Consider the following 57,671-nt stretch of genomic DNA (forward strand, 5'->3'; position numbering starts at 1 on the left):
GGCCCCTTGGTCAAGCGGTTAAGACACCGCCCTTTCACGGCGGTAACACGGGTTCGAATCCCGTAGGGGTCATAAAAACCATGTACATGATGTACATGGTTTTTTTATATATTATTTTAATAAATGAAATCTTAATTATTAAAACATAACTGCCAAAAGAGCTCAGTCCGTCAATACATTGTCTCCTAAACGCCTTATAAGAAGGCAAAGGTAAAATTCTAATAACGGTTAAAGTCTAAAATAGAACGAGAATAAAGCCGAACTGATCATCAAGTACTTTTAAGAGGAATACCAAGTAAAATTTTATGATTTCTTTAGTAAGGATTATATCAACCAAATTGAAAATCTACTTCTACGCTATTAACTTTAGTAGTAGTACCGACTGTAATTTGAATAGATGTGTGAGTCAATTCTTGAATTGTTTCCCTATTTGGTAATTGGGAAAATATTACTATAAGCCCTTCTCATTTTGCCCTATACTAATTTTACTGTTCGAACCTCCACTCCACCTAAATTAAGTATTAAATTCTGCTATTAAATATGCCTCACGATAAACCTTCATATGATCCATATATCAACATAAATAAGCAATTGAAGCTCGCATAGACATCTTCTTATAGTTTTCTGAGAGGGTATCATTTATTTAAGTCTTGCTTTAATCAGTAGATCCGTGAGACAATGGAAAGTAATTGTAAAGGTTTGTATTTAAAAAATTTCACGGATAATGTTCTCCTATAGAGAATATACTAATTCTTAAATCCTCAATCGATTATAAAGAAGCCCTCAGAAGAATTAACTCAACACAATCATCCTTTCCTCGATTGTATTTCCTAAAGTTCTATGTTGAAAGATATATTATATGCCAAAGTATCTAAGTTCCCTTTTTGGTCTTGAATTATGAGAATATTTTGTTTACTATAGATAAATACTATAATAAACAAATAATTTAATATTTTCTTACACAACTTTATTAAGTAAACATTTTAATTAATTAACTCGTTCTTGAATGGTTAGACCACTTCATTGATACTTTTCTCAATATAATGAAGTATTTAACATAAAAATAATAGTATTTAAGTTTCTATACACTATATTTTGGATATATTATACTGATGCCTGTTAATTTATCTTACTAATTCCAAAAAGTAGTGAAAAAGAGCTTTTGAGAGCTAAATTAACAATTTTTGCATTTGATTTAGTTACAGAATAAGTAGTTTAATTAGTATATTGAGAAAATTCTAGAAAGGGTGATAATATGCCTAATGCTATCCCAACAGACTATCAGGTCCATTTGTTTCATGAAGGCTCTCTTTATGATGCATATAAACTGTTCGGTTCCCATTTGATAAAGGTAAATGATGATATACATACAAGGTTTACAGTATATGCACCAAACGCCCGTCAGATACGCTTGGTGGGTTCTTTTAATAATTGGAATGGTAACGGTTATGAATTAAAAAGAGTTTCTGAACAGGGTATTTGGACGCTTCTGGTAGATAAAAACCTGGACGGACATATATACAAATATGAAATTGAAGCAGCATCTGGAGCCATAGCTCTAAAGAGTGATCCGTATGCCTTCTATTCAGAAATAAGGCCTCATACGGCATCTGTCGTATATCCTATAGATGATTCATATAAATGGAATGATGCGTCTTGGCTTAAGAAAAAAACAAAGAAACAACAAGATGAGAACCCCATGTTTATTTATGAAATTCATGCAGGAACATGGAGAAAACATATCCAGGAAGGCCAAGTGTCTATACCGAGCGATGAATGCAAGATTGAGGAATTTTATACATACCGTGACCTGGCTGATGAACTCATCCCCTATGTAGTTGAACAGGGCTTTACACATATTGAGCTAATGCCACTAACTGAACATCCGTTCGACGGATCATGGGGCTATCAGAGTACAGGTTATTATTCACCAACAAGCCGATATGGCAGGCCTGAAGACTTGAAATATTTTATCGATCAATGTCATCAGCATAACATAGGTGTATTGCTTGATTGGGTACCTGGTCACTATTGTAAAGATGCTCATGGTTTATTTATGTTTGATGGATCACCTGTTTATGAATACTCTGATCTCAAACACAGAGAGAATCCAGTATGGGGAACAGCAAATTTTGACTTGGGCAAACCAGAAGTTCATAGTTTTTTAATATCCAACGCAAGATATTGGATGAAGTATTTTCACATAGATGGATTTAGAGTGGATGCTGTCGCAAATATCATTTATTGGCCCAATACATATAGTGGTGACGTTAATCCACATGCTATAGATTTTTTACAGAAACTTAACCAAGTTGTAAAAGAATCCGATCCTACAGTTCTTATGATGGCTGAAGACTCAACTGATTGGCCTAACGTAACTAAGCCAGCTAGTGAGGGAGGTTTAGGATTTACATATAAGTGGAATATGGGTTGGATGAACGATATTTTAGAGTACATGGAATCAGATCCGTGTTCTCGAAAGGATCTTCATAATAAAGTAACATTCTCCTTAATGTATGCTTATACGGAACGGTTTATTTTACCTTTGTCACATGATGAAGTGGTCCACGGTAAAAAATCTCTTCTTGATAAAATGCCAGGAAGCTACGAAGAAAAATTTTCTCAGTTGAAATTACTCATGGGATTTATGACAACCCACCCGGGGAAAAAATTATTATTTATGGGTGGAGAGCTGGGGATGTTCTCAGAATGGAAGGATAAAGAACAGGTTGATTGGCATCTACTAAATTATGATTCTCATCAAACATTAAATCATTTCTTTGCAGACTTACTAAAGTTTTACAAACGGTCAAAGCCGTTATATGAGTTAGATGATTATCCTGAAGGATTTGAGTGGATTGATGTTCATAACACCGATCAGTCCATATTCTCATTTATTCGTCGTGATCGAGAAGGAAATCCATTGATAGTACTGTGTAATTTCAAAAATATATCTTATGAAGAATATAAAGTTGGAGTACCTGATAAACAGGAGTACAAAGAGGTCATAAATAGTGATGCTGTCCAATATGGTGGAAGCGATCATGTTAATAAAAAGAAAATCATCGCAGAAGAAGGTTCTTTTCATGGGAGACCATATCACGTAAAGATTAAGGTACCTCCATTTGGAATTACTGTACTGCGTCCCATTAAAAAACGGAAGGAGTTAAATAAAAATGGCAAAGAAAAAAATAGTCGCAATGCTACTGGCAGGAGGACAAGGAACAAGGCTTGAGGCTTTGACAGCTGATGTTGCAAAACCGGCAGTCCCATTTGGCGGTAAATATAGAATTATAGATTTTACATTAAGTAACTGTACGAACTCTGGAATAGATACGGTAGGGGTATTAACGCAATACCAGCCGTTATTGCTTAATTCCTATCTTTCTAACGGAAGTGCCTGGGATCTCGATTTAAAAGATGGCGGAGTAACTGTATTACCTCCGTATTCTGCTTCAAAGGAAATGAGATGGTATACGGGTACAGCAAGTGCGGTTTACCAAAACTTAAACTATATCGATCAATATGATCCGGATTATGTGATTGTTCTCTCAGGAGATCACATTTACAAAATGGATTATGATAAAATGTTGAGCTTCCATGAGGAAAGAGGAGCAGATGCGACTATCTCTGTTATTCCTGTTCCTTGGGATGAAGCAAGCAGATTTGGAATCATGAACACCAGAGAAGATTATTCTGTAATGGAATTTGAAGAGAAACCGAAAAATCCGAAAAATAATTTAGCCTCTATGGGTATCTATATATTTAATCGTAAAGTTCTAAAAGACTATTTGATAAAAGATGCTAAAAATGAAGATTCAACAAGGGATTTTGGTAAGGATATCATACCTTTATTATTAAATGATGATAAAAAGGTATATGCTTATCCATTTGAAGGATATTGGAAAGATGTTGGTACACTGAAAAGTTATTGGGAAGCTAATATGGATTTACTGGATGAAGAGTGTGAATTAAATCTTTATGACTATTCATGGCGCATTTATTCAGTTAATCCGAACAGACCACCACAATATCTATCTAACAAAGCAGAGGTTAAAGAATCACTGATTAACGAAGGATGTATAGTTGAAGGTAAGGTGGAAAAATCAGTCGTTTTCTATGGAGCACAGATTGGCAAAGACGCACATGTTAAAGATTCTGTAATCATGTCAGATGCCGTTATCGGAAAGAATGTCTATATTGAAAAGGCTATTATTCCTCCAGGTGCTGTTATACCGGATAACCAGGTGATCAGACCTATTGATGATGAAGATGTTATATTGGTTAATCCTGAACTGTTAACAGAAGAAAATGTTATAAAATTATCTTGATATAGTGAAAGGCGTTGAAAATATGAGTAAATCACTATTAGGTATTATAGATGCCACGAATAGTTTTGAATCACTGGATATTTTAACAAAAAGTCGGAATGTTGCAGCATTACCAATAGCTGGTCGTTTCCGTTTAATAGATTTTATTCTTTCAAGCATGGTTAATTCGGGAATATCTAATGTAGCTGTTTATCCACAAGCACATTTCAGATCGTTAATGGACCATTTGGGAACAGGTAAGAACTGGGATTTGAATAGAAAAAGAGATGGACTATTCTTCCTCCCGGTGCCTCATACAGAAGATGTATCTGGTGAGGTTCATGCGTTTGATCACTTTGCTTATCATATGACCTATCTTGAAAGAAGTAAACAGGAGTATGTGATTGTTGCTAACAGTCAAACCGTTTGCAATATCGATTTTAATGCTGTTCTTAAATATCATATACAAAACAAATGTGATATTACGGAAATCAAAAAAGATAAAGAATCACTTGAAATGTTCATCCTTAAAAAAGAACTGCTTGTTAAATTAATTGACGAGCGGAAACAAACTGGGTACAAATGTTTAAAGGATGTTGTGGAAGATCATTATTCCGACTTCGCTATCTGTGTTTATCAGTATGAAGGTTATCTGGCGAATATCAATTCTATTAATGCCTATTTTCAATCAAGTATAGATCTTCTTAAAGAAGAAAATTGGAGTCAGTTATTCATGAAGGAATGTCCTATCTATACAAAAGTTAAGGATGAGCCTCCATCCAAGTATAGTGAGAAGTCTCATGTAAGCCAATCAATGGTTGCCAACGGCTCTATCATAAAAGGTGAAGTAGAGCACAGTATCATCTTTAGGGCCGTTAATATTGATGAAGGTACTTCCATTAAAAATTCCATTATCATGCAAAAAACAAAAATCGGTAAGAATTGCAAACTCGATTATGTAATCCTCGATAAGGATGTAGAAATTGCTGATGGAACAGTTCTGATTGGGTCTCCATTCCAACCAATTGTTATTCAAAAAGGTGTAAAACAAGGAGCGTTGATGAACTCGTGAATGTATTATTTGTAGTATCTGAATGTGTACCCTTTGCTAAATCTGGAGGGCTGGCTGACGTAGCCGGCTCTCTTCCTAAAGAATTAAAAAAGTTAGGTCATGAGGTAAGAGTGTTGCTTCCTAAGTATGGGACGATACCTACTCATTTTTTTAATTCAGCGAAAAAAATTGCTGAATTTGAAGTTCAGTTAAGCTGGAGAAGACAGTATTGCGGTATTTTTGAAGCTGAATATGATGGTGTCATTTATTACTTTATGGATAATGAATATTATTTCCATAGACCAAAACTTTATGAGCAATTTGACGATGGTGAACGTTTTGCTTATTTCTGTAAAGCGGCTGTTGAAGCACTTTATCATATTCCATTTTTACCGGATGTTATTCATACACATGATTGGCATACGGGAATGATTCCATTCTTATTGAAAACTCAGCACCAGAATACGAAATTAGCAAACATCAAAAATATATTTACAATTCATAATTTGCAATTCCAAGGCATTTATGGAAAAAGTTTTCTTGATGATGTACTGGGGATTCATGATGACTACTTTAACCAGTTGGAATTTGACGGGAACGTCAACTTTATGAAATCAGCACTGGTTTATGCAGATGCAATAACTACTGTCAGCCCTACTTATAAAGAGGAGATTAAAACTGACTATTACGGTGAGCGTCTGAATGGATTGCTTCAGGCAAGAGACTCAGATTTATATGGGATTTTAAATGGAATTGACAATGACTTATATAATCCAAAAAAAGATGCTGCGATTGCCAGCGAGTTTTCAGTCAATTCTCTGAAAGGCAAAAAAGCGAATAAACGTTATCTCCAGGAGTATTTCAATTTACCGGTAGATGATAGCAAGCCGCTGATTGCCGTTGTATCGCGTTTAACCTCTCAGAAAGGCTTTGATCTGGTTAGAGCTGTATTCCATGAGATTCTGCAGGAAGATATCCAAATGATCATGCTGGGTACAGGCGATCCGCAATTCGAGCATTTCTTTGGTTATACGTCCCAATGGTATCAGGATAAATTAAGGGTTCATATTGGTTTTAATGAAGATTTAGCCCATCAAATATATGCTGGAGCTGATTTGTTCCTTATGCCTTCTAAATTTGAACCTTGCGGATTAAGCCAATTAATAGCAATGAGATATGGTACATTGCCGATTGTTAGGGAAACAGGTGGTCTGCGAGATACTGTACAGCCATATAATGAATTTACTGGCGAGGGCAATGGTTTTTCATTTACTAACTTTAATGCTCATGACATGCTTTATACAATACGTCGGGCATTATCTTTTTATCATAATCCATCTGAGTGGAAAAAGATTGTTAAGAACTCGATGAAGAAGGATTATAGCTGGGCACGTTCAGCAGCAGAGTATGAGGTTTTGTATAAAGACTTGACTGAGAGGATCTGATTTAGATGTTTGATAATAAAGAACTGTTTAAGGAAGCCTTTATATCTAAGCTTGAAATGTCTTATGGAAAAACATTTTCAGAATCGACTCCGCAGGAGCAATATCATACTTTAGGAATTATGATTCGTGAATATATAAGTAAGAATTGGATTAAAACCAATCAATTATATAGAGAAACGAAGACAAAGCAGGTCTACTATTTATCAATTGAATTTTTACTCGGTAGAATTATGGGGAGTAATGTCTTAAATCTTGGCATACAAAAAGTAGTGGAAGACGGGCTTGAGGATTTAGGGATTAGCTTTTCGGAGCTGGAAACACTTGAGCCGGATTCTGCGCTCGGTAATGGTGGGTTAGGCCGATTAGCTGCTTGTTTCATGGATTCCATTGCTTCTTTGGAATTGCCTGGTCATGGATGTGGTATTCGCTATAAATATGGTTTATTTGAGCAAAAAATCATTGATGGCGTACAAGTTGAATATCCAGAACAATGGCTTCAAAATGGACATGTATGGGAGGTTCGAAAAGCCGATCAGGCAGTAATGGTACCTTTTTGGGGAGAAGTACAATCCTATACAGATTCTGATGGCCGTTTAGGTTTCCGTCATATTGATACAGAGCCAATAATGGCTGTACCTTATGACATACCGGTTGTTGGCTATCAGAATGAAACGGTGAATACACTCAGATTGTGGAATGCTGAGCCTGCCCCGGCTCCTTATCATCGCGATATTATGCGTTACAAGCGTGATACAGAATTGGTATCAGAATTTCTTTATCCAGATGATACAGAAGACAGCGGGAAAATTCTGCGTTTAAAACAACAGTATTTCCTTGTCTCAGCCAGTTTGCATACCATATTAAAGACATACCGCAAAAAGAATATTCCTATGAGCAAATTGCATGAATACGTATCAATACATATAAATGATACTCACCCTGTTCTGGCCATCCCGGAATTAATGAGGATCTTATTGGATGAAGAAAAAATGTCATGGGATGAAGCATGGGAAGTAACCACCAAAACGATATCTTATACGAATCATACGACACTTTCTGAGGCATTGGAAAAATGGCCAATTCGTTTATTCCAACCATTATTGCCAAGAATCTTTATGATTGTAAATGAGATTAACGAGCGGTTCTGTCAGCAATTATGGGAGCTGTATCCGGGTGAGTGGCAAAGAATAGAGGATATGGCGATCATTGCTCATGATCAGGTTAAAATGGCCCATCTGGCTATTGCAGGCAGCCATAGTATAAACGGAGTAGCCCATCTGCATACTGAGATTCTCAAGAAGAGAGAAATGAACAATTTCTATCAGGTTTTTCCTGAAAAGTTTAATAATAAAACCAATGGAATTACTCATCGCAGATGGTTATTGAAATCCAATCCAGGACTTTCCCGATTAATTTCGCAAGCAATCGGCGATAAATGGCAGATTGATCCGGTATATATGAAGGAATTGGAGCGGTTTAGTACGGATTCTTCCTTTTTAGAAGAGCTAATGAAAGTGAAAGCAGACAATAAGAAAAAGCTGGCTAAGCGGATTAAAGAACAAAATGGTATAACCGTTAATCCAGATAGTATTTTTGATGTCCAGGTCAAACGTTTGCACGCGTATAAACGCCAATTGCTAAATGTTCTTCACATTATGTATTTATACAATCGAATGAAGGAAGAGCCAAATTTCAAGCCATATCCGCGTACCTTTATATTTGGAGCTAAAGCATCCCCAGGATACTACTATGCCAAAAAAATTATTAAATTGATTAACACCGTGGCGGATAAAGTAAATAATGATCCGGACACAAAAGATTATATAAAGGTCGTATTTCTCGAAAATTATCGGGTATCATTGGCTGAAGAAATATTCCCTGCAGCTGAATTAAGTGAACAAATTTCGACTGCAAGTAAAGAAGCATCAGGAACAGGTAATATGAAATTTATGATGAATGGTGCTTTGACCATCGGTACAATGGATGGGGCTAATGTAGAAATCTTTGAGAGAGTCGGAGAAGACCATATCTTTACATTCGGATTATCGTCAGAGGAAGTTATGAATTACAACGCACATGGAGGTTATCACTCCTCAGAATATTATATGCTTGATCGAAGAATTCATCAGGCTGTAAACCAATTAATTAATGGATTCTTCCCGAATACATCTGGAATGTTTGATATGATATATGATTCTCTGCTATTAGAAAATGATCAATATTTTGTATTAAGGGATTTTGGTTCCTATGCAAGTACACAGGAAAAAGTAGAGGCATCTTATCAAGACAAAAAGAAATGGAATTCATCAAGTGTAATAAATATTGCTAATTCAGGATTTTTCTCAAGTGACCGAACAATTCAGGAATATGCAACAGACATCTGGAATGTAAACCCTGTAAATCAAAGAAACAAATAAATTATGAAAAATAGATAAAGGCGATCTATATTCCATTGATTAAAGGAATATAGGTCGCCTTTTTACCTTGTGTAATGTTTTGAATAAGTAGAAGCTACTTTTTGTCATATGTAACTGTTATGAGCTATTAATTAGATAATCATCAAATGAAAAACAGCTCACTGGAATCTCTTAAAAGGTTATAGTTATATATAGCAGCAAAGAAAAAAGGACAGCAAAAGGCTGCCTTATTTTTTCTTACTGTCTACATAACTATCTCTTTTTCGGTAAGGAATATCTCCTAAATTTGACTCTAGGTTTTCATCCTCCAGGCGTTCTTCATAATCGGTTTTTGCATCGCTTTGATATACTTTACGTTCTCCGTCTGGACCATTACCAACGAATGACTCAACTTCATCTGCAAAACCTTCATCCTCTGTTTGATCTGGATAAAGATCTTCATATCCTTTTGCATCTCTAACCATATCGGATGGAGTTTCCGAGGTTCCGTATTGGGCGGCTTCTTGATAACTGTCTGTGTAGTCTTCTATTCGATGATCATATGTTCTTTGAAGGGAATCTGGCTTTGGTGGCTGAATGACATCTTCCTCAATTGGACGGTGATTGCTTAATTCCTGTTTTTTTGAATGCTCGATACAATAGAGAGTGGATGGAATGGCCTCAAGTCTTTCGTATGGAATATCCTTTCCGCACTCTTTACATACACCGTATGTGCCTTCTTCTATTGCAGACAACGCTGTTTCAATTTCATTCAATTGCTCTTCTTCATGTATTTCCAGAGCCACATCTTTTTCACGCTCAAATAGTTCTGTACCGAGATCGCCAGGATGATTATCATAGGATGATAGTTCTCCGGATGCTTCACGCTCACTTAGGTCGAGTCGGCTGTTTCTTTTTGTATTTAATTTGCTTTGAAATTCTTCTTTTTGTTCTTTTAATCTATCTGTTATAGCTTGAAGTTGATTTTTACTTAGCATGCTACCACTTCCTTAACTGTAATAAGTAACTTGTATTGTTACATTTACCCCATCACACAGTAGAAAAACATTTAAGAGAAATAGCAAGATTAGAGCAGAAAAAAATAAGCCTCTACTAAGAGGCTTATTAAAAGATTTAGAAGAAGAATCCAATATACATACCAAATGCAAATAAAAGACCATAGAAAGTGTTCGTTTGGCCTGTTGCTTTCATGGCAGGCATCATTTCCGGTGGAGTATCATTGCCAACAAATCCTTTCACGGCTTGTACCGCTTTTGGAATGCTTAATAGCACAAGTAATGTCCAAGGAGAAGTAATACCTGAGAACACTAGTACGAATGCCCATACATAGGAGAGAGCAAACATGGCTGCCAGTACGATAATGGCATTTTTCTTGCCAATGAGGATTGCCAATGTTTTTCGGCCGCCCTTTTTATCCCCGACTCTGTCGCGAATATTATTTGATAACAAAATAGCACCCACAGTCAAAAAGAATGGGACAGTTACGAGCCATGCATCTAATGTCACATTTCCAGTTTGAATAAAATAAGAAATCAAGATAATTAGGCAGCCCATAAAGAAACCGGATGTAATCTCGCCAAATGGGGTATAGGCTATTGGGAGCGGTCCACCAGTATATAAGTATCCCATTGACATTGATAATAATCCGATGAGTACCAACCACCAGCTGCTATTTGCGCATATATAAACACCTATCAGTGCTGATATACCATACAGAACGAGTGCTAATGTAAGAATCGACTTTGGTGATAAACCCTCATGTACGATTCCGCCACCAATCCCAATGGATTCCTCATTATCGAGTCCCTTTTTGAAATCATAATATTCATTAAATAGGTTCGTGGCAATTTGGATAAGCAGTGCGGCAGCCATCATAGCCACAAATAACCCGATATTCAGCGAAGGTATATGTTCATGAGCCAGCGCTGTTCCAACCAACACAGGTGTAAAACCAGCTGTTAATGTGTGTGGCCTGGTTAATTTCCACCAAACCCGCCAACTTTTTCTGGGTAATCCTGTCTTCGCAGGAGTATGCGAGTGATCTTGCATTTTGTTAATCCCCTTTACGTTATAAGTTACTAGCGAATAGTGGTAAATCAATATGTTAAACTATTAGTATAAAATATAATATTTTAAGAGTTCTACAACTCATATCATTCCCACTATTATTACTATACTAAATCAGTGTAGGTAAATGTTATAGTAAGTGTCAATACATTTATCCTCTATAGTAGACCTGTTAGAAAGTCATAATGGTTCAGGCTTTAAGAAAAAGATATTATAATAGTAAGGATCCGTATTAATAGGGAAAATAAGTATGATGGTTTGTTTATTGGAATAAACTGCATTCTTGTGGATAGAAGATACCATACAGGGAGCAAGCGGAATGGAATCGCTATCAAATGATGATGAGAATATAAGCTTTAAAATGAAAATTAAGAAACTACAAAAATTGACAGCTTAATTTCTACAGGTGTATCTTTAAATAGGTTTATTGGAAATAGGAGCAACGGAGGGATTTGAATGGCAATAAAGCAAATGACAGATATTCAACAGGAATTGACTGAAGCCTTACATACAGTAAAAAGGATTGCTATGCCAATCTTATTCAGTCATGTTGAGGCCGTTACCAATAAGAAACCGATCGATATCTATCAATCAAGTGAGTGTTTATATAAAGGTGAGCGATTTTACTGGAAAGATCCGGATAATGAATTGTATTTAGCCGGGATTGGAACAGCACGTAAGCTACAATCTCTTACTAATGGAGAAAAACGTTTTAAAGATATTAAGGATAAATGGACTGCCCTAATGGAGTCAGCCATTGTGAATGGGGTTAACTCTGGAAAAGGCACAGGACCTTTATGCTTTGGCGGTTTTTCCTTTAACTCTAAAAATACAGAGCCGGGTTCCAATTGGAGCCAATTTGGCAGTTATTTATTTTATATACCTAAGTTTTTAATTACAGAAACAAATCATGGTTCATACTTAACTTCCTCTATATATTTGACTCCTCATATGTCAGATAAAGAGGTACGCCAATTTATCGAAGATAGAGATGCTTTTTTGTCTATGTCTGATTCTGGCCAAAAAGAAATGCCAGCTATCATAGAACGGCAAGAACATATTGTGGAAGAGTGGAAACAGGCTATACTAAAATCTGTCGAGGATATCCGAAACGGACAGATGGAGAAAATCGTCCTGGCCCGTGAATTAAGTTTGCAATTTGAAGATGAAGTTCCATCTTATAAAGTACTTGAGAATTTAATGATTCAGCAAAACGGAAGCTTTATTTTTGGGCTTGAATCAGGGGATGATTGTTTTATAGGTGCTTCTCCGGAAAGGCTGATTAAAAAAGAGGGGCCGGCTGTATTTTCTGCATGTTTGGCAGGGTCAACGCCAAGAAATGAAGATGAAGAAATTGATTCAGCCCTAGGAAATGAATTATTAAATGATGATAAAAATCGATCCGAGCATCAGTTTGTGGTCAATATGATTAAAGAGGCGATGGAAGAGCATTGCATCGAGATTAATATTCCTGATGCTCCCGTATTAATGAAGCTAAAAAATATACAGCATCTTTATACACCGGTAAATTGTGTGAGTCTGCCCGGCACTTCTGTTTTGGACTTTGTGGAATTGCTTCATCCAACACCTGCTTTGGGAGGTTCGCCAAGAAATATTGCTATGGAGAAAATAGAAAAATATGAAGGTATGGATAGAGGATTTTATGCTGCTCCAATAGGGTGGATGGATATATACGGAAATGGTGACTTTTCTGTAGGAATCCGCTCAGGTTTATTAAAGAAGGATAAAGCATCTCTATATGCGGGCTGTGGGATTGTAGAAAAATCAAATCCCGAAAGTGAATATATGGAGACAAAAGTGAAATTTAAACCCATGCTTTCTGCTTTGGAGGGAAGGAATATATGAATCACCAAGAAGAGCTAACTGCTTTTATAGCATCCTTTGTAGATGAACTAGCCCGAGCGGAAGTGAATGATGTTGTCATTAGTCCGGGATCCAGATCTACACCAATCGCCTATTGTATGGCTGAACATCCGGATATGAATGTTCATATTAATATCGATGAAAGATCGGCCGCCTTTTTTGCGCTTGGGATGGCTAAGGAAAAGAGAAAGCCTGTCGCTTTGTTATGTACATCAGGTACAGCGGCTGCAAACTACTTTCCTGCTATCGTAGAGGCCTATTATTCAAGAGTGCCATTAATTGTTCTTACTGCTGACCGTCCGCATGAATTACGAGATGTTGGAGCACCACAGGCCATCGACCAAATAAACCTTTATGGGAAGCATGTGAAATGGTTTGTAGAAATGTCTCTGCCTGATTCCGGAGAAATGATGCTCCAGTATGCACGCACTGTAGCAAGCAGAGCCATCAGTAATACAATTCTGGAGCCTGCCGGACCTGTTCATGTTAATTTCCCTTTACGAGAGCCACTCATTCCAATCTTAAGCGAAATGGAAAAGTGGATTCGTAGAACGGACCATTCAAATGCGTGTATCGATATTGCACATGGACACCGTAAGCTGGCTGATTCTCAGTTGAATACATATCTTCGTTTAATTAAGGAAAGCGAAAAAGGGATTATTATTTGCGGTCCTATTGACCAACCTGATTTTAAGGAAGCTGTTTTGAATTTCGCTGAAGCAACGGGATATCCGATTCTTGCTGATCCTTTATCGCAATTAAGGGCAGGTGGAAATCAGCACGTAATTGAAACCTATGATACTTTTCTGAAGGAAGAAGCAATACACGGGAAAATTACACCAGATTTAATTATTCGGTTTGGTGCAATGCCAGTTTCTAAACCAGTATTGCAATTTGTGAAAAAGTGTAAACAGACAAATCATATTGTAGTAGATGGGGGCAGCGGCTGGAGAGAGCCAGCGGGAGTAAGTACCCATATGGTTTATTGTGATGAGGCCGCTTTCTGTCACTCGGTTAGAGAAAATCTTACTGTACATGCAAATACAGAAAGAAGAGATTGGCTTTCTCTTTGGCAAGGAATGAATGAAGTGGCGAAAGAAGGGCTGCTGACTATACAGGATGAAACAGGGATGCAGGAAGGTAAATTATTTTCTCTATTGGAAAGTTTACTTCCGGAAAAAGCTAACTTAGTAGTTGGCAATAGCATGCCTATTCGAAACGTAGATTCATTTTTCTTTCAAACAACTAAGCAGATTAGGATATTGGCAAACAGGGGAGCTAACGGGATAGATGGCCTTATCTCAACTGCTGCAGGAATCAGCGCTTCCTCTGAAATACCAACTGTACTGGCACTTGGAGACCTCAGCTTATTTCATGATATGAATGGTTTCCTGGCAGCTAAAATGTATCAATTAAAGCTTCTGGTTTTGGTTGTGAATAATGATGGCGGTGGAATCTTTTCTTACCTGCCTCAGTCTGCTGAAGAAAAACATTTTGAAGAGCTTTTTGGTACGCCTCATGGCTTACACTTTAATCATACAGCTGCTTTGTATGGAGCAAACTATAAAAATCCGGAAACTTGGGAAGAAGTGACTGATTCCATTCAGGACTGGGTAGCCAATCCGGATTTCTGTATTGTTGAAGTTTGTACAAGTCGTTCCTATGATGTGAAAAGATACAGGGAAGTCGTTCAGCATGTTTCCCGGGAAATAAGAATGATGAATGATGGCGAATAAACTCATGTTATCCATTAATGGAGTAAAGTATCACGTGCAATTGCAAGGAGTAGGACAGCCTGTACTTCTTTTGCATGGATTTACGGGTTCCATGAATACGTGGAATACATTTATTCAGGATTACAAACATTGTTTTCAGTTTATCAGTCTGGATCTATTAGGGCATGGTCTGACAGAAGCGCCTATTGATCCTGATAGATATGAAATGCAAAAGGCTGCTAAAGATATTAAGGACATTTTAATCGCTTTAAATATCCAAAGTGCACATATTCTTGGTTATTCGATGGGAGGGAGACTGGCATTGGGGTTTGCTGTTTTATATCCTGAATTTGTTCGGACTCTCATTTTAGAAAGCTCATCACCAGGCCTGGAACATGAAGGCGAACGACTGTCGAGGGCACATAGTGATGCACAATTGGCAGAACGTATCAGAGAATATGGGATAGATAGTTTTGTAGATGATTGGGAGAAGATTCCGTTATTTGCTTCACAAGAAAGACTGTCGAATGGCAAGAAAGCAGAAATTAGGCAGGAGAGAGTATCCCATACCAGTATTGGCTTGCAAAATAGTTTAATGGGAATGGGTACAGGCTCACAGCCCTCATTTTGGAGTGAATTAAAGGAGTTGGATTTTCCCGTTTTATTGCTCGCGGGAGCATTGGATAAAAAGTTCGTTCAATTGGCCTTAAAAATGCAGAATTGCCTTAATAGATGCCAATTTGAAACAATAAATGACACTGGCCATGCAATACACGTGGAAGAACCCAAAATATTTGGTAGAATAGTAAGTGAGTTTATTAGAGGGAGGAATTAGAAATGGCTTTTGATTGGGTAACCATTCGTACATATGAAGATATTTTATATGAAAGATATAACGGTATTGCTAAAATTACCATCAACCGTCCAGAGGTACGCAATGCATTTCGTCCAAAAACAGTAATGGAATTGATTGATGCTTTTTCCCGTGCCAGGGATGATAAAGAAATAGGTGCTATTATTTTAACAGGCGCAGGTGACATGGCATTCTGTTCTGGCGGTGACCAAAAGGTTCGCGGTCATGGCGGATATGTGGGTGAAGACGAAATTCCTCGTCTGAATGTTCTTGATCTTCAACGCTTGATCCGTGTTATTCCAAAACCTGTTGTGGCAATGGTAGCAGGCTATGCTATTGGCGGAGGTCACGTACTGCATGTTGTATGTGATTTAACAATTGCTGCTGAAAATGCACGTTTTGGCCAAACCGGTCCTAAGGTTGGAAGCTTTGATGCAGGTTATGGTGCAGGATATTTAGCTCGAATCGTAGGCCATAAGAAAGCAAAAGAAATTTGGTTCTTGTGCCGTCAATATGATGCGCAGGAAGCACTTGATATGGGCTTGGTAAACAAAGTAGTTCCATTGGAGCAACTTGAAAAAGAAACGGTGCAATGGTGCGAGGAAATGCTTGAAAAGAGCCCAACTGCCCTTCGTTTCCTAAAAGCAGCTTTCAATGCGGATACAGATGGACTGGCTGGACTTCAGCAGTTGGCAGGCGATGCAACATTGCTTTATTATACAACAGATGAAGCCAAAGAAGGCCGCGATGCTTTTAAAGAAAAGCGCAATCCAGACTTTGACCAATTCCCACGATTCCCTTAATGGAGAACGAAAAACAGCTTGACGCCTACCGTCAGGCTGTTTTTATGTACATGTAAGTATCAGTTAGAGTGATAGAGGTTAATTTGTATTTGTACTTAAAAACGCTTTGATGGTCAGAGAGATCATGAAGGAGTTCAGAGGGAAGGTTGAAAAGATGTTGATGCATGATACGGTTGTTCCGCAGTTTTTGATTCAACGGGCGTATGTGACTCCGGAGCGTACGGCTCTTTCATTTGAGGGAGAGAAGTGGACGTTTAGAGAGTTATATGAAATGGCCCATTTATACGCTCAAAAATTGACGGAGTTGGGTGTTGCGGAAGGTCATGTAATTGGAATTAACATGAAGAATCGGCCGGAGATGGTCTTTACGATACATGCTCTTCTCCTGATTGGCGCCAAAATTGTCCTATTGAATACTCGTTTAACAGATCGGGAAAAAGAGTGGCAATTAGAAGATGCTCAGGCTGATTTTCTCATATCAGAAAACGAAATGTTACTGGATATTTCCGTGCTAAGGCTGGAACAATTAGAGAAGGCTAAGGCAAAGTCATTTGAAGAAAAGAAGAACTTATCGTTTAATCAAACGGCAACTATTATGTACACATCAGGTACGACTGGTAAGCCTAAGGCCGTTCAGCAAACGATGGGAAACCATTATTGGAGTGCGATTGGGTCTGCTCTAAATTTAGGGTTGCGCGATGATGATAAATGGCTTTGCTTTATGCCGCTATTCCATATAAGTGGTTTATCTATCCTTTTAAGATCAGTCATTTATGGGATAGAGACTGTTTTGCAAAAAGGATTCGACCCTGTACAAGCAAATGAAGCTATTTGGAAAGAGAAGATTACGATTTGCTCGGTTGTGACGAATACTTTGACAAGAATGCTTGAAGATTTAGGAGAAAGGACATACCCTGAGGAATTTCGCTGTATGCTGTTAGGGGGCGGCTCAGCACCTATGGCGTTGTTGAAAAAGGCTACGGATAAAAACACACCTGTCTTTCAAACATATGGTATGACAGAAACATGCTCTCAAATCGTCACGCTGGCTCCTGAAGATGCAACGCGAAAACTGGGCTCTGCCGGTAAGCCATTATTGCCATGTGAGATAAAAATTATTGTGGATGGAAGGATTGCTGCAGTTGGTGTACCGGGAGAGATTGCAGTAAAAGGCCCAAATGTAACTCCGGGGTATCTTCATGGAAGGGCACCGGAATCTTTCCAGGATGGCTGGTTTTATACAGGTGATATCGGTTATATCGACGAGGAAGGGTATTTGTTTGTCATTGATAGACGCTCTGATTTAATTATTTCTGGTGGAGAAAACATTTATCCGGCTGAAATAGAATCCGTTTTGATGGAGCATCCTTTCGTAAAAGAAGCGGGAGTCATTGGTCTTAGCGATGATGAATGGGGAGCCGTTCCAGCAGCCGTAATAGTCCCCCATCCAGCGAGCCATTTACAACAGACAGAGATCATCGAATTTTGTGAATCCAGGCTGGCGCGATATAAAATTCCTAAAAAAGTAGTGATGGGTAAGGAGTTACCCCGTAATGCTTCAAACAAAATAGTGAGAAGAGAGTTAATTAATTTTTTTAGTTAATTCTGAATATTGGGTGTTGGACTTATTCAATTCGGCTATCAAATCCTGTATAATGGAAAAAAAGACATAAGAAGGCGGGGAAGAAATGGCTCGTTCGAAAAAACAATACTTGATTGCTGAGATCTTGTTGCGTCGCGGACTCCCATTATCAGTTATAACCGCAATAACAAATGTGGCAGAAAAAGAAGTTGTCGAATTAGTAAAGAAAAGTTACTAAGGGAAAAGCGCCTGGGTCACAGGGCGCTTTTCTTTATTGATTTATTTCTTCTTCCAGTAAACCTAATTCCAATCCCCGTTTAGCTATAAGCTGGTCTACTTCCTTCGGTAATTCATCAAGGGATCCGAATTCGGTACTCCAATAATTCGTAAAAGAGTCCACGCATATAGGAAATGTTAAGGAATTGGAATTTTGTAAATCCTCGTTAAAATTTCGGAGTATGTGATTGATATCCATTTATGACAGCCTTTCGTTTATAAAAAGTCAGCTGGGCGAAAGGTTTTGCATCCAGTATCGCCACTTTTATAAGCACGTTCCTCTGAATACATATTTACTTGAATTTTTTCTGCTGCACATTTATTCCCTTGTTTCCAAAAGTGGCAGGAATTCACAGAGCATTTAACACCATTTGGCATAAAAAATCTCTCCTTTCTTTTGTTAGAATGCTTCTTTTCACCTCTTATATGTAAAGTAAATACAGGAAGAAAAAAGCCCGAATCCAAAAGAATTCGGGCTTTTACGTGATTAATCATTTAAAGCTTTTTGCAGTGAGTCTAAATTATCCTTCGCGATTGAAAAATAATCGCGTTCTGAATCAATATCATCCTGAGTCAGGATAGATAGATTATGAATAGGCAATGCAGTCAAATTAGCCTCTTTTTTAATAATATCCGTTAATTTACTATTTATATTCTGTTCAACTAAAATATATTTAAGTTGATGTTCCTTGGCAGTATCCACTAACTTCTCAAGTGATTTTTGAGTAGGCTCTTCGGATGTAGATATACCGGAGACGCTTATTTGATCTACATCATAACGTTCTTCCCAGTATCCAAACGCAGCATGAGAAACAAGGAATTCATCATGAGGTGCTTCGCTGAATACCTTTGTATATTCTGTATTTAACTCATCGAACTTTTTAGCCAGTGTTTCGTAATTTTCCTCGAAGGCACTTTTTTGTTCAGGCATTTTCTCAATCAGTGTGTCTTTAATATGTTCAGCCATTTCTTTTGCATATAGTGGATCTATCCATAAGTGCGGATCGACTGTACCATGATTATGGCCGTCGTCTTCGTGCTCATGATCTTCATGTTCGTGCTCTTCATGTCCATGAGTATCAAGATTTACTTTTTCACCAATAGCTATCATTTCCACATTTTCGTTTCCCAATGTTTTGGTCACGTTATTTACAAAGCCTTCTAAATTGTATCCAACGTAATAAAATAAATCAGACTCTGCGATATTGATAATATCCTTTTGTGTTGGTTCAAATGTATGTTCATCTACACCTGCCGGATAGATAGAAGATACATTTACATGTTCACCACCTATTTGCTCAGCCATATACTGTAATGGATAAACAGTTGTATAAATAGAAAGCTGGTTTTCATTTTTAGTATCAGCCGTGCTATTATCGCTGTTGCATCCGGAAAGAAAAATAGATGCACCAAGTATGAGTGCGAATATAAATGATATTTTTTTCAATGTAGTATCCTCCTGTTAATCGTATTCATTACGATTTGTTAAGCAAAAATATAAATCGAAAAGATTACGATTTGCATATCTAGTATGATACACGGCTTTTTCTTGTAAATCAAGAGTCTTTTTTTTCTTGTTTTTCAGGTACAGGATCAAACCCGCCGGCATGCAGTGGATGGCATTTAGAGATTCGTTTTATGGTTAGCCAGGTCCCCTTTACTGGTCCGAAACGCTCAATTGCTTCAAGGCCATATTGAGAACATGTTGGATAAAATCTACAACTTGGCGGCTTCATAGGTGAAATGGCCACTTGATAAAAACGGACTAGTTTTAGTAATATTTTTTTCATAATATGAACTTCCTTAATTAGAATGTTTAGATACAACCATATCATAATGCCTGAAAGGGCAAACTTCAAACTTTAGAGATGAAATATTGATGGAGAAAAGGTAAAATTAGTAATAAGTTTAAAAGGAGGTTTTATAATGCCATCTGTTGAAAGTTTTGATTTGGACCATAATGCTGTTAAGGCCCCGTATGTTCGTCATTGTGGTGTTCATAAAGTAGGAAGCGATGGAGTTGTTAACAAATTTGATATTCGTTTCTGCCAGCCAAATAAACAGGCCATGAAGCCAGATGCGATTCACACTTTAGAGCATCTGTTGGCGTTTAATATCAGGAAATATTCTGAGGGTTATTCTCACTTTGATATCATTGATATTTCACCCATGGGATGCCAAACTGGATTTTATTTGGTGGTCAGCGGTGAGCCAACTGTTGAAGAAATCATAGATGTGCTTGATAAAACCATGAAAGAAGCTGTTGAGATAACTGATATTCCTGCGGCTAACGAAAAACAATGCGGTCAAGCCAAGCTTCATGACCTTGAAGGTGCAAAAAAGTTGATGAGATTTTGGCTGACACAAAGCAAAGAAGATTTAAAACAAGTATTTGCATAAACAAAGTCGAATCCCCTTTTTATCTGGGGATTCTTTTTTGCGCTTATTCATGTGGTTCAGATGTGCGAACCTCTTCTTTACCACTCAAATGCGGATTTTGATCTAATGGATCAATAGTGTGCTTGTATTCGTATGCTTTTGTTGTGACAAGTGCAGTAACCCCTATTATTAGGACTATAATAATTGCCCCTATTATAAATATTCCTGTCATCCCCATATGCTTTCCCCCAGTCTTTATGACCTCTATTATATCATTGCTGTTACATAGAAATGACCTATATCTTACCATATCGTTTTTCGGGGTCTCTGTGAATTTATTTAAAAAACTAAAAAAACCTCCTATTTTTAGAAGGTTTCGCTATGTAATCCTATCTTAGTGCAAATATTTTGATACAGGCGGCTGTACATCATCATTTGCAAATCGCTTTTTAAGGCTATCAATTATGTATATCCCCATTAAATTATATAGCTCCCGATCTTCCAGTTCATTAATTAATTGCATAACATCCTTACGATCAAGCTGTTCTAAAACGGCTAAAGCCAAAATATCAATATCTTCATCATCGCCAGTTAGTTTATCTCGATACAATTGGTATAGTTCATCAATGAAATTCACTGCTAAGAACTCCTTTCAATTTTTAGATCACGATTCATATAGTAATTATTTACCCCAACCTTTATAAATGTACTCTACTTATATTGAAAATATTATTGATTCCATCCTTCATGACTATATTTGTTATATTTTTAAGAAAGTGTGTTGTAAAAGTAAGCTTCTAATTGATTTATTCCTTATAAATTATATAAGAGCCAGTTTTGCTATAATTGAAAGAAACAATTAAGAGAGAAGTGTAGAGATAGATGGACATATTTAAGGATATCCATGGAAATAATGTCTATTTTCATGATGAACAAGGTCAATTTGAAAAAGAAGCTCGTCATGTATTCGTCATATGCCGCTATAAAGGGAAATGGGTTCTTACCAACCATTCCAAAAGAGGGCTTGAATTTCCCGGAGGCAAGGTGGAAAACAATGAAACCCCTGTTCAGGCTGCCATACGTGAAGTATATGAGGAAACAGGGGGAGAAGCAAAGCAGTTAATTCCAATTGGCGAGTATAAAGTAATCGACCCAGCGGGTTCCTTTGTTAAAGCAGTATTTTATGCCGAGCTTACTGCCCTTACGAAGAAAGAAGATTATCTGGAAACAGAAGGGCCCGTTTTACTGTCAGAACTGCCACATGATTTTCAAACGAGCACCCAATATAGCTTCATTATGAAGGATCAGGTTGTTTTGAAATGTCTGGATAAAATAAGCCGGTTAAAATTTTTATGATAAGCGGTCGCGGATTAACTTAGCTTCAACAAACTCGACCATTTTATACATAATCGTTGCAAATACAGCTATAACGAGTAATGCCATTAAAACAAGGGTGAAATTAAATACCTGGAATCCATAAATGATTAGATAGCCAAGTCCTTGTGAAGAAACAAGAAATTCTCCAACTATGACACCAACCCAGGCTAAACCAACATTAACCTTTAGTGTCGATATAATGACTGGAAAGGAATACGGCAAGACAGCTTCCTTGAAGATGTGCATGCGGCGAGCATTAAACGTTTCCATTACCTTTATATAATTGGGATCGATTTCCTTGAAGCTCGTGTAGACGACTATAGTCGTAACGATAACTGAGATAATGATTCCATTGGTGATAATGGATATTAATCCAGGGCCCATCGCCACAATAATAATGGGTCCAAGGGCTACCTTAGGCATAGCATTGAAGATGACTAAATAGGGATCCAGGACCTTTGAAAGCATTGGAGACCACCACAAGGCAACAGCTAGCAGTGTCCCTAGTAGAGTGCCTAAAATAAAGCTGATGACTGTTTCGAACAAGGTAAGTCCGAGATGGCTGAGCAAACTGCCATCCTGTATTTTTTCAATCAGCATTTCAACGACATTGGAAGGTGAACTGAACAGGAGGGGATCTATCCAGTAAAAATGGCTGGCTATTTCCCAAAGAGCAAAAAATAAAACAAAGATAACACCCTGATACAGCCATACTTTATGCTGGTTGGTTTTTAATTGTTGGATATAGTTCTTGTGAAGGGTATTAATTTTAAGTTTATTATCCGTCAAGCTGCTCCATCTCCTTCCATATAAGCTGGAACACATCTGAAAAGGCTGGATGATTTCTTGCATTAAATGGGGATAGCCCTTTTAACTCGTTTGGAATATCAAATTCTTTGTGAATTTTTCCTGGTTTTGGAGAGAGGAGGAAGACACGATCACTCATGGCTACTGCTTCTCCTATATCGTGAGTAACTAAAATAGCCGTTTTTTTAAACGATTTTAATGTACTTGATACGATATCTTCAAGCTTTAGTTTGGTTTGTAAATCTAAAGCAGAAAAAGGTTCATCTAAGAGGAGCAGAGTAGGGTTAGTGGCCAAAGTTCTAACTAGGGCAACTCGTTGGCGCATTCCTCCTGATAGCTCCCTTGGAAATTTAGTCAATACATCCTTCAGGCCGATTTCTTCTAATAGTGATATGGTTTGTTCTTCGTGCTTTTGGTCGAGCTGCTTTAATAATTTTAATCCTATCAATATATTTTCTTTAATGGTCTTCCAGGGAAATAAATAATCCTGCTGCAGCATATATCCAATATCCTGGCGATGGATGAGGACATCCTTCCCGTATAGCTTAACACTTCCTTCGGTTGGCTTAAAAAGGCCAGATATAATGGATAGAAGGGTTGTTTTACCGCAGCCGCTTGGGCCAAGGAAGGAGATGAATTCTCCCTCCTCAATACTCATTGATATATTCTCTAAAGCAATTGATGTTTGCGATTTAGATAAATAGAGATGAGATACATTCTCTATCGACAATAAAGGCATAATCCCTGCCTCCTTAGCTCCTATTTTGAAACTTCTTCAGCGATTTCTGTATTTACGAGTGTTTTATGATCGATATAGGAATCGATTTCTCCTGCTTCTTTCATGATATCCTGCAGATTTAACCATTCTTCCTCATCAAGAATTGGATTTAAGGCAAAGGACTCCTGTGACTTGTAACGGTCAATGGCCATTTCAATAATCTCTACGTCTGTATCTTCAAAATATGGGAGAATAGCTTTTGCTACTTCAGCGGAATCTGTTTCTTCAACCCATTTTTGTGCTTTATAAATCGCTTTTGTAAAACGTTTAACGATATCTTCATTTTCCTTCATATAGCTTTCCTTTGCCATGAAGGTGGTGTATGGAACATGGCCGGATTCTTTTCCAAAGGAAGCGACAATATGTCCTTTTCCTTCTTTTTCAAAAACACTTGCCTGAGGTTCGAATAGCTGTACATAATCACCTGTTCCTGATGCAAAGGCATTGGCGACATTGGCAAAATCAATATTTTGAATTAATTTCAAATCCTTTTGAGGATCAATGCTGTGTTTTTTCAGTACAAACTCTCCAACCATTTGTGGCATACCGCCTTTCCTCTGTCCGAGAAATGTACTGCCCTTTAGCATGTTCCAGTTAAATTCCTCTATTTTTTCTCTGGATACAAGAAAAGTTCCATCTGTTTGAGTTAATTGGGCAAAATTAATAACAGGATCTCTTGAATTTTGTCCATGAACATAAATAGAAGTTTCTGAGCCAACAAGCACGATATCAGCTCCGCCTGATAGTAGAGCAGTCATTGTCTTATCACCGCCCCATGCAGTCTGCAGGTCTACATCAAGCCCTTCGTCCTTAAAAAATCCTTTGGCCAGGGCGACATATTCAGGTGCATAAAAAATAGAGCGTGTGACTTCTGCTACTTTGACTTTTGTCAATTCTTCAGTCGACTTATTTTCTTTACAGGCCGATAAACTAAAGATGAGCAGAATGGACAGCATACAGAAGAAGCTGGTTTTAAGATAATATTTCAAGGGAATTTCCTCCTTAGTAGGCAGTATGTATGCCAAAGTGTAGTTAATCGTATTGTATGTGTGGTATATATTTGTGTGAATGCCTATAGAACTTTGTAAAGGAGCCCGGATTATGGATGAAGTAAAATCATCGCTAGGTAGTATCGTAGATAGAAGTCGATATCCATCGCCACATCCGGATATAAATCTATATATTGTCACGTATTTATCGAATGGGTTAAGGGTTAAGGGGCTATTAGCTGAGCCAAAAAAAAATGATGAAATAATGGACGGATTTTTATATTTACGCGGAGGCATTAAAAATGTTGGGAAGGTCCGTCCAGGGCGTATCATTCAATTCGCAAGTCAGGGGTTTGTTGTTTTTGCCCCCTTTTATCGTGGCAACCAGGGTGGAGAAGGAGAGGAAGATTTTGCAGGAGAAGATCGTTGGGATGCTATTGCAGGTTTTGAACTTTTAAAGCAACATCCCAAGGTTAATCCAAAAAAGGTCCATATTTTTGGATTTTCTCGAGGCGGGATTATGGCCTTGTGGACAGCTATATACTGCCAGGACGCTGCTTCACTTGTCACGTGGGGGGGAGTTTCCGATATGGTTCTGACCTACATAGAGAGAATTGATTTAAGAAGAATGCTGAAAAGGGTCATTGGAGGTACGCCAAACAAGGTGCCGGATGAATATAAAGCCCGTACACCCTTGTATGAAATTGAAAAAATACCATGTAATGTTCTAATTATTCATGGCGAGAAGGATAAGAACGTTTCGGTTGAACATGCCAATCTATTAAGAAACAGACTGCAGGATCTCGGCAAGAGCGTCGATGTGTGGTACCTTAAGGACTATACACATTATCTACCTCCTAGAATAAATCGGCAAATCGTCACGGATTTAACGAAATGGATGAAAGAAGCCGCTTCAAATGATACCATTGAAATAAATAAATGAAGCAGGGGAGTGAGAGAATTGGGTATGCCAATGGAATTGAATACTCTTATAGTGACAAAGGCTAATGAAAAAAGGGTTGAGGAAAATCTATTCGTCCTAAAAAAAGAAGGATACCGCCTATATCCAATTGAAATTCCGATTGATATCCGAAAAACTCTGGATGGAGAATCGAGAGGAACGGCACGGATAAAAAAAGTGGAATGGGAAAATAACTGCACAACCATTACATATGAGTTGATTTCTTTAAATTCCAGTAACTAAATTGAATAGAAACTAAAGAAAACAAACCTTCATCCAGAATTACATTGGGCGGTGGGTTTGTTTTTAAATTTAGACAAATAAAATAGTGCCTCAGGAAAGCCATTTCTTTTTGGCTTCCTAAGACACCGCTAGTTCTTTAAAAGGTAATTGGTCCACCTTTAGATTCAATTTCAGAACTGATATTTTTAAATTCCTTGAAATTTTCTCTGAATTTATGTGCAAGCTCATTCGCCTTTTCATAATAGGCTTCTGGATCTTTCCACGTTTTCTGCGGCTGTAAAACTTCATCAGGTACTCCAGGTACGTGTAAAGGAATCGCTAAGCCAAATATTCTGTCTTGTACCGTTTCGATATTGGCTAGTTCTCCTTCCAATGCAGCTTGAATCATCAATCGTGTATAAGAAAGCTTCATGCGGCTACCTGTCCCATACTCTCCTCCAGTCCAACCGGTATTAACCAGATATACCTGAACTTGATGTTCCTCAATATTTTTGCCAAGCATCTCAGCATATTTAGTTGGATGCAATGGTAAGAATGGTGAACCGAAGCAGGTAGAAAACGTAGCCTGTGGTGAAGTGATTCCGAGTTCAGTCCCTGCCAATTTACTCGTATAACCGCTTAGAAAATGATACATTGCCTGTTCTTTGGTTAACTTGCTGATTGGAGGCAGAACACCAAAAGCATCAGCAGTTAAAAAGATGATTGTATTGGGATGGCCCGCTATACTAGGTGTGACGATGTTCTGCATGGCTTCGATAGGGTAAGCTGCCCGGGTATTTTCAGTTAACATTCCATTATCATAGTCAGCAATTCTCGTATCTTCATCTACAACCACATTCTCTAGTACAGAACCAAAGCGTATGGCATTAAAAATTTGAGGCTCTTTTTCCTGTGTGAGATTGATGCATTTTGCGTAACAGCCGCCTTCAATATTAAATACACCATCAGGAGACCAGCCATGTTCGTCATCACCTATAAGGCGGCGATTTGGATCGGCTGATAAAGTAGTCTTTCCAGTGCCGGATAGGCCAAAGAAAAGAGCTACATCTCCCTCGAAACCTACATTTGCTGAACAATGCATAGAGAACACATTTTTCTCAGGCAACAGGTAATTCATGATTGAGAAAATGGATTTTTTCATTTCACCTGCATACTCGGTGCCTCCAATTAAGACGACTTTTTTCTCAAAAGAAATGATGATAAACGTCTCAGATTGTGTACCGTCCACGAGAGGGTTTGCTTTAAAACCTGGTGCTGAGATAATAGTAAACTCAGGAGAATGATTTTCAAGCTCTTCTTTAGTGGGGCGGATAAACAGCTGATGTACAAATAAATTGTGCCAGGCATATTCATTGATTACTTGTATAGGAAGGCGGTAGTCTGTTGCAGCCCCAGCAAACCCATTAAATACAAATAATTCATCTCGTTTTTCGAGGTAATCGATAACTTTATCATATAATTTAGAGAATGCGTCTTCAGATATTGCTTGATTGACGCTTCCCCAGGCTATTTTATCTTTAGTGGCAGCTTCCTCTACAATATATTTATCCTTTGGAGATCTGCCGGTATATTTACCTGTTTCGGCTTTAATCGCTCCAGTAGATGTGAGGATGCCCTCTTTTCTGGTTAATACTTTTTCAACTAATTGTGGCACTGAAAGCTGAATGTGAATATTATCATGAGTAAGTAATTGTTTCAATTCATTGGAAACTCCTACACTGTTCATAAGGTATCATCCTTTTCCAGAATTTTGGTAAGCATATTATATGGAAAATAGTATAACACATTTAATCGATTTATCCATACTAATTGTGTTAATTTTCAAAAATATGGTTTAATATAGTATATAAGAATAATTATTATTGTTTTCATTGGTGAAAGAATAGGGATATTAGTCAATATTGATGGATAAATAATAAAGTATATTTATTTGAATATTCGTAAATTAATTATATCAATATCATAATTGAAATGCGAATTTTAAGTTCTGACTGTACTTCTTTTAGAAAAAGGATGAAGCTAAAGTTTTATCTTAACAATATATTCCTGTTTATTTATTGACAGAAAATGATGGATAAGATAATATATACATTTGATATGGATACTCTTATCAAGACTCGGTGGAGAGACGAGCTCTATGAAGCCGGGGCAACCTGCAGTTTGATTCCTTATAATGGAAATCACGCAAAGGTGCTAACTTGATGCAAGGTTATAATGCCTTGAACGATGAGAGTGAAAGGCAGATTTCTGAGACTCAGACCTTTCCTCTTTTCTTTATAAAGGGGAAAGGTCTTTTTTCGTATAATCAGGAGATAATTAAAGATAATGAGTAGCCATAAACAGGGAAACTGAAGGAGGAAATATACATGTCTAATAAGAGACATTTGTTTACATCAGAATCTGTAACAGAAGGTCATCCGGATAAAATTTGCGATCAGGTTTCTGATGCCATTTTGGATGAAATATTAGCAAAGGATCCAAATGCAAGGGTAGCCTGCGAAACATCTGTTACCACTGGATTAGTTTTAGTAGCGGGAGAAATCACTACTTCTACGTATGTGGATATTCCAAAAATTGTACGTGACACAATCAAAGGGATTGGTTATACACGTGCAAAATATGGTTTCGATGCAGAAACATGCGCTGTCTTAACCTCTATTGATGAACAATCTGCAGATATCGCCCAAGGTGTAGACCAAGCTTTGGAATCAAGAGAAGGCACGATGTCAGATGAAGAGATTGAAGCAATTGGGGCGGGAGATCAGGGTCTAATGTTCGGTTTTGCCTGCAACGAAACAGAAGAATTAATGCCTCTTCCTATTTCTCTTGCTCACCAATTATCTAGAAAGCTGGCTGAGGTTCGTAAACAAGAAGTTCTTCCATACTTGCGCCCTGATGGAAAAACACAAGTCACAGTGGAATATGATGAAAATAAAAATCCGGTAAGAATTGATACCATCGTAATCTCTACTCAGCATGACGCGGAAACAACACTGGATCAAATTAAGAAAGACTTAAAAGAACAAGTAATTAAACCGGTTGTTCCTGCTCACCTTATTGATGAACAAACTAAATATTTTATTAACCCAACGGGCCGTTTTGTTATTGGAGGTCCACAAGGGGATGCAGGCTTGACTGGCCGTAAAATCATTGTTGACACGTATGGTGGATACGCACGTCACGGTGGTGGAGCATTCTCTGGTAAAGATGCTACAAAAGTAGACCGTTCTGCTGCCTATGCAGCCAGATATGTAGCTAAAAATATTGTAGCAGCAGGTCTTGCAGATAAAGCAGAAGTTCAGCTGGCTTACGCGATTGGTGTAGCTCAGCCAGTATCTATATCCATTGATACGTTCGGTACAGGTAAAATTGAAGAGGAAAAATTAATTGAATTAGTACGTGCTAACTTTGATCTGCGCCCTGCAGGAATCATAAAAATGCTTGATTTAAGACGTCCGATTTATAAACAAACAGCAGCTTACGGACATTTTGGACGTAATGATTTAGATCTTCCTTGGGAGAAAACTGATAAAGTAGAAGTACTGCGTACGGAAGCTAACATCTAAGATAAACAGCATAAACATTTCAAGAAAGAGGGATAAACCCTCTTTCTTTTTTTGTCTAAATATGGTAATATTAGGAAACTATGAAATCGGGTATAATGGATCGTATTTTGTCGGGACCCTAGCTCATATCTAAAATCTAATTCTTTGATATTTTTAAATGAAAAACAGTCGAAAGTAAAGGTAGTGAGTGAATAATAATGTGTGGATTTGTAGGATGTATGCATGATCACCAACAAGCGAATCAGGATTCAGAACTAATTAAAAGTATGAATGACTTGATTACGCATAGAGGGCCGGATGACGAGGGGTATTATATAGATGAACATATCCAGCTTGGTTTCAGAAGACTAAGCATCATTGATATTGAATGTGGACATCAGCCCTTAACGTATGAAAATGAACGCTATTGGATTGTTTTTAACGGAGAAATATACAACTACTTGGAATTGAAAGTAGTGCTGGAAAAGGAAGGCATGGCGTTTTCTACAAATTCAGATACTGAAGTAATCCTGGCGGCATTTGTTCAATATGGGGAAAAGGCAGTTGAAATGCTTCGTGGGATGTTTGGGTTCGTGATTTGGGATAAACAGGAGAAATCTGTTTTTGGTGCCCGTGATCCATTTGGGATTAAACCATTTTTTTATAAGGAAGATGGGGATAAGACCTATTTTGCTTCTGAAAAGAAAAGTATTATACACGCTATAGAAAAACAAGAATTGGATCATGTGTCTCTGCAGCATTATCTTACCTTTCAATTTACTCCAGAACCAGCAACGATGACAAAGTATGTGAAAAAATTATTGCCTGGACATTGCTTTACAAAGAAAATTGGAGAACCTATGGAAATCCGCCAATATTGGAAAGCAGAATTTAAACCTATTCTGCGCAGTGAACCAGATTGGATTAAAGAAATTCAAGATGTGATGTATGACAGTATCAGCATGCATATGCGCAGTGATGTACCCGTTGGTTCATTTCTTTCAGGTGGAATTGATTCTACAATCATCGCATCCATAGCTAAAGAATTTCATCCTGGAATTAAAACATTCTCAGTTGGATTTGAACAGAATGGTTTCAGTGAAATTGATGTAGCTAAAGAAACAGCTGACAAGCTTGGGGTAGAGAATATCAGCTATATTATATCGCCGCAGGAATATATGAGGGAACTGCCGAAAATTATGTGGCATATGGATGACCCGTTGGCAGACCCCGCTTGTGTTCCTTTATATTTCGTGGCAAGGGAAGCGCAAAAGCATGTAACGGTTGTTCTGTCAGGTGAAGGAGCGGATGAATTATTCGGAGGATACAATATTTACCGTGAGCCTCAATCCTTAGCCATGTTTAATAAAATTCCTGTACTTATGAAAAGAGCGCTAAAAAGAATTGCTGCCATGATGCCTGAAGGTGTAAAAGGCAAAAGTTTTATAGAGCGCGGCTGTACGCCGATTGAAGAACGCTATCTTGGAAATGCCAAGATGTTTATGGAGGAAGAGAAGGGGCAATTATTCAAATTATATAAATCAAAGCTGGATTATACTGCGATAACACATCCGTTCTACGCAGAAACACCCGAATATGATGATGTGAGCAGAATGCAGTATATTGATATTCATACATGGCTGCGCGGAGATATATTAGTAAAAGCTGATAAGATGACGATGGCACATTCTCTTGAGCTTCGAGTGCCATTCCTTGATAAAAAAGTATTTGAGGTGGCATCCGGAATTCCAACTGATTTAAAAACTGCTCATGGAACGACCAAATATATACTTAGAAAAGCTGCAGAGGGAATCATTCCTGACCATGTATTAAATCGTAAGAAACTTGGTTTTCCAGTCCCTATCCGTCATTGGTTAAAAAATGAAATGTATGAATGGGCGATTACAATAATAAAAGAAAGCCAAACAGATCATTTGCTGGATAAGCAAGTCATTATGAATCTGTTCAATAATCATGTTACAGGTAAAGCGGATAATAGCCGTAAACTATGGACTGTATTGGTATTTATGATATGGTACTCTGTATATGTCGAAGAAAAATATCCTTTCCAGGCATTAGCTGAAAAGGATATGATAAGTGACCCAATCCATTAATCTTTATAGGTTATAGCCTGTTTTCCCATTTGCACCCACGCTTTTTCAAAATCAGCGGAGGGTGCTTTTTTATTTTTAATTCCTGTTAAGGGATCGTTAAAATAAATATAATGCTGATCATATCCCGTCACTACGACAGAATGCTCCTTATAAGTAATCGATATTTTCCCATTTGGTGTTTTCCAAGTATGGAAATAGGATGGATCCAGTTTTTCATAGGCTGTATTTATGATAACCCAGACTGGCCGATTGGTTGAGAGATACTTTTTGATTTGGTTGAAATCTCCATTGGTAAAATCGATTATTTTGCCAGGCATATAATGCTCAGCAAGTTTTTTTATAGGCTTATGATACACTCCGAGGCCAGGTTTATTAGTTGAATACATATCTCCAATAAATCCATCATTAGGATCACCGTAATGGATTTCACCATTTATTTTTTTTATTTTAGCTGGATTTTTTTTTATTTGCTGGGCAAGTTTTAATTTATCAGCATCCAATCCGGAATATTGAAGAAGCATAGCCAGGCTGGTTACTTCACATCCTCTTGGGAGCTCGGGCTGCTGTTTAACGATCGGCACATCAAGAAGTACTTTATCTTTGGCAGGAGGTTTTGCAGGTCGATTATCTTTGGTAATAGAAGTTGTTAAGCTTACTGACTTATCAATCATATTATTAATTTGATGAGCAAAGGAGTAATTTGAGTTATAGACCTTCCAGCCTGTATACAGGAAAGTGCCTATCAAAGAGATAACAATCAAAATAGATAGTGGCTGATATTGACGCCATAGGACCAAAATGATTGAAATGATACTAAATAACATGAAAATCAAAATGAAAGTATTCATAATCCTACTCCTGAAATTGATTTTAAAAAGGTGTATCATTTATAGCTAAATAATAAAGGGAATGGGTATACAATAAAGAGTATACCCTAATGAGGAATGATAATTAGTTATTCTCTTTTAAAGGTTGTATACTTGAATAATAGCGTGCTTTTTCTGCGTATTCCTTATTTATTCTTTCCATGTCTTTACGATCATCATCTGTTAATTCACGAATTACTTTAGCAGGTCTGCCGAAAGCGAGTGTGTTTGGTGGGATTTTTTTACCTTGAGATACTAAACTGCCTGCACCGATGAAGGCACCTTCTCCTATTTCAGCTCCGTCAAGAATAATGGAGCCCATCCCAATCAAAGCATTTTTCTTCACATGGCAACTATGGAGAATGACTTGATGGCCTATCGTTACATTATCTTCCAGTACTAATGGGTTGTTGGGACTTTGATGGAGGACTGAGTTATCTTGAATATTAACATTTTTACCGATAATCACAGGAGCGACATCACCTCTAATGACTGTGTTAAACCAAACACTTGAATTTTCACCGATTGTGACATCACCACTGATAACTACATGATCCGCTAAATAAGCAGTTTGATCGATGGAAGGAATTTTATCTATATATTGATATAATTTCATTACAAAACCTCCGTTTTCTACTGTAAAATAGATAGTTAATAAAAGTGTACATATAAAGCGGTACAGTGTAAATAAAATAAAGCTAAACATCATACAGGAGGAGTTCATCTATGAAAAAGTGGGAAGCTGAGGGGAAAGCCTATGGTGTAATCGTGATTGTTCACGGCGCCATGGAGCATTCAGGCAGATATAAATGGTTAATTGAAAGATGGCTATCAGAAGGGTATCACGTAATTATTGGAGATTTGCCAGGTCAGGGAATGACTTCACGTGCAAATCGAGGGCATATTGATTCATTTGAGGATTATATTGATGAGGTTGATTCATGGGTGAACGAGGCTTATACATTTGGTTTGCCTGTATTCATGCTGGGTCATAGCATGGGAGGACTCATCATCATTAACATGCTTCAACTTAAAGAATATAATTTAGCGGGTATTATCCTATCTTCACCATGCTTTGGAACATTAATTCATCCTCCAAAATTACTTGAATCCATGTCAAAGGTTTTAAATCTTGTTTATCCTACATATAAAAAACCTTCAGGATTAACGGTTGAAATGGCAACGAGAAATCCAGAAGTTATTGAATTTGATTTGAACGATTCACTCTACATCACAAGTGTATCAGTCAGATGGTATCGTGAATTAATTTCAGCTATGAAGGATGCCTTTGATTTTGATGAGGATTTCCCGGATATTCCTGTTCTTGTTATGCAGGCAGGGGACGACAAAATAGTGGACAAGGCTATGGTTAGAGAATGGTTTAACTACTTTCCGGCATCCGAAAAGCATTATAAAGAATGGCCTAAGCTGTATCATGAAATATTTAATGAGCCAGAGAGAGAAGATGTATTTCTATATGCAAAGAGCTTTATTGAAGCGAGATTGCGCAATATAGGGTATATCGTTTAAGGGGTTAGGAGATGGGACACAAATGAAATTACCCACTAGTGATATCAGCTTAGTAAAGAATGTATACAGAAATGTATTTCCAGTTGTTCATCGGGAACTCGCGAGTTGGCAGGCAAAGGCAGAAAAAATCCCTAATGAAGAGCTGCGTACACAGGCCTTATCCAGTATTGCCCACAAAACTTTTCATTGCGAGGGTGGTTCTATATTAGCTCTCGCAGCAGGTGAAAAAAAAGATGATGTCATTCGATTTATTGTTGCGTATCAAACAATCAGTGATTATCTTGATAATCTATGTGACCGCAGTACCTCACTTGATCCTAATGATTTTACGCTATTGCATCAATCTATGAAGGATGCTCTTAATCCGGAGGCCCTGACGAGAAATTATTATGAACTCAGAGAGGAGCAGGAAGATGGCGGGTATTTAGTCGAGTTAGTAAAAACCTGTCAATCTGTTCTTTCAAATATGGTGCATTATCAACATATCGAGCCTTTTTTGAAAAAGCTTTGCACCTTTTATTGTGATTTACAAATACATAAGCATGTTACGTGGGAAGAACGGGTACATAGATTAGAAACCTGGTTCAATGAAAATAAACAGCAGCTTCCAGAAGGTTTGTCATGGTATGAATTCAGTGCTTGTGCAGGATCTACTCTGGGCATCTTTTGTTTAGTTTCATATGCAGTGCGTGATAATTTTACTGAACATTTGGGGAAAGACATATATGAATCTTATTTTCCTTATGTGCAAGGATTGCATATTATGTTGGACTATTTTATTGATCAGGAGGAGGATCGCCAAGGCGACGATTTAAATTTCTGTTTTTATTACGAAACGGAAGAGCAACTGATTGATAGACTTTGTTATTTTGTTGAAAAAGCCAATTTAGATGTCACAAAAATACCGGACAGCAAGTTCCACAGCATGATTAACCAGGGATTATTGGGTATTTATCTAGCCGATTCCAAGGTGAAAGACCAGTTGTCGGTTAAGCAATATACTAAAAAAATGTTAAGCCTGGGTGGCCGTTCAGCGTATTTCTTTTATTGGAATAGTAAGCTGTATCATGCGTTTAAGAGAATGAAAAAGAATAGGCGAGTCTAGCATTCAATACTAAGGGGATGGAGCAAAATGGTGAAATTAAGTATTCTAGACCAGTCACCGCGCTCTGTTGGAGAGCCTTCAGAGCAGGCACTTGCTAATACGGTCAAACTGGCAAAATTGGCTGAGGAGTGGGGATACTCAAGATTTTGGGTCAGCGAGCATCATGATAGTCAAGGCTTGGCAGGATCTTCCCCTGAGATATTGGCAACATGGATTGCTGCTCAAACAGATAAAATAAGAGTTGGAACAGGCGGTGTTATGCTGCCTCACTACAGTGCTTATAAAGTAGCTGAAAACTTCAGAGTATTATCTGGTTTAGCTCCAGGAAGAATAGATTTGGGAATCGGCAGGGCTCCTGGAGGGATGCCAAGAGCAACGCGAGCGTTGCAGGAGGGGAGAGTACAGGAACTGCATCGTTTTCCTGACCAGGTAGATGAGTTATCCTGGTATCTCTATGATCAAATACCGGAATTGCATCCTCTATATGGGTTATCGGCGACACCTACCATTACATCTCCGCCGGAATTGTGGATGCTTGGATCTAGTTCATCTAGCGCAGCTCTTGCAGCTCATAAGGGTATACCCTATAATTTTGCTTTGTTTATTAACAGTGAATATGCTGAAGAAAATATGAAGCATTACCATGAAGCATTTCGACCTACAGAGTTAGTACAGAATCCATCAGGTATGGTTACTGTATTTACAGTTTGTGCGGAATCGGACGAAGAGGCAGAATATCTGGCTGGTTCATTGGATTTATCGATGCTGTTTCTTTCACAGGGAATTATAAGAGAGGGAACACCTCACCCAAAAGAAATTCATGAAATGTCATTATCGCAGTTTGAGAAAGCTCGGATTGATTACAACAGAAGCAAGATGATTATCGGTTCTCCTAAAATGATTGGAGAAAAAATTAGAGAGCTGAGTGAACGCTTCTTTACAGATGAAATTATGCTTGTGACAATCACCCATTCATACGAGGCTAAAGAAAACTCCTTCAGATTAATTGCCAAAGAACTGTTGAAATAATAGTGGATTTGCCATTAGTCAATCAATCTATTAGAATAAGAATAAAATCTAATAAATCACTTTAAAAGTGCCTCGGTACACGAGGGTAAAAGGGAAAACGGTTCAAATCCGTTGCAGCCCCCGCTACTGTACTTACTAAATCACAAGTCTGATTTAGTAAAAGCCAGGAAACCTGCTTTTAGAGTTTTAGTACTTATTTTTCGGAGGGAAAAGTAGGCTTATTGTATTCACAGGCGTGAAAAAGTGAATCCTTAGCTCAATACCATCCTGAGCTAAGGATTTTTTATGTGTTGTAGCTTATAATCTTGTTTTAAAGTGCATGAATAATCCGAGGTTCGCCGCCAGGAGTAAAGAGGAATTGAAGTATAAGTTATGAATAATAAAAATAGAACAACCGGTATTTATTTTGGGAGTATCCTGTTTTTGCTGCTCGCTGCGTTGCTCGGCCTGTTTATAGGCAGCGTGGACATGTCATTTAAAGATATTCTTGGGATTCTCTTGAAGAACGTGACCGGCCAGGAATCCTTCTATACCGGTCCAAAAAATATAGAAATGATTATTTGGAATATACGATTACCCCGGGTATTAATCGCTTTATTTGTGGGTGCCTCACTGGCACTTGCCGGTGCTGCCTTTCAGGGGCTTTTGCAAAATCCACTCGCTGATCCATATACTATTGGAATTTCTTCCGGTGCATCGGTTGGGGCAGTGATTGTTCTATTCTTTAATATCGAATTTGCTCTTTTTGGTCAGTTCACATTGCCGCTTGTTGCAATCGTGTTTAGTTTTATAACCTTGTTTATTGTATTTGGTATTACAAAGGCAGCTAGTGTTACCTATGCAAATGAGACCATTATTTTAGCCGGTATAATTATGAATTCATTCATTGGCGCTGTGGTCTCACTTATCATTGCGCTATCCTCAGGAGATCAAATGAGGGAAGTATTAAACTGGCTGATGGGCAGTGTGGCTATGAAAAATTGGGGACACGTCAGTATATTGATTCCCTTTTTTATTATAGGAGCTTCCATAATTTTATATCATTATCGTGAACTAAATGGGATGGCTCTTGGAGATCAATCCGCTCAATATAATGGTATCGATGTGAAACGAAAGAAAATAATCATTATTATCGGGGCTGGACTATTAACGGGTGCAGCAGTTGCCGTATCAGGAGCTATTGGCTTTGTTGGACTGGTTATTCCACATCTTGTTCGCCTTCTTGCTGGTGCTGATCATCGCCACTTACTGCCATTATCCATGATTATTGGAGGTGGATATCTCGTATTGGCTGACTTGATTGCACGTACGATTATCAACCCGCAGGAATTACCAATCGGTGTCATTACTGCCTTAATCGGTGCACCTGTATTTACAATCTTACTGATTAAAGAACGCATAAAAAGAAGGAATTTGACATGTTAACCGTAGGGAGCCTCAGTGCAGGCTATCATAAAAATAAGCAAGTGCTTCAGGACTTATCTATTAAGGTTGAGAGCGGAGAATTTTTTGCTCTTCTTGGTCCAAATGGAAGCGGTAAGACGACATTGATTAAAAGTATATTGGGAAAAATGGAATATAAAGAAGGGACTTCAATCATTAATGGGAAAAGGACCTCATCCTATAAAACCGGAGAATTGGCTAAAATTGCTGCCGTGTTAAGTCAGGAACATATGGTGGGTATAGATTTTACGGTGGAAGAAATCGTACTATTAGGCAGGTATCCTTATCAGGAGAAGGGATTTTTTAATCATTACCGTAGTGAGGATTACGCAATTGTTGATGAGTGTCTTGCTCAGACAAACACGCTGAAATTTAAGTATACATACTTTTCGTCATTAAGCGGAGGGGAAAAGCAACGTGTCCTTTTAGCAAAGGCTTTGGCCCAGCAGCCAAAGCTCCTGTTTCTCGATGAACCTACAAATCATCTGGATGTAAAGCATACAATCGAATTGTTAAATTTATTAAAGAGGCTCCAGCTTCAAAATGGGCTGACGATTGTCGCCATCCTCCATGATTTAAACATGGCAGCTTTATATGCAGATAGATGTGCTTTGCTTAAGGATGGAAGGAAGGTGGCGGAGGGTGGAATAGATTTACTTTATGATGAAACATTGCTTTCATCTGTATACGAGGTAGATTTGGTAAGTCGCCCTCATCCTATTACGGGAACACCGCAGATCTTTTTTACCCCTGAGAACTTTAAATGATTATATATAAAAAGTGTGAGCATCCATAAGCTCACACTTTTTTAACGTTTTTCGATAGCGATAATAAATGGCGGATTGTTTTTTTGATTCATAAATCGGTATTCCAGCACATGGGCCGTATCCTGTGGAAGCTCTGTAACGAATTTGATTAATTCGTCACGTTCAATGTCTCCGCCGGGATGACCGTGATAGATGACAAGAACTATGATGCCTTCAGGCTCCATAATTTTGAGTAATGACGTTACAGCCTGAATCGTAGTAGGAGCGGTTGTAATAATTTCTTTATCGCCGCCAGGCAAATAGCCTAAATTAAAGATTGCGCCTGTAACAGATTTGCCAGTTGGGATAAATTCCTGTAAACGCTCATGACCTGCATGAATTAGTGTTACCCGCTCCTGAAGCTCATTTGTCATCAGTCTCTCTTCCGTTTTTTGCAAGGCAGATTCCTGAATGTCGAAGCTGTATACATGTCCATCCGGACCAGTTAAATTTGCTAAAAATACGGTGTCATGCCCATTGCCCATCGTACAATCAATGGCTATATCACCAGGTTTAACTGCTTTTTCAAGCAATAGTCTTGCGAAGGGAAGGATACGATCAAGCTTCATTTATGACAGCATCCTTACTTGGCACATAAAATTTACCTTGATAACTATTGCGACGCTTTAATTCAGCATCGATAGCATTTAATACTTCCCATTTATTAACGCTCCACATTGGTCCAACCATCAAATCAATCGGACCGTCACCGGTAATACGATGGACAATCATTTCAGGCGGAAGGATCTCCAACTGATCACAGACAAGATTGACATATTCATCTAACGAAAGGAATTCCAGCATTCCTTTTTCGTATTGTTTTACCATTGGAGTGCCCTTTAAGAGATGCAATAGGTGAATTTTAATTCCCTGTACATCCAGTTTAGCAACTTCTTTAGCTGTCTCCATCATCATTTCTGGAGTTTCAAGCGGCAATCCATTAATAATATGGCTGCAAATGCGTATACCGTGTTTCCGAAGTTTGTTTACTCCCTCTACATAGGTTGGATAATCATGTGCACGGTTTATGATATTAGCTGTTTTCTCGTGAACAGTTTGCAGACCAAGCTCAACCCACAGGTAAGTACGTTCATTTAATTCAGCTAAATATTCTACAACATCATCAGGCAGACAGTCTGGACGAGTGGCAATGGATAATCCGACTACACCTTCCTCGTTCATGACGGTTTCGAATTTTTCCCGTAACACCTCGACTGGTGCATGGGTATTTGTATAAGCCTGGAAATAGGCCATATACTTGCCGTCCTTCCATTTTTGGTGCATTTTTGCTTTTATATCGGCAAATTGTTTTTGCAGATCTTCAGCACGATTGCCGGCAAAATCACCGGATCCAGCGGCACTGCAAAATGTACAGCCACCAAAAGCTACCGTGCCATCACGATTTGGACAATCAAATCCACCATCAAGAGCTACTTTAAATACCTTGTGACCAAATTGATTGCGGAGATGATAATTCCATGTATGATAACGTTTGTCGTCACTAGCATATTGAAAAGGGTTAACCTGTTTCATTACAAAAACCCCCTGTTTAGATTTCAAGAACATAAACTCCATTTTACCATGCTGATGTATACTTTCCAATTGACTATTATTAGCAGCTATTTAAAAATCATTAATCTTTTCAATTTCAAAGGGGCATAATGGATAATGGATGAGCTTTTGTAAACCAATCCAATGAAAAAAGGAGAGGGTATCTTTGGCTACACGAAAATCCATGGGTGAGTGTATGGAGCGATGTACTAATGCAATTGAATTCGCAGAAGAGCAATATAAGGAGTCTGCAAAACAGGAGCATTACAATGAAGCAGGATATACTGAGGCATTGGTCAGATTGGAAAATTCATTTAATGAGTTAGAAGCAATGGATCATAGTGCAAATGATCAACAGCGTGATATGTTGAACCGTATGAAAATACAGGTTCAGGATATTCAGCATGCAATGGTTGTTCGCAGACGCTAAGGGGTATTCACTATGCGGAGACGTTCTAACATAACAACCCTGAACAAAAGACTCGAATGGCATTAATAATCAAGATATCGAGGCCGGTGAAGATCAAGATATTATAAAGAAGGCTAAAAAGATGAACGAAGCATCTGGAGGCCAACAAACTAAAGCAACAGTTCATCCAAAGCAATACAAATAAACCAGCAGGCACAGTCTATATGGCTGTGCTTGTTGGTTTATTTGTATACAAGTGAGTTATGGGGATAATGAATGCGGCGGAGAATCCAGCCGGATGAAAGACTAATTCAGCCAGATGAGTGAGTAGATCAGCAAAATGAGAGGAATCCAGCCAATCGACAAAGGAATAGAGCCGGATATGCCCATAATCCAGCCAAATAAAGGATTAATCCGGCCAAAATTGAGATTAATCCAGCCCCCAGTTTCCCTCGCCAATCACACATAAATTTTTATCAAACCTGTATAATCGATGCTATATTTGTCAATGATTGAAAAAACAGTCTAAATTGACTTGAACTTTTTAGCGGATTTACATACAATGAATGTATATATTTTTTGAATCATATGAATAACTTTGAGAGGGATTAGTAGTAATTGTTGTTCTTTTTAGAGAGTTGACGGTCGCTGCAAGTCAACAGGACACATTATGAACTCACCCTGGAGTTGCAAGCCTGAACTAAGAGTAAGGTTTGCCGTACATCTGCGTTAAAGAGTCGAGCCGGATGCATATTTACTGCATCAATCAGGGTGGTACCGCGGGAAGTTAATAACAAGCCTCTCGTCCCTACTTATTAGGGATGAGTGGCTTTTTTTATTGTTTTAAGCTTTTAAGCACAGCAATTTTGAACCATGTAGGAGGAATTAGGATGAGTTTCAATCATGTAGAGATTGAAAAGAAATGGCAATCTTATTGGGAAGAACACAAAACATTCAAAACGACTGATCATGTAGGGAAGCGTAAATTTTACGCTTTGGATATGTTTCCTTATCCATCAGGAGCCGGCCTTCATGTAGGGCATCCTGAAGGATATACAGCAACAGATATTCTATCTCGCATGAAACGTATGCAGGGATATAATGTCCTTCATCCAATTGGCTGGGATGCATTTGGATTGCCTGCCGAGCAATATGCTCTTGATACAGGAAATGATCCGGAAGAGTTTACAGCTAAAAATATCGGTACATTCACACGTCAGATTAAATCACTTGGGTTCTCCTATGACTGGGACAGGGAAATCAATACAACCGACCCAGAGTACTATAAATGGACGCAGTGGATTTTCTTAAAGCTATATGAAAAAGGACTTGCCTATATGGCTGAAATACCGGTTAACTGGTGTCCGGCACTCGGAACAGTTTTGGCTAACGAAGAAGTTATTGATGGGAAAAGTGAGCGGGGCGGACATCCGGTTATCCGTAAGCCTATGCGCCAATGGATTTTGAAAATTACGGCTTATGCAGATCGTTTGATTGAGGATTTGGATGAATTGGATTGGCCTGAAAGCATTAAGGATATGCAGCGTAACTGGATCGGACGCTCTGAGGGAGCATCTGTAACTTTTAAGATTAAAGGTACGAACGAATCCTACACGGTATTCACGACACGTCCTGACACCTTGTTCGGGGCAACATATTCTGTCCTGTCACCAGAGCATCCGCTTGTGGATAAAATTACAACAGCAGAGCAAAAAGAAGCAGTTGAAGCGTATAAAAAGGAAATTCAATCTAAGAGCGATCTTGAGAGAACAGAGCTTTCTAAAGAGAAAACAGGTGTATTCACAGGAGCATATGCAATCAACCCGGCAAATGGGGAAGAGATTCCGATCTGGATTGCTGATTATGTATTGATGAGCTATGGTACAGGTGCAATTATGGCAGTTCCGGCTCATGATGAACGTGACTATGAATTCGCTAAGAAATTTGATTTGCCAATCCGTGAAGTTGTAGCGGGCGGAAATATTGAAAAAGAAGCTTATGCAGGAGAAGGAGAACATGTAAACTCTGAATTCTTGAATGGCTTGAATAAAGAAGAAGCAATTAGCAAAATGATTGATTGGCTTGAAGAACAAGGAATTGGTGAGAAGAAAGTAACCTATCGTTTGCGTGACTGGAACTTCTCTCGTCAGCGTTACTGGGGAGAGCCTATCCCAATTATTCATTGGGAAGACGGTACTATGTCAGCTGTACCTGAATCTGAGCTCCCGCTTATGCTTCCGAAAACAACTGAAATTAAACCATCCGGTACAGGTGAATCTCCTCTTGCCAACATTGAAGAGTGGGTAAATGTAGTAGATGAGAACGGCCGTAAAGGAAGACGTGAGACAAACACGATGCCTCAATGGGCGGGCAGCTGCTGGTACTTCCTGCGCTATATCGATCCGAAAAATCCAAAGGCGATTGCTGATCCTGAAAAGCTTAAGCATTGGATGCCAGTAGATACGTATATTGGCGGAGCAGAGCATGCTGTACTTCACTTGCTTTATGCGAGATTCTGGTATAAATTCTTGTATGATATTGGTGTTGTTCCTACAAAGGAACCTTTCCAAAAGCTATTTAACCAAGGAATGATACTTGGAGAAAATAACGAAAAAATGAGTAAATCCAAAGGGAATGTAGTAAATCCGGATGATATCGTAGAAAGCCATGGTGCGGATACTCTTCGTCTCTATGAAATGTTCATGGGACCGCTTGATGCATCCATTGCTTGGTCTGCAAACGGACTTGATGGTTCCAGACGTTTCCTTGACCGTGTTTGGAGATTGTTTATTACCGATGACGGTACAGTAAATGATAAGATCACTGAATCCAATGATACTCACCTTGAGAAAATCTATCATCAAACGGTTAAAAAGGTAACTGAAGATTTGGAAGCACTTCATTTTAATACAGCTATTTCTCAAATGATGGTGTTTATTAATGAAGCGTATAAAGCGGAAATCCTTCCAATTCAATATATGGAAGGATTCGTGAAGCTCTTGTCACCTATTTGCCCTCATATCAGTGAAGAACTTTGGAGCAGACTTGGCAACAATGAAACACTTGCCTATGCTTCATGGCCTGCATATGATGAGTCCAAATTGGTTGATGATGAAATTGAAATTGTCATTCAAATAAATGGTAAAATGAGAGCAAAACTTCAGGTGCCTGCCGGCATTACGAAAGAAGAAATGGAAAAAATCGTAATGGAGAATGGAAAGGTCCAGGAGCAAATTGACGGTAAAACAATCCGTAAGGTTATTGCTGTTCCAGGAAAATTAGTAAATATCGTTGCAAACTAACAAGTGTGGCCGTCTTACGTTTACTAAAACGTAAGACGGCTTTTTTATAAAGGGGGAAAATGGAGATGGAAGAAATAAAAATTATCCAACCGGAAGAGCTGCAGATCAGAATTGAAAATGGAGAGGAATTATCCATCATTGATGTACGGGAGGATTATGAAGTTATAAATGGCATGGTACCAGGTGCTATTCATATGAGAATGGGAGAAATACCCGATCGGCTTGATGAGCTTGATAAAGAAACGGAGTATATTCTAATCTGTCATGCAGGAGTAAGAAGTGAAAATGTGGCTTATTTTCTGCAGGAGAAGGGATATAAGACAGCCTCAATGGAGGGCGGTATGATGCATTGGCAAGGGGAAATGGTATTCTGAATAGTATAAAAATATAAAAGTCTGGCAAAGATAGATAAAAACAGGAGGAGTCTTTGCCGTGATCCAAGTAAAAATGTTTGATTATGAACATGAAAAAGATCTGGAAAAAGGGATGAATCATTTTCTCGGAAAAATAGATGAGGATAGCATTGTAGATATAAAATATAATATAGCAGCTTTCGGTGAAGAGGATGAGGAAGACCAAATCTATTGTTTTAGCGCAATGGTTATCTATAAAAAATGAGTAGTTATCATTGTGGGTAAAATTAATTCTTAGTTCATATTTACAAGGAACAAGTCTATTCCCAGATGAAGCGGAATAACTAAGAAATAATCCATAGGTTGATGAATTTAATTTTTCTACCTCAATCGTTACAGCTAAAATTACAATTGAATATAGTAAAAAAAGTGGAGAAAACAAACTTGTTTCTCCACTTTTTTAGGTTTGAACTTATTAGGTTACGGGTTTTTTGAAAAGCTTATACATGAGCTTGAAAACCATGTAGCCAAAGAAACCGCCGATTGTATTTAATAGAATATCATCTACATCAAATCCACCGACATGGAAGGTAAGCTGCATCGTCTCCACAAATAAAGAAAACAAGAAGGACAGAAATGTGATAATCAGTAAATTTCTCAGCTTTTTAAAGGCGATTGGCAGAAAAAATCCAAATGGCATAAAAGCGATAATATTACCGAATAGATTCGAAAACCATATTTTAAATTTGAAGTAATCAGCAAACGTAATATACATATTGATTGTTTTAAAGGGAACAAGATTATAAGATTCTATCCTGTCTTCTTGTCTGTAGTATCCAAAAAACAAAAGATAGGAAAGGATGGCTAAATAGATGAAAAACAACATGTAAATAAGCGGCGAAAACAGCTTATTGTTTTTTATCGTTTGGGCTATATCCTGCACTTATACCATCCTTTCTTATGCCAGGAAATTATTCTTTGCTGCAGCATTTAATCCTGCTAAACGGCCGGTTACCAAAGCTGAAGTGATATTATAGCCGCCCGTATATCCGTGAATGTCCAAAATTTCTCCGCAGAAATATAAGCCATTCATGAATTTACTGGCCATTGTTTTTGGTTCAACTTCTTTAACCGATACTCCTCCGCCAGTCACAAATGCTTTCTCTAAAGAAAGTGTTCCATTAACACGGACAGGGAATTTTTTAATATCTTTGCTTAAAGAACGCCATTTCTCATGGGCGATGACTGCCCCCTGGGAAGAAGGGTCAATCTGGTTACGCTCCAGTAAAAATAATAAATATCTTTCAGGCACTAAACCTTTTAAGCTGTTTTTGACAGCTTTTTTGTCATCCGATTTAATAATTTTAATAATCTGTTGGAATACCTGTTCTTCATTTAAATCAGGGAGCGCGTCAATTTGGACAACGACCTCTTTAAGATTCCATTTTTTGAGGGCCTTTACAACAAATTGGCTGCATCGCAGGACACCTGGACCTGATAGACCAAAATGTGTGAAAATCATATCCATACGATGGGTAATTAATGGTTTTCCTTTAGGATTCATTACGCTGATTGCGACATCGCGAAGTGAAAGACCCTGTAATGTTTTCTGTTTGATAAAATTTTCAGCTGACGTGAGCGGAACCTCAGTTGGGAATAGCTCTGTAACAGTATGTCCAGCTTTTTCCGCCCAAGCATAGCCATCACCGGTTGACCCGGTGTGAGGAACGGATTTACCGCCAACAGCAATGACAACGGAGTCAGCTTCGATCGTTTCGCCTGTTTGTGTCCGAACGCCAATTACTTTCCCTGAATCATACAAAACATCAGCTATAGGTGAGTTTGTGCGTATATCGGTACCCAATTGCTTCAAACGATTCATCATTGCATCCACAACGGATTGAGCTTTGTCATTAACTGGAAACATTCTTCCGTGATCTTCCTCTTTTAATTCAACTCCCAGTTTCTTAAAGAAAGAAATAATTCCCTCATTATCAAATTCAGAGAATGCACCGTACAGGAACTTGCCATTACCGGGAATATGCTTGATAATCTCATCAATCGGCAGACGGTTTGTGACATTGCATCGGCCTCCGCCTGAAATGGCCAGCTTTCGGCCAAGCTTGGATCCTTTATCTATTAATAAGGTGGAAGCGCCGTTTTCTGCAGCTGCTATGGCAGCCATTAAACCGGAGGGGCCTCCGCCTATAATTATTACATCGTATTTCATTATTCCATCTCTTTTCTAAAACATGCTAATATGTTCTATTATAAGTGATTTTATGAATAAGGCAAAAGTCGTAAACAAATTGAAGTTCAATTGTCAAAAAGGATAGAAAAGAGTAAACTACAGAATAGTGAACAAATAAACAAAAAGACTCATGAAAATATATTTCTTACAGGTTAAGGGAAAGAGTGAAAGGGATTGTTACATGTCATCGAAACTTATTAGAGGCACTTTTATTCTAACAGTTGGTATGGTTTTATCGAAAATACTCGGATTGTTTTATGTTATTCCTTTTAATCAAATTGTCGGCAAAGAAGGAATGGCGTTATACGGCTTTGCGTATATCCCCTATACGATTTTCATCAGTATATCAACGGGAGGGATTCCCCTCGCGGTGGCCAAATTTGTGGCCAAATATAATGCAATGGGTGAATATGCAGTTGGGCGTAAGCTATTTGAATCAAGCCGAAAAATAATGATGTTAACGGGGATTTCGGCTTTTCTCATTATGTATGTTAGCGCCCCTGGATTGGCTGCCATGATGGATACGCAAAAATTTTCCGTTGAGGATGTTACATCGGTTATACGGGCTGTTAGCTTTGCTCTGATCCTTGTACCTTCGCAAAGTATATTGCGTGGGTTCTTTCAAGGAAATGAGTCAATGGGGCCGACAGCTGTTTCCCAGGTTATCGAGCAGATAGCACGAATTATATTCCTGCTGGGCGGTGCATATATTGTCCTGAATTTAATGGGCGGAGATGTCGTACAGGCTATGAGTGTGGCAACATTTTCAGCCTTTATTGGAGCGGTTTTCGGATTTCTTGTTCTCTTATGGTATTGGAAAAAGCGGAAACGTCATCTCGATAAACTTTTGAGCGAAAGTAAAAATGAAATAGATATATCTCTTAAAGAGATCTATAAAGAAATCATTGTTTCCTCAATACCATTTATTTTTGTTGGTTTGGCTATGCCTCTATTCCAGTTAGTTGATACGGTTACTTTTAACAGAGCGATGGTATCAATTGGAGAAAAGGCAACAACAGATGTGGCTTTTGGTGTTTTAAATGTATCGACTCAAAAGCTTGTCCTTATTCCAATGACACTTGCTACAGCCTTTTCGTTGTCCATTGTTCCTAGTGTAACGAAATCGTTTGTTGAAAAGAATTGGAAGCTATACAAACAACAATTAACAGAAACGTTCCAAACTTTGCTGTTTATTTTGATACCGGCAGTTGTAGGAATCAGTGTTTTATCTGAGAGCGTATATGGATCGTTTTATGGATTTCTTGATTTAGGGTCAGAAGTATTGAAAGTTTATGCACCGGTTGCTATTCTATTTGCTTTATTTTCTGTTACAGCTGCAATCATGCAGGGAATAAGCCAGCAGCGTTTTACAGTCCTTAGTTTATTGACTGGGATATTAATAAAACTGAGCCTTAATATTCCGTTTATAAAAATGTTTGAAACGAATGGGGCAGTTTATGCGACTGCAATTGGATATACGGTCAGTACACTTATTAATTTATATGTAATTTATTACTTTACTGGTTATCGAATAAAATCTGTGCTGAGAAGGGGATTATTATCACTCATATTTGCTGGGGTTATGGCCTTGGTTGTATGGAGTCTGGATCAGGTCCTGTCTTCCTGGATAGGTTCAAAAGGTCAGATGGATGCGGTTTTCAGGGTGGCGATTACTGTTCCAGTCGGGGTCCTAATCTACTTTTTCTTATCCATTAAAAGTGGTCTATTACATGTCATTTTTGGAGAGCGAACGGATGGACTATTGCGCAAGCTAAAATTGAGCCGTTTCACGAGAGGGAATTAATCAAATTAAAATGTGAAAGTTTAACTTTAAGGCCTGCTTATTATTTAAAGCAGGCCATTCTCATAATTAGTATCGCATTCCAAGTGCTCGTTCAATGCGGGATACACGTCGATCAAGGCGTTCAAATTGGCGCTCCAGACGTTCAAAGCGGTTTTCAAGCCGATCTATACGGGCATTAACTCCACCTAAGCCAGGAAATAGGCCTCCTGGTCCAGGAAAACCGGCTGGCTGTGGCAATTGTCTATCATCTTGTTCGTTAGAGGGTTGTTGTTGATAATCCATAAATTTAGAACACTCCTTCAATTTATATTCAGCATTAGTCTATTCAAAAAAGGAAAATGGGTGATTTTAGGATGAGAATTGATAAATTATTGGCTAACTCCGGTTATGGAAGCCGGAAAGAGGTTAAACAATTACTTAAATCAGGGGCAGTTCTTTGTAATGATGTAAAAATAAGCGATGCTAAAAAGCATGTCAATCCGGATGAGGATGTAATTACCGTTTATGGAGAGCAAGTCAACTATAAGGAATACATTTATTTGTTAATGAATAAACCGGCCGGATACATATCTGCCACAGAAGATGACAGGCTGAAAACGGTGCTTGATTTATTGGAACCTGAAGATGCAAGTAAAAAACCATTCCCTGTTGGAAGGCTGGATCGGGATACTGAAGGGCTGTTGGTTCTTACAAATGATGGGCAGCTTGCTCATGAGGTGCTTGCTCCCAAAAAACATGTTCCTAAAACCTATTACGCAGTTATTCAGGGGATTGTAACCGAGGAAGATATTGAACAGTTTGCTAAGGGAGTTACATTGGATGATGGATATGTAACGAAACCGGGAAAATTAAGGATTCTTACAAGTGGTCCAAGATCTGAAATAGAAGTCATCATAACAGAAGGAAAATATCATCAGGTTAAACGGATGTTTGAAGCTGTAGGAAAAAAAGTAGTGTATTTGAAAAGAATTAAGATGGGCGAGCTTGAGTTGGATGAGAGCTTGAAAACAGGAGAGTACAGAGAAATGACTGAAGAAGAGATCAACCTATTGAATACACGTACTCCGGAAAAAGAAGACCGTTAAAAAGCGGTCTTCTTTTTGTAGGAAAAACTGTTTAAATCATTACGAGGTTAATTTAACTTTCTTTTGAGTGGTGGTCCACTTTCCACGACTGGGGCTGACAACAAGTTCGTTATAAGCCAACACATTTAAGTCCCTCTGAATGGTGCGTGGAGTAATTCCAAATTCATCCACTAATTCTTGGGTTGTTACCGTGCCGTTGCGGACGATGAACATATAAATGGACTTAATTCTGGTAAGCATACGGTTTGTTGAAGGTTTCAAAAAACCACTCCTTATGGATAGTTTCCAATGGCAACATTCCAACCTGCAAGGTATAAAGGCTGTTAACCATCCCACTTAACTAAGTTATCACCTATACAGCACTCCTTTTTTAGGACTTCAAAATACAAGTCCTTCTAGTACTATAATACCCCTCTCTAAATTTTAAATCCATATTTTCCAATAAAATAAAATGAAAATTCGCTTAACTATATCTATTTTTGCGATACAGGCACTATGACAGCAATACGAAATATTTTATTTATTACACTATAAAATATGAACGGCACAGTCATGTGGTTCAACAAAAAATGCTAATCATGCTGAAATTCGATATAATAACGATAAATGATATGACAAAGAAATGAGGGTCACTTTTATGGATTTTAATTGGCAAAAAGAAGTGGGATTGAGAAAAAATGATTTGATTGCCGATACCCAGAAATTGCTTCGAATTAAAAGTACACTGGATGAATCTGCATCAACTACTGATATTCCTTTTGGTCCTGGAATAAAGGAAGCGCTTGATTTTATGCTTCAGCTTGGAGAAAAAGACGGTTTTACTACTAAAAATGTTGATAACTATGGGGCTCACTTGGAAATGGGAAACGGAGATGAGCTGCTGGGTATACTTGGACATTTGGATGTAGTGCCTGAGGGAGAGGGCTGGACAAGCGACCCTTATTCAGCTGAAATTCGGGATGGGAAAATATTTGCGCGTGGCGCAATCGACGATAAAGGACCAACGATGGCTGCCTATTATGCGATGAAGATCATTAAAGAAATGGGCATCGATTTAAATAAAAGAGTTCGATTGATTTTGGGCACGGATGAAGAAAGTGACTGGCGCTGTATGGATTATTATTTTGAAAAAGAAGAAATGCCAACGGTAGGGTTCGTGCCGGATGCTGATTTTCCGATTATCTATGCAGAAAAGGGAATTGCAGATTTCACAATGGATATGAAATCAAAAAGTATACCGGCTGAATCCTTTGTTGTGAAAAGCTTTGAAGCAGGCCAGCGTTTTAATATGGTGCCAGAGGCAGCTAAAGCAACTATTTCTCTTAACTCCGATGAGGCGAAAGAGTGGGAAGAAAAATTTGCAAAGTACTTGAAAGAGCATAATTTAAAAGGTACATATTCCGTGTTAGATAATGCGGTCATCTTAACGATGGAAGGGATATCTGTCCATGGTATGGAGCCTGATCTTGGACTTAATGCAGGTCTTAAGCTGGCGGATTTTCTATTCACCATGCCTTTACGAGGGGATGACCGTGCATTTTTTGAATTCATTCATCATTATCTGAGCAGTGAGTCCAGAGGAAGAAAACTTGGTGTAGCTTATTCGGATGATATTACCGGTGATTTAACCATTAATTATGGAATTATTACGTATAGAAATGGAGAATTAGGTAAGATTGCCTTCAATATGCGCTATCCTGTGACATATGATTTTGAGAATGGATGGAAAACGATTGAGCAAATCGCTGATAAGCATCAATTTACTGCCACTATAAAAACCCATTTGGGACCTCACCATGTGGATGCAAATAGCCAATTGGTTAAAACATTGCAAAAAATTTATCACGAGCACACAGGGGAAGAACCTGAGCTATTGGCAATTGGCGGTGGGACGTATGCGCGTGCGCTGAAAAATGCGGTTGCCTTTGGCCCTTTATTTCCGGGGAGAGAAGATGTAGCTCATCAAAAAGACGAATATATCTTGATTGACGATTTATTAAAAGCAACAGCTATGTATGCACAAGCTATCTATGAATTAACAAGATAATCTATCACAAGGGGAGTTGGGGGAAATGGATTATATTGTTCACAATGGCGCCCTTTCGAAAAGAGAAACAATTGCCATCGATATAGAAGATCGTGGGTATCAATTTGGGGATGGTATCTACGAGGTTATACGGATTTATAATGGAAAGCTATTTGCGTGGGAAGGGCATAGCAGGCGTCTGTTTGCAAGCGCACAAAAGATCGGCATAGAGATACCCTACAGTCCGAAACGCCTTAAGGAGATTATTGAGGAATTGGTTCTTAAAAATGAGCTGACTACCGGTACTGTTTATCTGCAATTTACACGGGGGGTTTCACCGCGGAATCATGCTTTTCCAGGTAAAGAGGTGGTACCGACCTTTATCGCTTATACAAGAGAATCTGAACGTCCTGTTGTACTGATGGAGTCAGGTGCTGAAGTCTGTATTATTGAAGATAAACGGTGGCTTAATTGCGATATTAAAAGCTTGAACCTTCTCGGTAATATCCTAGCCTTTGAAGAGGCGGTTAAACAGGGATGTAAGGAAGCGATTTTAAACAGAGATGGCATGATAACAGAAGGCAGTCATACGAATGTATCGATTATAAAGGATGGTATTCTGATTACTCATCCTGCAAACAATCTAATTTTAAATGGGATTACCAGGCAGTTGGTTTTAATGCTTTGTGAGGAGCTTTCAATTCCTTACGAAGAAAGACCATTTACACCTGGGGAATTAATGTCGGCTGATGAGGTATTTCTGTCTGGTACCACATTAGAAATTATACCCGTTGTAAAAACCAACGGACAAGCGGTTGGAAAAGCCCCATATACTACAACAAGAAAGCTTCAGAAAGCCTTCCTTGCTAAAATTGAAAATGAATGCGGAAGATTAAAGTAAATGGAAAAGAGTTCAGGGAATACTAACCCTGAACTCTTTTTTGAATAAACATTTTTATTCAAAATCGTCTAAATAGTTAAAATAGAAGGATGGACATTATGTTAAAATATGAAGGAGATAGGCCGATGAATAGACAGAATCATTATTTTTTTGCAATTGAATTACCTAAGGAGATTAAAGAATCATTGCACCAATGGGCTGCTGAATTAGAACGTATGTATGCATTTAAAAGCTGGGTTCATCCAAGCGATTATCATATTACTTTAGCATTCCTTGGCAGTGCCTCTCATAGTATGTTGGATGGTGCTGTGAATTTATTGAAGTCAAGAGCAGAGCAACTTGTTTCATTTCCATTAACGATTAAAGGATTGGGTACATTTGGTATGGTGAATCAGCCAAGAATTCTATGGGCAGATGTGAGGAAACAGCCGATCTTATATGAAGTGCAGAAGAACGTATGGAATGCTTGTACAAGTATCGGCTTTAAGTTGGATACAAAGCCGTTTACACCGCATGCTACGATAGCAAGAAGATGTATGGAGGCAATGGAAAAAGACAGTCTAAGACAACTAGAAGACTCTCTCCCATCTATACCAGAATTTCAGGTACAGCATCTCGTTCTATATCAAACCAATAGCCAATCTATTCCTAAATATGAACCGATCATTAAATTTCCATTGGTGTAAGATATTCATAAACGTAATGGTAGGTTGAATTGATTAAAACATGAAGGCTTTATTGGTCATGATTATGCACATCTAAAATGACCATATAGATTTTAAAGAGACTAGAAAAGGGCAGGGGAAACGGGATGGGACAATTAATTAAACTGCAGGATTATGTATCCCGTTATGAACAGGATATTTATCATTATTCCTCTCAGTTTGTCCGCTTAAAAAAACAGCAGTGGACTAAACTAAAGCAGGCTTATGAAGAAGGAGATATCAATGACTGGCTGATTGGCGGAGAAAACAATGAGATATATCAAAATCAGGATGATCCCATTAAAAAGAGAACTCTCTCGGAGACGTTTAAGAAGATATTTACTAAAAGAGAACAAAGCGAACCTTTTCACGTTCATGAAGGGCAAACTGTTTCAAACAGAGAACAGGAATTGGGACGGTTTTTGAAATTCCCCCCACGAATAGAGAGCGATTTAAAACAGCAATTTTTAGATTGGATTTTTAATTTTCAGCTTAAATGGGCGAGTTCAACCTTAAGAGAAAAATCTGTAGTAAATGCCAATTATGTATATGACCAGAAACTGCGTTATTTTTTGCAACGCTTTCCTGATAACTGCTTAATTCTTTACAAGCCTGTCTTTCAGTTTAAAAATGCACCGGTAGAATTGGATATTCTGCTTATGACGCCTACGGAAATATGGTGCTTAACTTTTCTTGAAGCAGAAGAGGATGCCGTATTTTTGGCGGACAGGGGAAGGTTTTGGACAAGAAAACATCATAATCGGGCAGACAAAAAAGTGTTAAACCCGTATATATCCATAAATCGTATGGAAAGAATCATTAAGAGGATCTTAGAAAGCAAGGAGATTGATATGCCAATCAGGAAAGGAATCATTTGTCGTAATGGATATATCGATGATGTAAATGCCATCCATACAGAGATAATCATCGACAAGCGTTCTTATGCAAGATGGTTTGAGGGCATACGTAATAATCAGTCTCCTATAAAAAACCAACAGCTTAAGTCAGGTCAGGCTCTATTGGACTACTGCAGTACAGCCTACACTATTAGAATGGATTTGGAAGAGGAGTTGGAGGAGCTTGATAGAGAGAGCGGTTTATAGGGAAGCTTTAATGAGCAAGGAGAAGTTCAATTTCATTATAAATCCTGCCGCGAAGAATAGGGGAAGCTTAAAAATTTGGAAAAAGGTAAAAAAATACCTAGAACGTGAAAATATCCATTACCAATATAGGTATACAGAATATGAAGGACATGCCTGTAAAATCACTAGAGAAATTTTGGAAAAGGAGAGTGATTCGTTAATTATTGCTGTAGGTGGAGACGGGACGATTCATGAAGTCATTAATGGTGCTGTCGGATATAAAGAAGCCAGGATATCTTATATTCCTGCAGGATCCGGAAATGATTTTTCAAGAGGATACCAGATTGATAAAAATCCGACTAAAGCATTTAAAAAATTGTGTCTAAATAGTGAAAAAATGACACCAATCGATCTAGGATCCTATAAAACTGACAAACAAGGGTATTTTATGAACAGTTTGGGTATGGGATTGGATGCAGCAGTTACAAAAGCTGTAAATGAGTCGAAATCAAAATATTACTTTAATAAAATAGGCGCTGGAAAGCTTGTTTATTTATATTTCTTTTTTATTAAATGGTTAACATATAGACCAATTGATGTTTCTCTTTCGATAGATGGCCGGGACCTCAACTATAAAAATGTTTGGCTTGTTACGACATCCAATCAGCCCTATTTTGGTGGTGGAATAAAGATTTCACCAAACTCGAAACCAGATGACGGGCTTTTTCATATCATAATCGTACATAATATTTCCAAATGGAAACTGATACTTATGTTCGTCACAGTAGTTTGGGGCAGCCATCTCAAAATAAGGGGAGTACAGGAATTACAAGGGAAGAATATAAAACTTTCTTCTGAGCAACCAGCATTTATTCATGCAGATGGCGATTATATTGGCAATGATAAGGTAGTCGTTAATATGCATCATCATAAAGTAAATATTGCAGCTTTAGGAGAGTGAGTATTGTGTATTCAGATAGGTTTTCAGCTTTTTTGGACGCATTAAACAAAATTACCATCTTAATTCCACTTAATTATCGTGATAACGAAACCCCGACCTTTACGATTTATTTCGAAGGTCAAAAAATTGGCGTATTAAAGGTTGAAGAGGTCGTTCGAATAGAGCATTACATTAAATATATATGTACGGCTCCATTTGAAATACCGCTCGGTGAAGAGTATCAAATAGAGGATGATAAAGGAATAGCCTTTGGACTTCGGACAGGTGCAGTAATCCGGACTCCTGAATTTGATGAACATTATCATTATGATGGAAATGATTTAGGCGCTGTCTATACAAAAGAAAAGACAGTGTTTAAGCTATGGGCACCAACTGCTACCAGTGTAAAGGTTAAGCTAATCAATGATTTTGGGGCCGAAAAAGGAACTGTGGCGATGCAGCGGGGGGAAAGAGGAGTATGGTCATTAACGATTCATAATGATTTAAAGGGTTATTTTTATTCTTATTTGGTTCGTGTCAATTATATTTGGAGAGAAGCAACCGACCCATATTCGAAGGCTGTTTCTGTAAATGGCCAATACAGCGCTATTATAGATCCCGAAAAAATCGAAAGACATTCCTATAAAATTCCCACGTTAGACAGCCATGTCGATGCAATTATCTATGAAACACATGTACGCGACTTTTCTCATCATAACAACAGCGGCATGGATGCCAAGGGGAAATACTTGGCGTTTACAGAAGAAAATACGAAAACAAACAAAGGATATTCAACCGGGATCAGTTATTTAAAGGAACTTGGAGTTACTCATATTGAACTCTTGCCGGTTAATGATTTCTCAGGGGTTGATGAAACAGTCATTGGTAAGGAGTATAATTGGGGTTATAATCCGCGTCATTTTAATTCTCCAGTAGGAGTCTACAGTACAAATCCGCATCTGCCGTTCAATCGAATAGAAGAATTAAAGGAATTGATTAAGAGTCTTCATAAAAATGGACTTGGCGTTATTTTGGATGTTGTTTATAATCATGTATTTCAAAAGGAATTGTCTAACTTTGAGAAAATCGTACCTGGCTATTATTTCCGCTATGATTCAAACGGAATGCCTTCAAATGGCAGCGGCTGTGGAAATGATGTAGCATCAGAACGATTTATGGTCCGAAAATTCATTATAGCCTCCATTAAATATTGGTTGGAGTATTTTCAGGTTGATGGATTTAGATTTGATTTAATGGGCTTACTAGACTTGGATACGATGAAGGAAATAGAACGTGTGGTAAGAGAAATAAGACCGGATGCCATTCTCATCGGAGAAGGCTGGGATTTACACACAGCACTCCCTGCTGAGCAAAAATCAACGATTGCAAATGCTCATAAATTAACGGGTATTGGATTCTTTAATGATCGCTTTAGAGATACGATTAAAGGAAGTAATTTTGATTTAAAAGATAATGGCTATATTTCCGGTAAAAGAGTAGAGCCGCATGATTTCTTTGAGCTTGTGACCAATACAGGTACCGAATATCCATTGACACCGGTACAATCAGTCAATTTTGTGGAATGTCATGATAATCACACATTATGGGATCGCCTTCAGGTGGCTAATGGGTTGGAGTCAAATGAATTAAGGCAGCGCCGTCATCGTTTTGCTACAAGTATTGTCTTGCTTTCACAAGGTATTCCATTTTTGCATAGTGGACAGGAATTTTTTAGAACAAAACAAGGAATCGAAAATAGTTATTGTTCACCGGATTGGATAAATGAACTTAATTGGGATCTAAGAGAGCAACATGATGAAACAATATCTTATTTAAAATGCTTGATACAAATTCGAAAAAGCCATGGTGCATTCCGTTTTCGAACACGTGAAGAAATAGAAAGACATATGAAAATTGTCGATATTCATGTTAATTGTCATGCCCTGATGTATGAAAATGTCGGTGAATATGGAAGCTGGAAAAATATTTTAGTAATCTTCCACCATGCTGAAAAGGAAACAGCAATCACTCTGCCAAATGATACTGAATGGGATATTCTTTGTGATAGTTGTGCTGATGGACAAGGAGACCGTATAATCAGGAAAAGCATAAGAGATTATACCCTTGAACCTTTGCGAACATATGTGTTTGTTCAGGAATAATAGTCAGGAACACTTGACGAATGTGTCCCTAACCTACTAAAATTTAATAAGATGGCTATTGGAAAAAAGCAGTCAATGGCTGTCTTTTTTATTTTTACATACAACCATGCCAGAATAGATTAGATTATTGAAGGTGAATACCATGGATTATTTAGGGCAAGAGTGGGAGATAACCCCTGCCGGAGGAGCAACAGGTGAAGCGTTTATTGCCAGGCATGATGAGCAAAGACTATTTTTAAAAAGGAATTCGTCTCCTTTTTTAGCTGTGCTTTCCGCTGAAGGAATAGTGCCAAAACTGATCTGGACCAAGAGGCTTGAAAATGGAGACGTGATTACTGCTCAGCAATGGATGAATGGTAGAGAATTACATCCTACTGAGATGAGTGAAGAAGCGGTTGCTGAATTGCTTCAGAAAATCCATCTTTCTAAACCTTTATTAAACATGCTTCGACGCCTAGGTAAGACAGCCCAAACACCTACACAAATCCTAATGTCCGTAAAAAATTCCCTTGATAAGGAATTAGAAAATCATCCAAGTATTCAAAATACGATTGAATTTATGGAAAGACATATACAGGATGTCAACAGTGACCAGCAAGTTGTATGCCATGGTGATATTAATCATAATAATCTCCTTATTTCTGACAATGGTGATCTATATTTGATTGATTGGGACGGTGCAATTATCGCAGATCCGGCTATGGATATCGGTATGCTATTATATTC

Annotated in this window: 55 protein-coding genes, 1 tRNA gene, 2 riboswitches and 1 other annotated feature (1 of these 59 running past the window's edge); of the genes, 36 read left to right on the forward strand and 20 right to left on the reverse strand. The window is 38.1% G+C overall.

What is annotated here, in order from left to right:
• The 6 genes from AC4BHP_RS16190 (at nucleotide 1) to AC4BHP_RS16215 (ending at nucleotide 9,223) form a co-directional block, all read left to right on the forward strand.
• Nucleotides 1-72: transfer RNA gene (locus AC4BHP_RS16190), tRNA-Glu, on the forward strand.
• Nucleotides 73-1,255: 1,183 nt separating this feature from the next.
• The gene (glgB, locus tag AC4BHP_RS16195; protein ID WP_066109235.1) at nucleotides 1,256-3,235 is read left to right on the forward strand and encodes a 1,4-alpha-glucan branching protein GlgB; all 1,980 of its coding nucleotides are present in this window, start codon (nucleotides 1,256-1,258) and stop codon (nucleotides 3,233-3,235) included.
• A complete protein-coding gene (locus tag AC4BHP_RS16200; RefSeq protein WP_066109232.1) occupies nucleotides 3,177-4,331 on the forward strand; it encodes a glucose-1-phosphate adenylyltransferase in 1,155 nt (384 codons plus the stop codon). The genes glgB and AC4BHP_RS16200 overlap by 59 nt, the downstream gene beginning before the upstream one ends.
• A gap of 22 nt (nucleotides 4,332-4,353) precedes the next feature.
• Entirely contained in the window at nucleotides 4,354-5,382 is a 1,029-nt protein-coding gene (locus AC4BHP_RS16205) for a GlgC family sugar phosphate nucleotidyltransferase (protein ID WP_066109229.1), read from the forward strand.
• Nucleotides 5,379-6,806, forward strand: coding sequence for a glycogen synthase GlgA (glgA, locus tag AC4BHP_RS16210; RefSeq protein WP_066109225.1), 1,428 nt, complete (start codon nucleotides 5,379-5,381; stop codon nucleotides 6,804-6,806). Before AC4BHP_RS16205 ends, glgA begins: the two co-directional genes overlap by 4 nt.
• A gap of 5 nt (nucleotides 6,807-6,811) precedes the next feature.
• Complete coding sequence (locus tag AC4BHP_RS16215) at nucleotides 6,812-9,223, forward strand: glycogen/starch/alpha-glucan phosphorylase (RefSeq protein WP_490553389.1); 2,412 nt, start codon at nucleotides 6,812-6,814, stop codon at nucleotides 9,221-9,223.
• Between the two features lie 227 nt (nucleotides 9,224-9,450).
• On the opposite strand, the gene AC4BHP_RS16220 is transcribed toward AC4BHP_RS16215, so the two are convergent.
• Nucleotides 9,451-10,200 (reverse strand): TraR/DksA C4-type zinc finger protein, encoded by a 750-nt coding sequence (locus AC4BHP_RS16220; RefSeq protein ID WP_490553391.1) that lies wholly within the window; start codon nucleotides 10,198-10,200, stop codon nucleotides 9,451-9,453.
• 136 nt (nucleotides 10,201-10,336) lie between these two features.
• The gene (locus tag AC4BHP_RS16225; RefSeq protein WP_066109220.1) at nucleotides 10,337-11,272 is read right to left on the reverse strand and encodes a 1,4-dihydroxy-2-naphthoate polyprenyltransferase; all 936 of its coding nucleotides are present in this window, start codon (nucleotides 11,270-11,272) and stop codon (nucleotides 10,337-10,339) included.
• Between the two features lie 474 nt (nucleotides 11,273-11,746).
• On the opposite strand from AC4BHP_RS16225, the gene AC4BHP_RS16230 reads away from it, so the two are divergent.
• The 6 genes from AC4BHP_RS16230 to AC4BHP_RS16255 all read left to right on the forward strand — a co-directional run bounded on the left by AC4BHP_RS16230 (nucleotide 11,747) and on the right by AC4BHP_RS16255 (nucleotide 18,365).
• Nucleotides 11,747-13,156 (forward strand): isochorismate synthase, encoded by a 1,410-nt coding sequence (locus tag AC4BHP_RS16230; protein WP_066109218.1) that lies wholly within the window; start codon nucleotides 11,747-11,749, stop codon nucleotides 13,154-13,156.
• On the forward strand, nucleotides 13,153-14,910 hold the full coding sequence (gene menD / locus AC4BHP_RS16235) for a 2-succinyl-5-enolpyruvyl-6-hydroxy-3-cyclohexene-1-carboxylic-acid synthase (protein ID WP_066109215.1): 1,758 nt from the start codon (nucleotides 13,153-13,155) through the stop codon (nucleotides 14,908-14,910). The genes AC4BHP_RS16230 and menD overlap by 4 nt, the downstream gene beginning before the upstream one ends.
• Complete coding sequence (menH, locus tag AC4BHP_RS16240; RefSeq protein WP_257469185.1) at nucleotides 14,900-15,724, forward strand: 2-succinyl-6-hydroxy-2,4-cyclohexadiene-1-carboxylate synthase; 825 nt, start codon at nucleotides 14,900-14,902, stop codon at nucleotides 15,722-15,724. Before menD ends, menH begins: the two co-directional genes overlap by 11 nt.
• A gap of 2 nt (nucleotides 15,725-15,726) precedes the next feature.
• On the forward strand, nucleotides 15,727-16,545 hold the full coding sequence (gene menB / locus AC4BHP_RS16245) for a 1,4-dihydroxy-2-naphthoyl-CoA synthase (protein ID WP_066109208.1): 819 nt from the start codon (nucleotides 15,727-15,729) through the stop codon (nucleotides 16,543-16,545).
• Between the two features lie 160 nt (nucleotides 16,546-16,705).
• Nucleotides 16,706-18,148, forward strand: a complete 1,443-nt coding sequence (locus AC4BHP_RS16250; RefSeq protein WP_490553450.1) for an o-succinylbenzoate--CoA ligase — start codon at nucleotides 16,706-16,708, stop codon at nucleotides 18,146-18,148.
• A gap of 85 nt (nucleotides 18,149-18,233) precedes the next feature.
• Complete coding sequence (locus AC4BHP_RS16255; RefSeq protein WP_257469186.1) at nucleotides 18,234-18,365, forward strand: hypothetical protein; 132 nt, start codon at nucleotides 18,234-18,236, stop codon at nucleotides 18,363-18,365.
• 33 nt (nucleotides 18,366-18,398) lie between these two features.
• Here AC4BHP_RS16255 and AC4BHP_RS16260 read toward each other — a convergent pair whose 3' ends face one another.
• From AC4BHP_RS16260 to yidD, 4 genes are all read right to left on the reverse strand, one after another.
• Nucleotides 18,399-18,602 carry a hypothetical protein gene (locus tag AC4BHP_RS16260; protein ID WP_066109205.1) on the reverse strand — a complete coding sequence of 68 codons (204 nt, stop codon included), beginning with the start codon at nucleotides 18,600-18,602 and terminating at the stop codon, nucleotides 18,399-18,401.
• Between the two features lie 17 nt (nucleotides 18,603-18,619).
• Nucleotides 18,620-18,781, reverse strand: a complete 162-nt coding sequence (locus tag AC4BHP_RS16265; RefSeq protein WP_077248189.1) for a DUF1540 domain-containing protein — start codon at nucleotides 18,779-18,781, stop codon at nucleotides 18,620-18,622.
• Nucleotides 18,782-18,890: 109 nt separating this feature from the next.
• Nucleotides 18,891-19,850, reverse strand: coding sequence for a metal ABC transporter solute-binding protein, Zn/Mn family (locus AC4BHP_RS16270; RefSeq protein WP_066109202.1), 960 nt, complete (start codon nucleotides 19,848-19,850; stop codon nucleotides 18,891-18,893).
• Between the two features lie 109 nt (nucleotides 19,851-19,959).
• Complete coding sequence (yidD, locus tag AC4BHP_RS16275) at nucleotides 19,960-20,193, reverse strand: membrane protein insertion efficiency factor YidD (protein ID WP_066109201.1); 234 nt, start codon at nucleotides 20,191-20,193, stop codon at nucleotides 19,960-19,962.
• A gap of 136 nt (nucleotides 20,194-20,329) precedes the next feature.
• On the opposite strand from yidD, the gene AC4BHP_RS16280 reads away from it, so the two are divergent.
• Complete coding sequence (locus tag AC4BHP_RS16280) at nucleotides 20,330-20,803, forward strand: S-ribosylhomocysteine lyase (protein WP_066109199.1); 474 nt, start codon at nucleotides 20,330-20,332, stop codon at nucleotides 20,801-20,803.
• Nucleotides 20,804-20,846: 43 nt separating this feature from the next.
• Here the strand turns inward: AC4BHP_RS16280 and ytzI are convergent, their stop codons facing one another.
• Nucleotides 20,847-21,020, reverse strand: coding sequence for a YtzI protein (ytzI, locus tag AC4BHP_RS16285; RefSeq protein ID WP_139063879.1), 174 nt, complete (start codon nucleotides 21,018-21,020; stop codon nucleotides 20,847-20,849).
• A gap of 156 nt (nucleotides 21,021-21,176) precedes the next feature.
• Nucleotides 21,177-21,419 (reverse strand): DUF6154 family protein, encoded by a 243-nt coding sequence (locus AC4BHP_RS16290; RefSeq protein ID WP_066109196.1) that lies wholly within the window; start codon nucleotides 21,417-21,419, stop codon nucleotides 21,177-21,179.
• Nucleotides 21,420-21,664: 245 nt separating this feature from the next.
• Here AC4BHP_RS16290 and ytkD point away from each other — a divergent pair, with 245 nt between their 5' ends.
• Complete coding sequence (ytkD, locus tag AC4BHP_RS16295) at nucleotides 21,665-22,138, forward strand: RNA deprotection pyrophosphohydrolase (protein WP_490553398.1); 474 nt, start codon at nucleotides 21,665-21,667, stop codon at nucleotides 22,136-22,138.
• Here ytkD and AC4BHP_RS16300 read toward each other — a convergent pair.
• From AC4BHP_RS16300 to AC4BHP_RS16310, 3 genes are read right to left on the reverse strand one after another with little or no spacing between them, the layout of a single operon-like run.
• Nucleotides 22,133-22,948 carry an ABC transporter permease gene (locus AC4BHP_RS16300; RefSeq protein ID WP_066109189.1) on the reverse strand — a complete coding sequence of 272 codons (816 nt, stop codon included), beginning with the start codon at nucleotides 22,946-22,948 and terminating at the stop codon, nucleotides 22,133-22,135. The two genes, ytkD and AC4BHP_RS16300, sit on opposite strands and share 6 nt — an antisense overlap.
• On the reverse strand, nucleotides 22,938-23,705 hold the full coding sequence (locus AC4BHP_RS16305; protein ID WP_066109186.1) for an ABC transporter ATP-binding protein: 768 nt from the start codon (nucleotides 23,703-23,705) through the stop codon (nucleotides 22,938-22,940). Before AC4BHP_RS16305 ends, AC4BHP_RS16300 begins: the two co-directional genes overlap by 11 nt.
• 20 nt (nucleotides 23,706-23,725) lie before the next feature.
• Nucleotides 23,726-24,700: an ABC transporter substrate-binding protein gene (locus AC4BHP_RS16310; protein ID WP_066109273.1), complete on the reverse strand. Its 975-nt coding sequence runs from the start codon at nucleotides 24,698-24,700 to the stop codon at nucleotides 23,726-23,728.
• 145 nt (nucleotides 24,701-24,845) lie between these two features.
• Between AC4BHP_RS16310 and AC4BHP_RS16315 the strand changes: the two genes are divergently transcribed.
• Nucleotides 24,846-25,676: an alpha/beta hydrolase family protein gene (locus AC4BHP_RS16315; protein WP_066109183.1), complete on the forward strand. Its 831-nt coding sequence runs from the start codon at nucleotides 24,846-24,848 to the stop codon at nucleotides 25,674-25,676.
• Nucleotides 25,677-25,694: 18 nt separating this feature from the next.
• Complete coding sequence (locus tag AC4BHP_RS16320; protein ID WP_066109181.1) at nucleotides 25,695-25,937, forward strand: DUF2584 domain-containing protein; 243 nt, start codon at nucleotides 25,695-25,697, stop codon at nucleotides 25,935-25,937.
• Between the two features lie 136 nt (nucleotides 25,938-26,073).
• Here AC4BHP_RS16320 and pckA read toward each other — a convergent pair whose 3' ends face one another.
• Nucleotides 26,074-27,663 carry a phosphoenolpyruvate carboxykinase (ATP) gene (gene pckA, locus AC4BHP_RS16325; RefSeq protein ID WP_139892774.1) on the reverse strand — a complete coding sequence of 530 codons (1,590 nt, stop codon included), beginning with the start codon at nucleotides 27,661-27,663 and terminating at the stop codon, nucleotides 26,074-26,076.
• A gap of 378 nt (nucleotides 27,664-28,041) precedes the next feature.
• Nucleotides 28,042-28,170, forward strand: a riboswitch (SAM riboswitch).
• Between the two features lie 133 nt (nucleotides 28,171-28,303).
• Between pckA and metK the strand changes: the two genes are divergently transcribed.
• Complete coding sequence (metK, locus tag AC4BHP_RS16330; protein ID WP_139892775.1) at nucleotides 28,304-29,503, forward strand: methionine adenosyltransferase; 1,200 nt, start codon at nucleotides 28,304-28,306, stop codon at nucleotides 29,501-29,503.
• Between the two features lie 197 nt (nucleotides 29,504-29,700).
• Nucleotides 29,701-31,596: an asparagine synthase (glutamine-hydrolyzing) gene (asnB, locus tag AC4BHP_RS16335; protein ID WP_490553405.1), complete on the forward strand. Its 1,896-nt coding sequence runs from the start codon at nucleotides 29,701-29,703 to the stop codon at nucleotides 31,594-31,596.
• Here the strand turns inward: asnB and AC4BHP_RS16340 are convergent.
• Together AC4BHP_RS16340 and AC4BHP_RS16345 are read right to left on the reverse strand one after the other, a co-directional pair.
• A complete protein-coding gene (locus AC4BHP_RS16340; protein ID WP_077248188.1) occupies nucleotides 31,593-32,444 on the reverse strand; it encodes a C39 family peptidase in 852 nt (283 codons plus the stop codon). The genes asnB and AC4BHP_RS16340 overlap by 4 nt on opposite strands.
• Nucleotides 32,445-32,547: 103 nt before the next feature.
• Nucleotides 32,548-33,078 carry a gamma carbonic anhydrase gene (locus tag AC4BHP_RS16345; protein ID WP_066109168.1) on the reverse strand — a complete coding sequence of 177 codons (531 nt, stop codon included), beginning with the start codon at nucleotides 33,076-33,078 and terminating at the stop codon, nucleotides 32,548-32,550.
• Nucleotides 33,079-33,188: 110 nt separating this feature from the next.
• Here AC4BHP_RS16345 and AC4BHP_RS16350 point away from each other — a divergent pair, with 110 nt between their 5' ends.
• The 5 genes from AC4BHP_RS16350 to AC4BHP_RS16370 all read left to right on the forward strand — a co-directional run bounded on the left by AC4BHP_RS16350 (nucleotide 33,189) and on the right by AC4BHP_RS16370 (nucleotide 38,336).
• Nucleotides 33,189-33,992 carry an alpha/beta hydrolase gene (locus tag AC4BHP_RS16350; RefSeq protein WP_066109165.1) on the forward strand — a complete coding sequence of 268 codons (804 nt, stop codon included), beginning with the start codon at nucleotides 33,189-33,191 and terminating at the stop codon, nucleotides 33,990-33,992.
• A 22-nt stretch (nucleotides 33,993-34,014) separates the two neighbouring features.
• Nucleotides 34,015-35,097, forward strand: coding sequence for a tetraprenyl-beta-curcumene synthase family protein (locus AC4BHP_RS16355; protein WP_066109162.1), 1,083 nt, complete (start codon nucleotides 34,015-34,017; stop codon nucleotides 35,095-35,097).
• 27 nt (nucleotides 35,098-35,124) lie between these two features.
• On the forward strand, nucleotides 35,125-36,126 hold the full coding sequence (locus tag AC4BHP_RS16360) for an LLM class flavin-dependent oxidoreductase (protein WP_066109159.1): 1,002 nt from the start codon (nucleotides 35,125-35,127) through the stop codon (nucleotides 36,124-36,126).
• Nucleotides 36,127-36,174: 48 nt separating this feature from the next.
• Nucleotides 36,175-36,320: riboswitch (cobalamin riboswitch) on the forward strand.
• 178 nt (nucleotides 36,321-36,498) lie between these two features.
• Nucleotides 36,499-37,551 carry a FecCD family ABC transporter permease gene (locus AC4BHP_RS16365; RefSeq protein WP_066109155.1) on the forward strand — a complete coding sequence of 351 codons (1,053 nt, stop codon included), beginning with the start codon at nucleotides 36,499-36,501 and terminating at the stop codon, nucleotides 37,549-37,551.
• Nucleotides 37,545-38,336, forward strand: a complete 792-nt coding sequence (locus tag AC4BHP_RS16370; RefSeq protein ID WP_490553408.1) for an ABC transporter ATP-binding protein — start codon at nucleotides 37,545-37,547, stop codon at nucleotides 38,334-38,336. The genes AC4BHP_RS16365 and AC4BHP_RS16370 overlap by 7 nt, the downstream gene beginning before the upstream one ends.
• Before the next feature lie 41 nt (nucleotides 38,337-38,377).
• Here the strand turns inward: AC4BHP_RS16370 and mnmM are convergent, their stop codons facing one another.
• Together mnmM and mnmL are read right to left on the reverse strand one after the other, a co-directional pair.
• Nucleotides 38,378-38,944 carry a tRNA 5-(aminomethyl)-2-thiouridylate-methyltransferase MnmM gene (mnmM, locus tag AC4BHP_RS16375; protein WP_066109149.1) on the reverse strand — a complete coding sequence of 189 codons (567 nt, stop codon included), beginning with the start codon at nucleotides 38,942-38,944 and terminating at the stop codon, nucleotides 38,378-38,380.
• Nucleotides 38,934-39,908, reverse strand: a complete 975-nt coding sequence (gene mnmL, locus AC4BHP_RS16380; RefSeq protein WP_066109146.1) for a tRNA modification radical SAM protein MnmL/YtqA — start codon at nucleotides 39,906-39,908, stop codon at nucleotides 38,934-38,936. Before mnmL ends, mnmM begins: the two co-directional genes overlap by 11 nt.
• A 184-nt stretch (nucleotides 39,909-40,092) precedes the next feature.
• Between mnmL and AC4BHP_RS16385 the strand changes: the two genes are divergently transcribed.
• The 4 genes from AC4BHP_RS16385 (at nucleotide 40,093) to AC4BHP_RS16400 (ending at nucleotide 44,255) form a co-directional block, all read left to right on the forward strand.
• A complete protein-coding gene (locus tag AC4BHP_RS16385; RefSeq protein ID WP_066109143.1) occupies nucleotides 40,093-40,356 on the forward strand; it encodes a YtzC family protein in 264 nt (87 codons plus the stop codon).
• Nucleotides 40,357-40,924: 568 nt separating this feature from the next.
• Nucleotides 40,925-41,148: a binding site (T-box leader), on the forward strand.
• A gap of 77 nt (nucleotides 41,149-41,225) precedes the next feature.
• Nucleotides 41,226-43,637 carry a leucine--tRNA ligase gene (gene leuS / locus AC4BHP_RS16390; protein WP_490553411.1) on the forward strand — a complete coding sequence of 804 codons (2,412 nt, stop codon included), beginning with the start codon at nucleotides 41,226-41,228 and terminating at the stop codon, nucleotides 43,635-43,637.
• Between the two features lie 65 nt (nucleotides 43,638-43,702).
• Entirely contained in the window at nucleotides 43,703-44,011 is a 309-nt protein-coding gene (locus AC4BHP_RS16395; RefSeq protein ID WP_490553412.1) for a rhodanese-like domain-containing protein, read from the forward strand.
• Nucleotides 44,012-44,069: 58 nt separating this feature from the next.
• Nucleotides 44,070-44,255 carry a sporulation protein Cse60 gene (locus AC4BHP_RS16400; RefSeq protein WP_066109131.1) on the forward strand — a complete coding sequence of 62 codons (186 nt, stop codon included), beginning with the start codon at nucleotides 44,070-44,072 and terminating at the stop codon, nucleotides 44,253-44,255.
• Nucleotides 44,256-44,465: 210 nt separating this feature from the next.
• Here AC4BHP_RS16400 and AC4BHP_RS16405 read toward each other — a convergent pair whose 3' ends face one another.
• Together AC4BHP_RS16405 and AC4BHP_RS16410 are read right to left on the reverse strand one after the other, a co-directional pair.
• Nucleotides 44,466-44,933 (reverse strand): VanZ family protein, encoded by a 468-nt coding sequence (locus AC4BHP_RS16405; RefSeq protein ID WP_225983619.1) that lies wholly within the window; start codon nucleotides 44,931-44,933, stop codon nucleotides 44,466-44,468.
• 15 nt (nucleotides 44,934-44,948) lie between these two features.
• Nucleotides 44,949-46,220: a BaiN/RdsA family NAD(P)/FAD-dependent oxidoreductase gene (locus tag AC4BHP_RS16410; protein WP_139892780.1), complete on the reverse strand. Its 1,272-nt coding sequence runs from the start codon at nucleotides 46,218-46,220 to the stop codon at nucleotides 44,949-44,951.
• A 202-nt stretch (nucleotides 46,221-46,422) separates the two neighbouring features.
• On the opposite strand from AC4BHP_RS16410, the gene AC4BHP_RS16415 reads away from it, so the two are divergent.
• The gene (locus AC4BHP_RS16415) at nucleotides 46,423-48,045 is read left to right on the forward strand and encodes a putative polysaccharide biosynthesis protein (RefSeq protein ID WP_066109124.1); all 1,623 of its coding nucleotides are present in this window, start codon (nucleotides 46,423-46,425) and stop codon (nucleotides 48,043-48,045) included.
• Nucleotides 48,046-48,111: 66 nt separating this feature from the next.
• Here the strand turns inward: AC4BHP_RS16415 and AC4BHP_RS16420 are convergent, their stop codons facing one another.
• Nucleotides 48,112-48,327 (reverse strand): hypothetical protein, encoded by a 216-nt coding sequence (locus AC4BHP_RS16420; protein ID WP_066109121.1) that lies wholly within the window; start codon nucleotides 48,325-48,327, stop codon nucleotides 48,112-48,114.
• A gap of 71 nt (nucleotides 48,328-48,398) precedes the next feature.
• Here AC4BHP_RS16420 and AC4BHP_RS16425 point away from each other — a divergent pair, with 71 nt between their 5' ends.
• Nucleotides 48,399-49,130 carry a pseudouridine synthase gene (locus tag AC4BHP_RS16425; protein ID WP_066109117.1) on the forward strand — a complete coding sequence of 244 codons (732 nt, stop codon included), beginning with the start codon at nucleotides 48,399-48,401 and terminating at the stop codon, nucleotides 49,128-49,130.
• Nucleotides 49,131-49,169: 39 nt separating this feature from the next.
• Here the strand turns inward: AC4BHP_RS16425 and AC4BHP_RS16430 are convergent, their stop codons facing one another.
• Nucleotides 49,170-49,391, reverse strand: coding sequence for a DeoR family transcriptional regulator (locus tag AC4BHP_RS16430; protein WP_049669825.1), 222 nt, complete (start codon nucleotides 49,389-49,391; stop codon nucleotides 49,170-49,172).
• Between the two features lie 376 nt (nucleotides 49,392-49,767).
• Here AC4BHP_RS16430 and pepV point away from each other — a divergent pair, with 376 nt between their 5' ends.
• The 7 genes from pepV to AC4BHP_RS16465 all read left to right on the forward strand — a co-directional run.
• Complete coding sequence (gene pepV / locus AC4BHP_RS16435; RefSeq protein WP_490553416.1) at nucleotides 49,768-51,177, forward strand: dipeptidase PepV; 1,410 nt, start codon at nucleotides 49,768-49,770, stop codon at nucleotides 51,175-51,177.
• Nucleotides 51,178-51,202: 25 nt separating this feature from the next.
• Nucleotides 51,203-52,057 carry a D-amino-acid transaminase gene (gene dat / locus AC4BHP_RS16440; RefSeq protein WP_490553418.1) on the forward strand — a complete coding sequence of 285 codons (855 nt, stop codon included), beginning with the start codon at nucleotides 51,203-51,205 and terminating at the stop codon, nucleotides 52,055-52,057.
• Nucleotides 52,058-52,182: 125 nt separating this feature from the next.
• Nucleotides 52,183-52,743 (forward strand): RNA 2',3'-cyclic phosphodiesterase, encoded by a 561-nt coding sequence (gene thpR / locus AC4BHP_RS16445; protein WP_066109270.1) that lies wholly within the window; start codon nucleotides 52,183-52,185, stop codon nucleotides 52,741-52,743.
• A gap of 125 nt (nucleotides 52,744-52,868) precedes the next feature.
• Complete coding sequence (locus tag AC4BHP_RS16450) at nucleotides 52,869-53,864, forward strand: NERD domain-containing protein (RefSeq protein ID WP_490553421.1); 996 nt, start codon at nucleotides 52,869-52,871, stop codon at nucleotides 53,862-53,864.
• On the forward strand, nucleotides 53,842-54,804 hold the full coding sequence (locus AC4BHP_RS16455) for a diacylglycerol/lipid kinase family protein (protein ID WP_490553422.1): 963 nt from the start codon (nucleotides 53,842-53,844) through the stop codon (nucleotides 54,802-54,804). The genes AC4BHP_RS16450 and AC4BHP_RS16455 overlap by 23 nt, the downstream gene beginning before the upstream one ends.
• Nucleotides 54,805-54,809: 5 nt before the next feature.
• Nucleotides 54,810-56,945 (forward strand): type I pullulanase, encoded by a 2,136-nt coding sequence (gene pulA, locus AC4BHP_RS16460; protein ID WP_180350022.1) that lies wholly within the window; start codon nucleotides 54,810-54,812, stop codon nucleotides 56,943-56,945.
• 142 nt (nucleotides 56,946-57,087) lie between these two features.
• Nucleotides 57,088-57,671, forward strand: partial view of a phosphotransferase gene (locus AC4BHP_RS16465; RefSeq protein WP_490553424.1) — the 5' portion only. Its footprint extends 193 nt past the window's final position; 584 of the gene's 777 nt are visible here — the first part of the coding sequence; the start codon lies at nucleotides 57,088-57,090; its stop codon lies beyond the right edge, outside the window.

Source organism: Pradoshia sp. Z4_20 (assembly GCF_058216035.1).

Excerpts from the sequence above, each read along its gene's own strand:
- glgB (WP_066109235.1), top strand. The coding sequence starts at position 1,256 with ATGCCTAATGCTATCCCAACAGACTATCAGGTCCATTTGTTTCATGAA.
- AC4BHP_RS16200 (WP_066109232.1), top strand. The coding sequence starts at position 3,177 with ATGGCAAAGAAAAAAATAGTCGCAATGCTACTGGCAGGAGGACAAGGA.
- AC4BHP_RS16205 (WP_066109229.1), top strand. The coding sequence starts at position 4,354 with ATGAGTAAATCACTATTAGGTATTATAGATGCCACGAATAGTTTTGAA.
- AC4BHP_RS16215 (WP_490553389.1), top strand. The coding sequence starts at position 6,812 with ATGTTTGATAATAAAGAACTGTTTAAGGAAGCCTTTATATCTAAGCTT.
- AC4BHP_RS16220 (WP_490553391.1), bottom strand. The coding sequence starts at position 10,200 with ATGCTAAGTAAAAATCAACTTCAAGCTATAACAGATAGATTAAAAGAA.
- AC4BHP_RS16225 (WP_066109220.1), bottom strand. The coding sequence starts at position 11,272 with ATGCAAGATCACTCGCATACTCCTGCGAAGACAGGATTACCCAGAAAA.
- AC4BHP_RS16230 (WP_066109218.1), top strand. The coding sequence starts at position 11,747 with ATGGCAATAAAGCAAATGACAGATATTCAACAGGAATTGACTGAAGCC.
- menD (WP_066109215.1), top strand. The coding sequence starts at position 13,153 with ATGAATCACCAAGAAGAGCTAACTGCTTTTATAGCATCCTTTGTAGAT.
- menH (WP_257469185.1), top strand. The coding sequence starts at position 14,900 with ATGGCGAATAAACTCATGTTATCCATTAATGGAGTAAAGTATCACGTG.
- menB (WP_066109208.1), top strand. The coding sequence starts at position 15,727 with ATGGCTTTTGATTGGGTAACCATTCGTACATATGAAGATATTTTATAT.
- AC4BHP_RS16250 (WP_490553450.1), top strand. The coding sequence starts at position 16,706 with ATGCATGATACGGTTGTTCCGCAGTTTTTGATTCAACGGGCGTATGTG.
- AC4BHP_RS16255 (WP_257469186.1), top strand. The coding sequence starts at position 18,234 with ATGGCTCGTTCGAAAAAACAATACTTGATTGCTGAGATCTTGTTGCGT.
- AC4BHP_RS16260 (WP_066109205.1), bottom strand. The coding sequence starts at position 18,602 with ATGGATATCAATCACATACTCCGAAATTTTAACGAGGATTTACAAAAT.
- AC4BHP_RS16265 (WP_077248189.1), bottom strand. The coding sequence starts at position 18,781 with ATGCCAAATGGTGTTAAATGCTCTGTGAATTCCTGCCACTTTTGGAAA.
- yidD (WP_066109201.1), bottom strand. The coding sequence starts at position 20,193 with ATGAAAAAAATATTACTAAAACTAGTCCGTTTTTATCAAGTGGCCATT.
- AC4BHP_RS16280 (WP_066109199.1), top strand. The coding sequence starts at position 20,330 with ATGCCATCTGTTGAAAGTTTTGATTTGGACCATAATGCTGTTAAGGCC.
- ytzI (WP_139063879.1), bottom strand. The coding sequence starts at position 21,020 with ATGGGGATGACAGGAATATTTATAATAGGGGCAATTATTATAGTCCTA.
- ytkD (WP_490553398.1), top strand. The coding sequence starts at position 21,665 with ATGGACATATTTAAGGATATCCATGGAAATAATGTCTATTTTCATGAT.
- AC4BHP_RS16305 (WP_066109186.1), bottom strand. The coding sequence starts at position 23,705 with ATGCCTTTATTGTCGATAGAGAATGTATCTCATCTCTATTTATCTAAA.
- AC4BHP_RS16310 (WP_066109273.1), bottom strand. The coding sequence starts at position 24,700 with ATGCTGTCCATTCTGCTCATCTTTAGTTTATCGGCCTGTAAAGAAAAT.
- AC4BHP_RS16315 (WP_066109183.1), top strand. The coding sequence starts at position 24,846 with ATGGATGAAGTAAAATCATCGCTAGGTAGTATCGTAGATAGAAGTCGA.
- pckA (WP_139892774.1), bottom strand. The coding sequence starts at position 27,663 with ATGAACAGTGTAGGAGTTTCCAATGAATTGAAACAATTACTTACTCAT.
- metK (WP_139892775.1), top strand. The coding sequence starts at position 28,304 with ATGTCTAATAAGAGACATTTGTTTACATCAGAATCTGTAACAGAAGGT.
- asnB (WP_490553405.1), top strand. The coding sequence starts at position 29,701 with ATGTGTGGATTTGTAGGATGTATGCATGATCACCAACAAGCGAATCAG.
- AC4BHP_RS16340 (WP_077248188.1), bottom strand. The coding sequence starts at position 32,444 with ATGAATACTTTCATTTTGATTTTCATGTTATTTAGTATCATTTCAATC.
- AC4BHP_RS16345 (WP_066109168.1), bottom strand. The coding sequence starts at position 33,078 with ATGAAATTATATCAATATATAGATAAAATTCCTTCCATCGATCAAACT.
- AC4BHP_RS16350 (WP_066109165.1), top strand. The coding sequence starts at position 33,189 with ATGAAAAAGTGGGAAGCTGAGGGGAAAGCCTATGGTGTAATCGTGATT.
- AC4BHP_RS16355 (WP_066109162.1), top strand. The coding sequence starts at position 34,015 with ATGAAATTACCCACTAGTGATATCAGCTTAGTAAAGAATGTATACAGA.
- AC4BHP_RS16360 (WP_066109159.1), top strand. The coding sequence starts at position 35,125 with ATGGTGAAATTAAGTATTCTAGACCAGTCACCGCGCTCTGTTGGAGAG.
- AC4BHP_RS16365 (WP_066109155.1), top strand. The coding sequence starts at position 36,499 with ATGAATAATAAAAATAGAACAACCGGTATTTATTTTGGGAGTATCCTG.
- AC4BHP_RS16370 (WP_490553408.1), top strand. The coding sequence starts at position 37,545 with ATGTTAACCGTAGGGAGCCTCAGTGCAGGCTATCATAAAAATAAGCAA.
- mnmM (WP_066109149.1), bottom strand. The coding sequence starts at position 38,944 with ATGAAGCTTGATCGTATCCTTCCCTTCGCAAGACTATTGCTTGAAAAA.
- mnmL (WP_066109146.1), bottom strand. The coding sequence starts at position 39,908 with ATGAAACAGGTTAACCCTTTTCAATATGCTAGTGACGACAAACGTTAT.
- leuS (WP_490553411.1), top strand. The coding sequence starts at position 41,226 with ATGAGTTTCAATCATGTAGAGATTGAAAAGAAATGGCAATCTTATTGG.
- AC4BHP_RS16395 (WP_490553412.1), top strand. The coding sequence starts at position 43,703 with ATGGAAGAAATAAAAATTATCCAACCGGAAGAGCTGCAGATCAGAATT.
- AC4BHP_RS16410 (WP_139892780.1), bottom strand. The coding sequence starts at position 46,220 with ATGAAATACGATGTAATAATTATAGGCGGAGGCCCCTCCGGTTTAATG.
- AC4BHP_RS16415 (WP_066109124.1), top strand. The coding sequence starts at position 46,423 with ATGTCATCGAAACTTATTAGAGGCACTTTTATTCTAACAGTTGGTATG.
- AC4BHP_RS16420 (WP_066109121.1), bottom strand. The coding sequence starts at position 48,327 with ATGGATTATCAACAACAACCCTCTAACGAACAAGATGATAGACAATTG.
- AC4BHP_RS16425 (WP_066109117.1), top strand. The coding sequence starts at position 48,399 with ATGAGAATTGATAAATTATTGGCTAACTCCGGTTATGGAAGCCGGAAA.
- pepV (WP_490553416.1), top strand. The coding sequence starts at position 49,768 with ATGGATTTTAATTGGCAAAAAGAAGTGGGATTGAGAAAAAATGATTTG.
- dat (WP_490553418.1), top strand. The coding sequence starts at position 51,203 with ATGGATTATATTGTTCACAATGGCGCCCTTTCGAAAAGAGAAACAATT.
- thpR (WP_066109270.1), top strand. The coding sequence starts at position 52,183 with ATGAATAGACAGAATCATTATTTTTTTGCAATTGAATTACCTAAGGAG.
- AC4BHP_RS16450 (WP_490553421.1), top strand. The coding sequence starts at position 52,869 with ATGGGACAATTAATTAAACTGCAGGATTATGTATCCCGTTATGAACAG.